The organism is Phytohabitans sp. LZ39, assembly GCF_059359075.1.
Genome location: NZ_JCADBM010000030.1, coordinates 57,672 through 113,682, shown reverse-complemented (window position 1 = coordinate 113,682; position 56,011 = coordinate 57,672). Strand labels below are relative to the sequence as shown.

Sequence of the window (56,011 nt, the reverse complement as noted above, 5' to 3'; positions counted from 1 at the left end):
CCGGTGCGACCATGTCGCCGCGGAGCAGCTCCCACGAAAGGCCGTTGAGCGCGGCGGTGGTGGCGGCGAAGCTGAGTGCCCGCTCACTCACATCCGTGGCGGTGACCGTGGTGGCGTGCTGGGAGAGGTGAAGGGCCTGCACCCCGCACCCGGTGCCCAGGTCGAGCGCCGACCCGACCGGGCGGCGGATCGTGGCGCCGGCCAGCGTGGTGGAGGCGCCGCCGACACCGAGCACGTGGTCGGGTGCGAGCGGCACGCCCGGGTGCGCGGCGGCGGGCAGGTCGGCGACGACCCACCACGAGTCGCCGTACGCCTCGAGGTCGAGCCCCTGCCGCAGCCCGTCGCCGTCCGGCACCACCAGTCCCGCGGCGAGCGCGTCGGCGAGGGGGAGTGGCGCGAACGCCGCCTCCACCGCGGCGGCCGGCTCGGTCTGCCCGCACACGAAGAGCCGGATGAGCGTGGCGAGCGGGTCGCGGTCGGCGGTGGCGCGCATCGCGGCCCGGAAGTCGTTGCGCGACACGGCCGCGGTGGCCGCCGGGCCGAGGCGGTCGGCGATGCCGCTGGCTGTGTAGTCAGTCAGAGCGGTGCGCAGCTGCTCGACGCCCTTGTCGGTGAAAAGCATTCAGTCCATCCGGAAGTCGGCGAAGTCGAAGCCGGGCGCCACCACGCAGCTGACCAGCACCGGCTGGTCACCGGCCGGCGCGGCCGCCTGCCACACGCCGCCCGGCACCAGCACCTGCGGCCGCTGGCCGGCGGCGATGTCGTTGCCCAGGACGGCATTCTCCCTGCCGCGCATGCGCAGCTCCAGCGGGCCACCGGAGTGCCACAGCCACAGCTCGTCCGAACGCACCACATGCCACCGCGACTGCTCGCCGGGGTGGAGCAGGAAGTAGATGGCGGTGGCGGCCCGCCGCGGCCCGCCGTAGCCGTCCGGCTCGAACGTGTGGTCGCTGCGCCAGGTCTCGCGAAACCACCCGCCTTCCGGATGGGGCGCCAGGTCGAGTTGCTCGGCGAGCGGTGGTCGTGGTGGTGAGGTCACTGGCCCATTCTGGCGGTTACGGCCGCGCGGGGTGGCGGAGGACGCGGTCGTCACCGTCACGGACGTCACCACGCCCGTCGCGGTTGGAGGTGGCCAGCCACAGGGCGCCGTCGGGAGCGACCTCGACGGTACGCAGCCGGCCATACCGGTCGCGCAGCTCCGCGCGGGGTTCGCCGGGGCGGCCGTCGTTCAGCGGCACCGTCCAGAGCCGCTCGCCCCGCAGCGCCGCCACGTAGAGCGTGTCGCCGGCGATCGTCGCTCCGGACGGGGAGGCGTCGTCGGTCGACCAGGTGACGATCGGGTTGGTGTACCGGCCGTCTCGCGTGTCGCCCTCGCCCTCCACGTCGGGCCAGCCGTAGTTCTTGCCCGGCTCGATGCGGTTGACCTCGTCGAGGCGGTTCTGGCCGAACTCGGTCGCGTACATGCGTCCCGCGCTGTCCCACGCCAGGCCCTGCACATTGCGGTGGCCCATCGTGTACACCGGCGAGCCGGCGCGCGGGTTGCCCGGCGCGGGATCGCCCTCCGGCGTCAGGCGCAGGATCTTGCCGTTGGGGCTGTCGGGATCCTGCGACGAGGCGGTGTTGGCCGCGTCGCCCGTGCCGGCGTAGAGCATGCCGTCCGGCCCGAACTTGATGCGCCCGCCATTGTGGTTGCCCGCCTTGCGGATGCCGTCGAACACGACTTCGGGCCGGGCGTTGCCGTCGAGCCGGAAGCGCACGATGCGGTTGTCGGAGTTGGACGTGTGGTATGCGTACACCCACCGGTCCTGGGCATAGTCGGGCGAGACCGCGAGGCCCAGCAGCCCGCCCTCGCCGCCCACGTCGACGCCCGGCACCTCGTAAACCCGCCGCGCCTGGCCGCCGCCCGGCGACACCTGGAGGATGCGGCCGGTGTCCCGCTCGGCGACGAGCGCGTCGCCGTCCGGCAGAAACGCCATCCCCCACGGCACGTCGAGCCCGCTCGCCACCTGCTGCGGCGCGCCGAGGTCGGGCGGGCCGCCGGGCGTGCTGCTGGCCCCGCCGGACGCGGTCGGCGTCGGCACGGTGGGCGCCGGCTGGGTCGGGAGGGTGTCCTCGCCGCCGTCGCCGTCACCGTCGTCGCCCGAGCACGCGGTCAGGGTCGCCAGCAGGGCCAGCGCCACCACGGTCTTCCGCACGGTCGTGCCCCTCTCGTCGGCTTTTCCGATCGCACCGGAACGGGCGCTTTCAATCGCACCAGAACCGGGCGAAAGGCCGAGGAAAAGATTACTGCCGACCGATGGCGTGTCCCTGCGCGCGTAGCCGCCGGGCCCAACCGGCGACGGTGTGCCGGGGCACGCCGAAGTGCTCGGCGACCGCGGTGATCGAGCCGGTCTCCCGGTAGACGTCCATGACCTGGTCGGGCTCGGGCATCCGCCGGTACGCGCGGGTGCCGCCGTCATCCGCGGCCCGCTTCGTCGCCTTCTTGGCCGCCGACTTGGTGGCCTTCGCCGCGGTCTTCTTCGCCGCGGTCTTGCGCGCCCGGCGGCGCGGCGCGGGCGCGACGTCCTCGACCGCCTCGGCCACCCGCGGCAGCGCCGGCGGCGGCGTGGGCGTGGGCGCGGCGAGCGCGCGGACGAGCAGGTCAAGGTCGACGGGGGGAAGGTCCGCCGGGGCGAGCCCGCCACCGCTTGCCGCCCGCACGGTCAGCTCGGTGATGCGGGTCTGTCCGGTGGAAATGTCCACCCGCACGGTGGTGTGTGCTGTCGCGGCGCCGGCCGCGCCGTCGTTGTCGGGCGTGATGGTTATGACGTATCTACTCACGGGAGCCTCCTGTCCAGTGGTGTCCGCCATCCCCGCCCGCGCCCCCGGTACGCATGCGGCCCCCGCATAGGGGACGACCTGCCACATTGTCGACTGCGTGAGATTACCTCCCCGAGATCGGCGAGCGTGCTCACACAGCGCTTTCCATAGTGGAGCCGCGGGCACCAGCCCCCGGCGGGCGTGCGTTTTGGGGCAGGATGGGGTGCATGACGCTCAACCTGCCCATCGACGCCGAAGCCAACAAGCTGCTCCAGCGAAGCCCGTTGGCCCTGTTGGTCGGCATGATTCTCGACCAGCAGTTTCCGCTGGAGCGCGCCTTCTCCGCGCCGTACGAGCTGAGCCGCCGCCTCGGGCACGAGCCGACCGCGGAGGAGCTTGCCGACTTCGACCCGGAGGCGCTGACCGCCATTTTCGCCACCCCGCCGGCGCTACACCGCTTTCCGAAGGCGATGGCCGCGCGGGTGCAGGAGGCGTGCCGCATCGTCGTCGACACGTATGGCGGTGAGGCGGAAAACATCTGGACCGGAGCCGCCGACGGCAAGGATCTGTACAAGCGGGTGAGCGCGCTGCCCGGATTCGGCAAGCAGAAGGCGCAGATCTTCGTGGCGCTGCTGGGCAAGCGGTTCGGCGTGCGGCCCGAGGGTTGGCGCGAGGCGGCCGGCGGCTACGGCCCGGAGGGCACGTACAAGTCGGTGGCGGACATCGTCGACGCCGCGGCTCTGGTGAAGGTGCGCGAGTACAAGCAGGAGATGAAGGCGGCCGCCAAGAAGTAGCCGGTTTCAGGCGGCGTGCGGGTGGGCCAGCGCGGCGATCGCGCGGCGCACGTCGGCGAGTGACACGGTGGCCGACTCGTCGAGGTCGGCTAACCCGGCCTCTATCCACTGCCGCATCAGGGTGGTGACGCCGATGCCCCGCGCCTCGGCGGCCTCGCGCACCCGTTCGTAGGTGTCGACGGGTAGGCGCACCGATCGGCTCACCATGGGCACGTCACTGTCGGGGGCTGGCAGCTCGGCCGGCTGCCCCTCGTCGATCAGCTCGGCGAGCCGGTCGCCGCCCTCGTGGAACTGCTTGATCGCGTCGTTTCTATTCATCGTCGCCACCCCTGCTGTGCCTCGTCGTACCGCTTGGACTCGACGTCGGTCAGGTCGCGAGCGGAAAGCACATCCCAGTCGTTGTCGCCGCGATCGGCCTCGATGAGCAGGATCGCGAGCCGCCGCGCGCGCCCGGTCGCCGCGTACACCACCATGACGTCGTCGCCCAGGTGCCGGATGATCCGGCGCGTGCTGTGGAGTGCTTCCCAAACCTCGCCCGGAGTCACCTCGTAGAGCCGCAGGTTGGCCAGGCCCTCCTCGGTGAAGCTGAACCTGCTGCCCACGCGGCCGAGCGTACCACGCACGTAACACGCGGGCCGGGCGAAAATCGCGCCGGTGAAGCGAGTGGAAGGATGGACGGGTGAAGCGAAAGGCCGCGCGGCCGATCCTGATCACCGACGCCGACCGCAGCCAGGCGGAGCAGTTGCGCAGCCGCCAGGTGCGGTACGTCCTGATGATGTCCATCCGGGGTGTCTGCCTGCTGGTCGCCGCCATCCTGGTGGGTGTCAAGGCGCCGCTGCTCTGGCTCTGGCTGCCACTCTGTCTGCTCGGCATGGTGCTGATCCCGTGGGTGGCCGTCATCCTGGCCAACGACCGCCCGCCGAAGGAGCAGCACCGTTTCCGGCACCGGGAGCCGGAGGCGGACGAGACCCCCCGGCAGGCGCTTACGGACGCACCCCCACCGAAGACGATCGACGCCGATTAGGGGCGGGCGCCGAGCAGGGTGACCGCCTCCGCGCCGAGCGCCACCGCCCGCTCCAGCGCGTCCGGCGGTGCGGCGCCGGCCACCCAGGCGGCCAGCAGCCCCGCGGCGAAGGCGTCGCCCGCGCCGGTCGGGTCCACCACCGGCGTCACGCGGCGGCCGGGCGCCTCGAAGATCCCGTCCGGGCCGGCCCACACCGCGCCCTCCGGGCCCCTCTTGACCACGGCGTGCGTGGCCACGGCCGCCAGCGCGCGGGCCTGTGCGACCGGGTCGGTGTCGCCGGCCAGCACGGCGGCTTCGTCGACGTTCGCGAGGACGAGGTCGGCGTTTCGTACCCAGTCGAGGAAGGCGGCCCCGGCGTGCCGCAACGGGCCCGCGGACGCCGCGTCGACGCTGGTGGTCAGCCCTTGGTCACGGGCCGCGGCCAGCGCGCGGAGGCCGGCCCCGCGGGAGGCCGGGTCCAGCAGGGGGTACCCGGACACGTGCACGTGCCGGGTCTCGGGCGCGGCCGCCAGCGCGGCGTCGACGTCGGCGGGGGAGAGGAGCAGGTTGGCGCCGCGGTCGGTGAGCATCGTGCGTTCGCCGTCGTGGACGAGGACGATCACGGTGCCGGTGGGGGTGCCGGGGTGGGCGCGCACGGCGCAGCGGACGCCCGCGGCGGCCAGCTCGGCCACGCGGGCGCGGCCCGGCTCGTCGTCGCCCACCGCGGCGACGAGCGTGACCGGCGTGCCCCGCGCGGCGAGCCACGCGGCGGTGTTGGCGCCCTGGCCGCCGCCGGCGAAGCGGATCCGCGCGCCCGTGTCGGTGCCCGTCGCGGGTGCGCCGTCGAGGGCCGCCACGACGTCCGTGACAAGGTCGCCCACGACGAGGATCAAGCGGCGGCCGCCACCGCGACGCGGCCCGCGAGCTCGGCGTTGCGCAGGATGATGCGCACGTTGACGGTGAGGCTCCTGCCCCCGGTCGCCTCGTGGAAGTACGCGAGCAGGAACGGCGTCACCGCCTTCCCGGTGATCCCCTCGCTGTGCAGCTTGTCGAGGCCCTCGGCGAGCGTGCGGTCGTGCAGGTCGGGGTCGAGCTGCTCGTCGAGCGGGAGCGGGTTGGCGACGACCAGGCCGCCGCCGTGTACCCCCTGCTCGCGCCGGGCGGCCATCACGGCAGCCACCTGCTCGGGCGTGTCCACGGACCAGTCGAGGTCGAAGCCGGCGTCGGTGATGTAGAAGCCGGGGAAGCGGCGGGTGCCGTACCCGAGCACGGTGATCCCGAGCGTCTCCAGCCGCTCCAGCGTGGCGCCCACGTCGAGGATCGACTTGACGCCCGCGCAGACGACGGTGATCGGGGTACGGGCGAGCGTGACGAGGTCGTTCGACTCGTCGAAGGCCTCGCGGTGCACCCCGCCCAGCCCGCCGGTCGCGAAGACCGGGATGCCGGCGGCGACGGCGACCGCGCTCGTGGCGGCGACCGTGGTGGCGCCGTCCGCACCCGCCGCGGCGGCGACGGCGAGATCGCGTACTGAGAGCTTGGCCACCTCGTCGGCCGTGGCGAGGCGGGTCAGCTGCGCGTCGTCGAGCCCGACGGTCAGCACGCCGCCGATCATGCCGATCGTGGCCGGTACGGCGCCGGTCGCGCGTACCGCCTGCTCGATCTCTCGGGCCACCCGAAGGTTGTCCGGGCGGGGCAGGCCGTGTGCGACGATGGTGCTCTCCAGAGCCACGACGGGCTGGCCGGCGCGGAGGGCCTCGGCGACCTCGGGGCCTACCCGGATGTGAAGGTCCGTCACGATCACTACCGTATGTGGCGCGTTGGACCGCTCGCCGCTGAGGTGGGAAACTAGACGGCTGGAGGTGTCATAAGCCGTGAGCACTGAGGTTCTCGAGCGTCCGGATCTCAAGGATGCCGATACTGGTCCTGAGATGTTCCACTATGTCCGTAAAGAGAAGATCGCCGAGAGCGCGGTCATGGGCACCTTCGTGATCGCACTATGTGGTGAGAAGTTCCCCGTCACCAAGGCGCCCAAGCCGGGCTCACCGGTCTGCCCGGCGTGCAAGGAGATCTACGAGTCGATGCGGGCGTGACCGGCCACCTTGCTCATCGCTGACCTCGTGGGGGTGGCTGTCTTCGCCGCCTCCGGGGCGTCGGCCGGTGTCGTCAAGCGCCTCGACCTGTTCGGCGTGATCTTCGTGGGCTTCGTCGCCGCGCTCGGTGGCGGCATCCTCCGTGACCTGGTGATCGACGTCGTGCCGCCGCTCGCCTTCGCCGACTGGCGCTACCCCGCCGTCGCCGCCGTCGTGGCCACCGCCACCTTCTGGCTCCACCCGCAGCTCGCCCGGCTGCGCCGCACCGTGCTGGTGCTCGACGCGGCCGGGCTCGGCCTCTTCACCGTCACGGGCACGCTCAAGGCGCTCGACGCCGGCGTGCCCGCCGCCGGCGCGTGCCTGATCGGCATGCTCGTGGGCATCGGCGGCGGCCTCGGCCGCGACCTGCTCACCGGCGAGATCCCGGTCGTCCTGCGGCGCGAGATCTACGCGGTGGCCGCGCTCGCCGGCGCGGTCGCGGTCGTCGCGCTCGAGCGCGTCGAGACGCACCACAACGTGGTATTGCTCGCACCCGCGACGCTCGTCTTCGGACTGCGCCTGATCTCGCTCCTGCGCAAGTGGAGTGCCCCTCTCCCGCCGCAAGGGGTGTGACGCGTGTGGCGGCTGGCAGCCACCGGGGCCCCCGCGAGGTTATGCTGAAGACCGCCTTCGCGCCGACGCGCGGGGGCGATTTCTTGTGTGCCGAGGGGGGTGTCGGGTGCGGCTGGCGTTGGACGACTTTCCACCGCTTCGGGCCTGGCAGCGCAAGGCGATGGTGGAGTATCTGCGCCGTCGCACAGAAGACTTCATGGCGGTGGCCACGCCCGGCGCCGGCAAGACCACCTTCGCGCTGCGCATCGCGGCTGAGCTCCTCCTAGACGGCACGGTCGAGGCGGTCACCGTGGTGGCACCGACCGAGCACCTCAAGGCGCAGTGGGCGGCCGCGGCGGGGCGGGTGGGCATCCAGCTCGACCCCACGTTCCGCAACGCCGACATCCACTCGTCGGCCGACTTCCACGGCGCCGTCGTCACGTACGCGCAGGTGGGCGTCGCGCCCCAGGTGCACCGCCGCCGCACGATGACCCGCCGCACGCTGGTCATCCTCGACGAGATCCACCACGCCGGCGACTCCCGCTCGTGGGGCGACGGCGTGCGGGCCGCCTTCGAGCCGGCCGTGCGGCGCCTGATGCTCACCGGCACGCCGTTCCGGTCCGACGACAACCCGATCCCCTTCGTGACGTACGAGCGGGGCTCTGACGGCCTCCAGCGCTCCCGCTCCGACTCGGTGTACGGCTACTCCGACGCCCTCCGCGACGGCGTCGTCCGGCCGGTGATCTTCCTGGCGTACTCCGGCGAGACCCGGTGGCGCACCAGCGCGGGCGACGAGCTGGCCGCGCGGCTGGGCGAGCCGATGACCCAGGATCTCGTGGCACAGGCGTGGCGCACCGCCCTCGACCCGGCCGGCGAGTGGATGCCCCAGGTGCTGCGCGCGGCCGACGCGCGCCTCCAGGTGCTCCGGGCCGGCGGCATGTCCGACGCGGGCGGGCTGGTCATCGCGACCGACCAGCAGAACGCTCGGGCGTACGCGCGGCTGATCGAGCGCGTGACCGGCGAAAAGGCGGTCGTGGTGCTCTCCGACGACCAGGGCGCCTCGGCGCGCATCGCCGCGTTCTCCGCGTCGGAGCAGCGGTGGCTGGTGGCCGTGCGGATGGTCTCCGAGGGCGTCGACATCCCGCGCCTGGCCGTCGGCGTCTACGCGACCAGCGCCTCCACCCCCCTCTACTTCGCCCAGGCGATCGGCCGCTTCGTGCGCGCGCGCCGCCCCGGCGAGACCGCCAGCGTCTTTCTGCCGAGCGTGCCCCACCTGCTCGGCCTGGCGAGCGAGATGGAGGCCGAGCGCGACCACGTGCTCGGCGAGCCGAAGCACCCCGACGGCCTCGACGACGACCTGCTGGAGCGCGCCCAGCGCAACGAGCAGGCGAGCGGCGAGCTGGAAAAGCGCTTCGAGGCGCTCTCCGCCACCGCCGAGCTCGACCAGGTCATCTTCGACGGCGCCTCGTTCGGCACCGGCGCACAGGCCGGCACGCCCGAGGAAGAGGAGTACCTGGGCCTGCCCGGCCTGCTCACCGCCGACCAGGTGTCGATGCTGCTCAGCAAGCGCCAGGCCGACCAGCTGGCCGCCCAACGCCGCACGAGGTCCGCGGCTCCCGCGGCGGCGACGGTGCCCGCCCAGCCGGCCGGCCCACGCACGGCGGGCGAGCGCCGGATCGCCCTACGCCGCCAGCTCAACTCCCTGGTCAACGCCCACCACCACCGCACCGGCCTCCCACACGGCAAGATCCACGCCGAGCTCCGCCGCCTCTGCGGCGGCCCACCGAGCGCGCAAGCCACGATCGAGCAGCTCGAGGAGCGCATCGCCACGGTCCAGACGCTCTAGGTGTGCCTGAAGCTCGAGTTGCCCGGGTCCGTGTCAGCCGCTGACCGCTGCTCCCGCCGGAGTACGCGCGGGTCGGCGGCGAGCTGGCGCTCGCCGAGATCCCCGACCCGCGCTGCCAGGTCCGCGCCGCAAGCCCGCCGCGACGCCCGTCGTGGTCCGGACCGTAAGTTGGCCATGCTCTGGTCCGCTGCTCCCGCGGCTCACCCTCGCGTTCGGCCGCGGTCACCGCTTTGCCCCGGCGGATGCGCGGCGCAGTGCAGGGGTGTTCGTCCACAATGCCTGTTGCCGGGCAGCCGGCCGGAGATCGCCAACAGAGCTTCGTTGCCCTGGGTCCCGCGCTGCCTCACCCGTCCGCTGGTGGCGGGCCCCGGTTTCGGAGTAGGCCGAGCTCGTCGGCCTCCGCGGCAAGGCGCCCCGTCTGTGCGGGCAGCTCGACAGCCAGGAGTGCCCGTAACCATGGAGCTCACGGCGCGCGAAGGCCGAGCCACACCGGCGCGGGCGAAGAAGGCAGTGAGTTTCGCTCTGAGCGAAATCCCACCAAGAGACACAGAACCGGCCGGAGGCACACCTCCTCCGGCCGGTCTACGTCTGTGTTTGTGCTGTTGCTCGAACTCGCGTCAGTTCGGGTTGGCCATCAGCTCGGCGCCTCGCCAGGTGAACTCCGGGTCGGACACGAACTGAACCGTGATCTTCACGAGATCCTCGGCGTACTTGTTCGCGTGGTGCCCACAGAACACCAGCTCGCTCCCACCCGCGAGGGTGATGCGCAGCTTGCCAGCCGCGTTGCAGCGGTCGCACCGTTCATCGGCGGCTGGCGGGGCCGCCGTTTCGGGCGGCGGCGTGAGGGTCGGGGTCATCGCCTTCCTCCTCTGGTCGTCACCGATGAACACGTTCTTCGGTCGTTGCTCACCTATCGTCCAACACCCACCGGGGGTGCTGCCTTCCCGGAGTGCCCTCTGGGGACCGAGGTCACACCCGGGTACCGACAGTGTGCCGTGCGACAAGGGTGCCACGTCAACGATCACATCTGGGCAACGGCGAGATGACCACGTCGTGATGTACGCGTGGTGTTCAAAGCGACACGCTCTGTTGACTATCGTCCCTCAATCGAGGTAATCGCGGAGCACTTGGGACCGCGACGGGTGTCGCAACTTTGACATCGTCTTCGACTCGATCTGGCGAATGCGCTCGCGTGTCACGCCGTAAACCTGGCCGATCTCGTCGAGCGTGCGCGGCTGGCCGTCGGTGAGGCCGAAGCGCAGCCGGACCACGCCGGCCTCCCGCTCGGAGAGCGTCTGGAGCACCTGCTGGAGCTGGTCCTGGAGCAGCGAGAAGCTGACCGCGTCGACCGCCACCACGGCCTCGGAGTCTTCGATGAAGTCGCCGAGCTGGCTGTCGCCCTCGTCGCCGATGGTCTGGTCGAGCGAGATGGGCTCCCGGGCGTACTGCTGGATCTCCAGCACCTTCTCCGGTGTGATGTCCATCTCCTTGGCCAGCTCTTCCGGGGTGGGCTCGCGGCCCAGATCCTGGAGCAGCTCACGCTGTATGCGGCCGAGCTTGTTGATCACTTCGACCATGTGCACCGGGATGCGGATGGTGCGGGCCTGGTCGGCCATGGCGCGGGTGATGGCTTGGCGGATCCACCAGGTGGCGTAGGTGGAGAACTTGTAGCCCTTGGTGTAGTCGAACTTTTCGACGGCGCGGATGAGGCCGAGGTTGCCTTCCTGGATGAGGTCGAGGAAGGCCATGCCGCGGCCGGTGTACCGCTTGGCCAGCGAGACCACGAGCCGCAGGTTGGCCTCGAGGAGGTGGTTTTTCGCCCGCTCGCCGTCGCGCCCGATCCAGCTCAGGTCGCGGTGCATCTGGGTGGGGAGCTTTTCCTCGCCCTCCTCGGCGGCGCGCAGGCGCTCCGCCGCGTACAGCCCGGCCTCGATGCGCTTGGCGAGCTCGACCTCCTGCTCCGCGTTGAGCAGGGGGACCTTGCCGATCTGCTTGAGGTAGGCGCGGACCGAGTCGGCGGAGGCGGTGAGCTCGGCGTCGCGGCGAGCCTGCTTGAGCGCCTCGGACTCCTCGTCGTCCCACTCGAAGTCGTTGCTGTCGGCGGTGGCGTCGGCCTGCGCTGCCTGGGCGAGCTCGGCCGGCTCCTCGACCACGACGTCTTCGATCTCGGCGGCCAGCGTCTCGGGATCGATGTCTTCGACCTCGCCCTCGGGCGCCGTGCCGTCGGCCGGCTGCTCGCCACCCTCCGCGGCCTTGGCGCCCTTGACCGCCTTGGCCGGCCCCGTGGTGGGCGCGCCGTCGGCGGCGGGCTTGGCGGCCGCCTTCGCGGCCTTGGCGGCCTTCGCCGGGCGGGCGGGTGCGTCGGCCGCGGGCGCGGCCTTCTTCAGCGGAGTCACGGTGGCCTCCTCGGCGGGTGCCGGCTTGGGCACCGGCGCCTTCTTGGCCGCCGTCTTCGTCGCCTTGGCGGTGGTCGCCTTCGACGCCGGGGTCGCGGACCGCGCGGCGGAGACGCGGCGGCGGGTGCTGACGGAGCCGTCCCACACCACGGTTACGCCTCGCTCGGCGAGGGCGCGCAGGATCTTCTTCGCCTCTGCCGGGGTCACCGCGGCGGCCTCCACGGTCTGCGTGACCTCCGCGGAGGTCAGCTGGCCGCCGGCACTCTCGGCGTGGGCGATCAGAGAGTCGGTGATCGAGCGAACGTCGGCGCCGGTGTGGCGAGGCTCTGTCACGAATGACCTTCCGGAGGCGATGAACGACGCGGCCAACCGGTCAGCACAGCACAAGGTGAAGAGCTGGCCGGTTTGTTGTGGGAGCCCCCGTCTCGTGGGCCGTCCGGGCGGTGACGGTCCGCGTCGCGGTGGGCAGCGTGAATTGTAACGCTGTCTGCGGCGATCATCCCGCGGCGCACGCCGGGGGAGCGGCTCCGGGGGCCGCCGCAAAGGGTCTTTTCGAGGCTCTGACAGGATGATACGGGCCGAGCGCCGTTTTCGAGGGCCGGTCTCTTCGGATCTTCGAGGGGCCGAGGGTCCAAACGAAAGACCCACGTTGGGGGGACCGGATGCCGGACGCGGCCGAGTTGCTCGCGATCGCCGTGGAGATCGTCAGGGAGGCGGGCGAGACCGCTCGCCGGATGCGCGTGGAGGGGGTCTCCGGCGTCACCACCAAGAGCACCGACACCGACGTCGTGACCGCCGCGGACCGCGCCGTCGAACGCCAGGTGGTCGACGCGCTCCGCGCGCGCCGGCCGCACGACGTGGTCCTGGGCGAGGAGTACGGCGCGAGCGGAGCCCGTGGCGACGTGCGGTGGATCCTCGATCCGATCGACGGCACGGTCAACTACCTCTACGACCTCCCGCAGTACGCCGTCTCGCTCGCCGCCGAGGTAGACGGCCAGGTGGTCGCCGGCGTGGTGCGCAACCCGGCGACCGGCGCGGAGTGGACCGCGACGCTGGGCGGCGGCGCCTACCGGGCGGGCGAGCGGCTGCACGGCTCGCCGCAGACCGAGCTCGGGCAGGCCCTGGTCGGCACCGGCTTCGGGTACGACCCGGCCAGGCGGGTGCACCAGGCGGGTGTGCTGCACGGGCTGCTCGGCCACGTGCGCGACATCCGGCGCTTCGGCTCGGCGGCACTCGACCTCTGTGCGGCCGCGGGCGGCCAGCTCGACGCGTTCTACGAGAAGGGCCTCAACCCCTGGGACCACGCCGCCGGCGGACTTGTCGCGACCGAGGCCGGCCTGGTGGTCGCCGGGCTCGGCGGCGCGCCGCCCGGGCTGGACATGGTGGTGGCCGCGCCGCCGGCTCTCTTCAAGCCGCTGCACGACCGCCTGGCCGAGATGGACGCCGCCGGCGGCCCCTAGGGCTCGCCGGCGCTCAGGCCTCCGTCTTCGCGGCGCAGGTGCCGGGCGGGAGCTGGGGGCTGCCCAGGTCGACCAGCGACTGGTTGACCTCGGTGGGCGTGGCCAGCTGCTGGAACTGGTCGCCGAGCACCACGTCGACCACGTCGTCTTCGCGCTTCGGGTCGTAACCGCCCTCGGTCTCGGCCTTGCCCAGGAAGAACGCCTGGAGCACCTGGGCCGAGCCCACGGCCTTCGGCCCGTAGCGGAGGAGGGCGACACCTTCGACGGCCTTCTTCTTCGGGTCGTTTCCCTTCTTCTTCACCTGGAACTCGCGGCCGGCGAAGTCTTCCGCCACCGAATCGGCCAGGCCAACATTGTCGGTCGCGTTGTAGACGTTGATCTTGATGTCCTTGGCTTCGCGAAGCTTGAGGTCGGCCTGCGGCCAACCCTCGGGGCAGCTGGCCGCCGGGGCCTCGCCGCCCTGCGAGTCGCGCACCAGCGCGACCGCGACAAAGACCAGCGCGAACACGACCAGTACGCCGACAACGACGAGTGCTCGCACTCGGGCAAAGGTCATGCCGGTGAGGTTAGCGCCTGGTCGCTCATCTCGCGGACGGAGGCGCGCAAAGCCGCGAATCGGGTCGAGTCGCCGGTGTGTTGACGGTGTGCCGGACGCGGGTACCCCTATCTTCGTGTCGCCTGAGTCACATTGGGAACAACTTCGCGCGCGGGGGCGTACATGCATCCCACAGGGGCGGTATACATGCCTCGCCCGCGGGGCGGTAAGGTACGCCGCCCGCAGTTGGGCACAGAAACATCGTCGTCCGGGTTACATCCGGAAGCGACACACGAACGGGAGAGTGACAACCGATGGCCACCGACTACGACGCCCCGCGTCGCGACGAGGTCGACCTCGGCGAGGACAGCCTGGAGGAGCTCAAGGCACGGCGCACCGACTCACAGTCGGGTGCCGTGGACGTGGACGAAGCCGAGGTTGCCGAGAGCTTCGAACTGCCGGGAGCCGACCTCGCCGACGAGGAGCTGACCGTCAAGGTGCTGCCGATGCAGCAGGACGAGTTCCGCTGCGCCCGCTGCTTCCTGGTGCATCACCGGAGCCAGCTGGCGTACGAGCGGAACGGCGAGCTGATCTGCACCGAGTGCGCCTGACCAGGGCGGCGCTGTGACGGACGGAGAGCCGGAGTCCCGGGTGGACCCTGAGCTGGGCAAGGCGATAGCCGAGCTCAGCGAGGAGAGTGTGCCCAAAGGCGAGCGAAAGCGGCTCCTGCGGCGGATCGCCAGCCAGGTGCCCGTCCGGCGGATTGGCACGATGTTCCGGCCCAAGGTCGCCGTCCGCTGGATGGCCGACACCGTGGCCGATGTGGCGCCACACATCCCGGTCCGCGACCTGGAGACGCTCCGCCGCCACCACGACGGCCTGGACGGCGAGGCACTCGCCGAGCGGCTCGTCCGCAACGCCAGCCGGGTCACGGCCGGCGTAGGCGCCGCCGGAGGCGGGATCGCCGCCGTCGAATGGGCTGCCACGCCCACCCTGCTGACCGCGCCCGTGCTGCTCGCGGCCGAGACGGTCGCCGTGGTGACCGTCGAGATCAAGCTGATCGGCGAGCTCCAAGAGGTGTACGGGCAGCCAGTGCCCGGTGTCGGCGCCCAGCGCGCGATGCACCTGGTGCACGCCTGGTCCCAGCAGCGCGGGTTCAACCCGCTGACGCCCGGCGTCGGCATCGGCGCGGTGCTCGGCACCGCGGCCCGCAAGGAGCTACGCGACCGGCTGCTACGCCGCTTCGGCCGCAACCTGACCACGCTCGGTCCGATGCTGACCGGTGCGGCGGTGGCCGGCTACCTCAACCGGCGGGCGACCCAGGCGCTCGGCGACCGCATCCGCGACGACCTGCGGCGGCGTGGCCGGGGCGCGATCGAGGGCCAGGTCGTCAGCGACTAGCGAGCACGCCGCCGGCCGCAGACGCCACCAAGCGTAGGGAGCGCAGCGACCGGAGCGACTGGCGTTTACAGGCCGGCTTCAAGGCGCGCGAGCCGCCCTCGCGGAGCGAGGGCCAGGATTACCGGCGGGCGGTGTCGCGGGCGGCCAGCAGCGCGGCCGCCAGGCTGGTGGGGTGACGGGAGCTGACCACCCAGTACGGCGTGGGGTCCGCCGGATCGTCGAGCACCACCTGCACGGCGCCGCCGACCCACGGCCGCTGCACGACGAAGGCCAGCGGGTCGGCACCCACGCCGAGCACCTCGCGGCGCCCCGAGACGTCGAGCGGCACCGCGTCGGCGACGAAGCGCACCGGCAGGTGGGCGTCGTCGACATGCAGCTCGCCGCCGGCCACCCGGATCCGGATGCGACCCACCCACCACAGGCCGGCGGCCGCCAGCGGCAGCAGCACGACGAAGGGAAGCCACGCGCGCACCCCGGTGGAGCCCATCCAGATCTCGGCCGCGAGGAGGCCTGCGGCGGCGAGACCCGGCAGCCACAGCCACCATGGAACGGTCAGGCGTTCGGCATACTCCTCCACGAGGGTGAGGGTACGTCCCGGGCGCCGAGCACGACACGGCAGGATGGACCCGGCAACGCCCACGCGAACGAAAGAGACAGACGTGACCGACGCTGTGCCCGTACCGGTGCGCCGGCTCGACCCGGACCTGCCACTGCCCGCGTACGCCCACCCCGGCGACGCGGGTGCCGACCTCGTGGCAGCCGAAGACGTGGAGATCGCGCCGGGTGCGCGGGCGCTGGTCCGCACCGGTGTGGCGATTGCGTTGCCGGAGGGGTTCGTCGGTCTGGTGCACCCGCGTTCCGGCCTCGCCGCGCGGCTGGGCGTGACGGTGCTCAACGCGCCCGGCACGGTCGACGCCGGCTACCGCGGCGAGATCATGGTCAACCTGGTCAACCACGATCGCGCCGCCACCGCGAAGATCTCGCGGGGTGACCGGATCGCACAGCTCGTGGTGCAGCGGGTGGAGCGGGCCGCCTTCCAGGCGGTCGACGAGCTGACCGACTCCAGTCGCGGCGCGGGCGGGCACGGTTCGACGGGTGGGCACTCGGGCCTGGTTGGGGAGGTGCGCTGATGTTCTCGCGACGGCGAGAGGGCGGCGGGCGGCACGCGCGGGACAACAGTCAGCGCCGCGCCCGCGCGGAGCGGTACAACGAGCAGCCGGCCGAGGCGGAGCCGGCGGTGCCGGGCGTCGGCCCGTACGACGTGACCGAGGCCCCGGAGGGTGTGCAGCGGCTCGACCTCGGCAGCCTCAAGATCCCCGCGGTCGACGGCGTCGAGGTGCGGGTGCAGGCCAACCCCGACGGTGTGGTGCAGCAGGTCGTGCTCGTGCACGGGGAAAACGCCCTTCAGCTGGGCGTCTTCGCCGCGCCGCGGACCGAGGGCATCTGGGAGGAGGTGCGCGCCGAGATCCGCAAGTCGCTCTTCGACGACGGCGTGGCCGCCGAGGAGGTCGACGGGGAGTACGGCGTCGAGCTGCGAGCCCGCGTGCGTACCCCGGATGGGCTGACCGACCTGCGCTTCGTCGGCGTCGACGGCCCGCGGTGGATGGTCCGCGGCGTCTTCCAGGGCGGTGTGGCGGTCGACCCGGCCGCCGCGGGCCCGCTGGCCGAATGCATGCACGGGCTGGTGGTCGACCGCGGGCACGAGGCCAAGCCGGTGCGCGAGCCGCTCCCGCTGCGCCTGCCCAAGGAGCTCGCCGACCAGGCCCAGGCCCAGCAGGCCGCCGGGTCGGCTCCCGAGCCGCCCGACGACGCGTCTCCGCCGGTCAACGGATCCGGGCCGAGCCAGCCGCCGCGCCGCAGGCCGTCCCCCCGCCCGCGCCGCACCTAGGACCCCTAGGGTCGACCGACGTCGATCGACGTGTGGTCCGGGGGCGCGTACCCTTGGACGAACCCGGCGGGCGGGCGCCGGGCTTGTCGAGGAGGCTGACCCCAAGGTCATGGCGACCGACCACACCCCATCTTCGGTACGCCGGTTCTTCCAGCGACTCACGGCGAGCGAGGCCGAGCTCGACGCGGAGGAGCTTCAGCGGGAGAGCGCAGAGTCCGGTTCCACGCTGGCCGGCATGTGTCGCCGGGGCCAGCTCGTATCGGTGTCCGGCCGGTTGCGTACCGTGGTCTACACTCCACGCACCAACCTGCCCACGCTGGAGGCGGACCTGTACGACGGCAGTGACGTTGTCACCCTGGTGTGGCTCGGCCGCCGGCACATCGCCGGCATCGAGCCTGGCCGGCAGCTGACGGCGCGCGGTCGCGTCGCGGTGCGCGACGACCGTAAAGTCATCTACAACCCGTACTACGAGCTGGAAGCGCCTCGATAGACATGACGACGCAGCCGGAGCAAGACGAGGAACGCCTGCCCAGCTTCGCCGAGCAGATGGCCGACCAGCTGGGTGGCTGGCGGGGCCTGGTCGAGTCGAGCGTGCCGGTCGTGGTGTTCGTCCTCGTCAACGTCATCGCCGATCTCAACCCGGCACTCATCGCCTCGGTGGGCATCGCCGTCGCCATCGCCGTGCTCCGCCTGATCCAGCGCCGCCCCATCCGCCACGCGGTCAACGGGCTGTTCGGCGTGGGCGTCGGCGCGTTCATCGCGTGGCGCACGGGTGACGAAAAGGACTTCTACCTGCCCGGCATCCTGTACGGGATCGGCTACGGGCTGGCGCTGCTCGCCTCGGTCGCCCTGCGCCAGCCACTGGTGGGCTGGATCTGGTCCGTGATCGTGGCCGGCGGCAAGGCCGAGTGGCGCACCGATCCCAAGCTGATCCGCCTCTTCAGCCGACTCACCGTGCTGTGGGGCGTGGTGTGGCTGGCCAAGGTGGGCGTGCAGGCCGCGCTCTACCTCGCCGACCAGGACACGGCGCTGGGCGTCGCCCGCCTCGTGCTCGGCTACCCGCCGTATCTGCTGCTGCTCGCCTTCACGGTCTGGGCCGTGCGCCGCGAGACCAGAAACAACGCGCCCGAGACCGAGGCCGCCCCCGCCTGACCGCGAGTATGCCCTGGTCGGTGCAAGGGACGAGAGAACCGTAGGCATAGATCTCGAATCTTGAGCCGCGCGCACGGCGGCGGCGGTTACTCAGGGCGACAGCCACTCCGTGGGTGCAGGCAAGGCCTCGGCCGGGCCCGCCGGGCTCGGCGCAGCCGCTGGGGTGAGCGTGACCAGGCGCGGAGGGCGAGGCCGCGGGAGCAGCGGTCCGGACCACGGCGGACATCGCGGTAGCCCAAGTCTTCTGTCCCCTGAAACAGAGCCGGGACAGGGCCTGGGCCTAGCCGCCGCCTCGGGTGCGTTCGACGCTGTCGGCGCCCAGGATGACCGCGCGGACGGTGTCTTCCACCTCGGCGGTGCAGACGAAGACCAGCTCGTCGCCGGCCTCGATGGGGTCGTCGGGGCCCGGCACGAGCACCCGCTTGCCGCGCAGGATGGCCACGAGCGCCGCGTCGCGGGGGAGCGGCACCGCGTGCACGGGGTGGCCGACGTACGGCGCGGTGGGCGGCAGCGTGATCTCGACGAGGTTGGCCTCGCCCTGCCGGAACGTCATCAGCCGCACCAGGTCGCCGACCGTCACCGCCTCCTCGACCAGTGCGGCCATCACGCGCGGCTTGCTGACCGCCACGTCGACGCCCCACTGCTCGGTGAAGAGCCACTCGTTTTCGGCGCGGTTGACCCGGGCGACCACCCTCGGCACCGCGAACTCGGTCTTGGCCAGCAGCGACACCACCAGGTTGACCTTGTCGTCGCCGGTGGCGGCCACGACGACGTCGCAGCTGGAGAGCGCGGCCTCCTCGAGGCTGGCCAGCTCGCACGCGTCGGCCAGCACCCACTCGGCGGCCGGCACCTTCTCCGGGCGGAGCATCTTCGGCTGGCGCTCGATGAGCATCACCTGGTGGCCGTTGTCGATCAACTCCTGGGCGATCGAGCGACCCACGTTGCCGGCTCCGGCGATCGCGACCCGCATGGCTACCGGCCCCCTTCCGGTGCGGTGCCGGCGACCATGCTCACGCGCTCCGCGATGTCGTCGGTGACCAGCATGAACACCTGGTCGCCCTCCTGGAGGATGGTCGAGCCGGAGGCCAGCGTGCCGATGCCGAAGCGGGTCAGGTAGGCGATCCGGGTGCCGGTGGTCGTCTCCAGCTGCTTGACCGAGTGGCCGTACCACTCCTTGTGCAGCGGCACCTCGATGATCGACACGGTGCTGGTGGGGTCGCGGAAGATCTCGACGGTGCCCTCGGGCACGAGCTGGCGCAGGATGCGGTCGGCCGTCCACCGCACGGTGGCCACCGTGGGGATGCCGAGCCGCTCGTACACCTCGGCGCGTTTCTGGTCGTAGATGCGGGCGACCACCCGCGAGACGCCGAACGTCTCTCGGGCCAGGCGGGCCGAAATGATGTTGGAGTTGTCACCGCTGGACACCGCGGCGAACGCGTCGGCGCGCTCGATCCCGGCCTCGCGCAGCACGTCGCCGTCGAAGCCGATGCCGGTCACCGTGATCCCACCGAACTCCGGACCCAGCCGCCGGAACGCGTCGGCGTTTTGGTCGATCACCGCGACCGTGTGGTCGCGCGCCTCCAGGTTGTGCGCGAGGGTGGAGCCGACCCGCCCGCACCCCATGATCACGACGTGCACCCCGTGACTCTCCTCTCGTTCCCAGGAGAAGCCTCCCACGTGATCGCCTCCGGCGGGCCGCCGGCCACCCCGCCACCGTACGATCGGCGCTTGTGGCCAGTCCCACCTCACTGCTGAAGCGCCTCCTGGTCGGGCGGCCGTTCCGGTCCGACCGCCTCCAGCACACGCTGCTGCCGAAGCGCATCGCGCTGCCGGTGTTCGCCTCGGACGCGCTCTCCAGCGTGGCGTACGCGCCGGACGAGATCCTGCTGACGCTCTCGATCGCCGGCGCGAGTGCCTACTTCTACTCGCCGTGGGTGGCGCTCGCCGTCGTCGTGGTGATGCTGACGGTGGTGGCCAGCTACCGGCAGAACGTGCACGCGTACCCGTCGGGCGGCGGCGACTACGAGGTGGCGACCGTCAACCTGGGTCCGAAGGCGGGCGTGGGCGTGGCCAGCGCGCTGATGGTCGACTACGTGCTGACCGTGGCGGTGTCGACCTCGTCGGGCGTGGCCAACCTCGGCTCGGTCATCCCGTGGGTGGCGGAGCACAAGGTGGGCGTGGCGGTGACCGCGGTGGCGCTGCTCACCGCGATGAACCTGCGCGGCCTGCGCGAGTCGGGCACGGCGTTCGCGATCCCGACGTACGGCTTCATGATCGTGATCATCGGGATGTTGCTGACCGGGATCGTGCGCATCTTCGTACTCGGCGACGACCTCCGCGCGCCCAGCGCCGACCTGCTGATCGCGGCCGAGGACGACCACCTGACCGGGTTCGCGATGGTGTTTCTGCTCTTACGCACGTTTTCGTCCGGCTGCGCGGCGCTCACCGGCGTGGAGGCGATCTCCAACGGCGTGCCCGCCTTCAAGCCGCCCAAGAGCCGCAACGCCGCGACCACGCTGCTGCTGCTCGGCACCGTCGCGGTCACGATGCTCGTCGGCATCGTGTGGATGTCTCGCCTCACCCACCTCCAGTTCGTCGAGGATCCGGGGCTCCAGATCGTGCAGGGCCCGGCCGGGTACGAGCAGAAGACCGTCACCACCCAGCTCGGCGAGGCGATCTTCGGGGGCGGCGTGCTCCTCTACGTGGTGGCCGCCGCGACCGCGCTCATCCTCTTCCTGGCCGCGAACACCGCGTTCAACGGCTTTCCGGTGCTCGGCTCGATCCTCGCCCAGGACCGCTACCTGCCCCGCCAGCTGCACACCCGCGGCGACCGGCTGGCCTTCTCCAACGGCATCGTGCTGCTGGCGCTCTTCGCGATCGTGCTTATCGTGGCCTTCCAGGCCGAGGTCACGCGGCTGATCCAGCTGTACATCGTGGGTGTCTTCGTGTCGTTCACCCTGTCGCAGGTCGGCATGATCCGCCACTGGAACCGCCTGCTGCCCCGCACCCGCGACCCCGAGCAGCGCCGCCGCATGATCCGCTCGCGGGCGATCAACGCGTTCGGCGCGGCGATGACCGGCACCGTGCTGGTGATCGTGCTGATCACCAAGTTTCTGCTCGGCGCGTGGATCGCGATCGCCGCGATGGCGGTCATCTACGTCACCATGCTGGCCATCCGCAGGCACTACGACACCGTCTCGCGCGAGCTCACGCCGGACGAGGACCGCCAGGTGCTCCCCGCCCGCAACCACGCGGTCGTGCTGGTCAGCAAGGTGCACCTGCCGACGCTGCGGGCGCTCGCGTACGCCCAGGCGACCCGCCCCGACACGCTCACCGCGGTCACCGTCAACGTCGACGACAAGGACACGCGGCGGATCCAGGAGGAGTGGGAGCGGCGGGAGATCCCGGTGCCGCTCACCGTCGTCGACTCGCCCTACCGCGAGATCACCCGGCCGATCCTCGACTTCGTCAAGTCGGTCCGCCGCAGCTCACCCCGCGACGTGGTCACCGTCTTCATCCCCGAGTACGTGGTCGGCAAGTGGTGGGAGCACATCCTGCACAACCAGAGCGCGCTGCGGATCAAGGGGCGGCTGCTCTTCGAGCCGGGTGTGATGGTGACGAGCGTGCCGTGGCAGCTCGCCTCCAGCGCCGCCAAGGACCTCGACCGCCTCGACCGCGACCTGGCCCGCGGCCCCGCGCGTGGCCCCCGCGACCGGACCCCGCCGCAATGATCTCGGAACGCGTCGAGGTGACGGTGGGTGCGGTGGCCCACGGCGGGCACTGCGTCGCCCGCATCGGTGAGCCGCCGGGGCGGGTGGTCTTCGTGCGGCACGCGCTGCCCGGCGAGCGGGTGGTCGCCGAGATCACCGAGGAGCATCCCGGATACCTGCGCGCGGACGCGGTCTCGGTGCTGGAATCCTCGCCGGACCGGGTGGAGCCCCCCTGCCCGTACGCGCGCCCGGATCTGTGCGGTGGCTGCGACCTCCAGCACGTCGACCCGCCGGCGCAGCTGGAGTGGAAGGCCGCCGTCGTGCGCGAGCAGCTGGCCCGGCTCGGCGGCCTGCCAGACTTCCCGGTACGCGTGGAGCCGCTGCCCGGCGGGCCGCTCGGGTGGCGCACGCGCGTGCGGTACACGGTGGACGCCGCCGGGCGGGCGGGTCTGCTCAAGCACCGCTCGCACGAGGTGGTGCCGATCGACCGCTGCCGGATCGCCCACGCCGCCATCCAGGAGCTGCCGGTGACGGCCGAGGCCTGGCCGTCCGCGTCCACAGTGGACACCGTGGCGCCGGCGGCGAGTCCCGCGATGGTGGGTCCAGACGGCGTTTTCGACGGCCCGACCGCCGAGCGGGCGGTGGGTCGTGAGTGGACACTGCCGGCGGACGCCTTCTGGCAGGTGCATCCCGCCGCCGCGGACACGCTTGCCGGAGCGGTGCTCGAAATGCTGGAGCCGCGCCCCGGCGAGTCGGCCTGGGACCTCTACGGCGGCGCCGGCCTCTTCGCCGCCGCGCTCGCCACCAAGCTCGGCCCGGACGCCCCGATCACGCTAGTCGAGTCGGCGCAGCCCGCGGTAGCCGCCGCCCGCACCAACCTCACCGACGTGACCGGCCTGCGCGTGGTGCAGTCCACAGTGGAGGCAGCACTCCGTCGGCGGTTGACCGGCCCGGTCGACCTCGTCGTGCTCGACCCACCGCGCACGGGCGCCGGCGCGGCCGTGACCCGGGCGGTCATGGCCGCCGGCCCGCGCGCGGTCGCCTACGTGGCGTGCGACCCGGCCGCGTTCGCCCGGGACGTACGCACATTTCGCGATGGGGGCTGGCGGCTCGCGGCGCTGCGGGCGTTCGACATGTTTCCGATGACACACCACGTCGAGTGCGTGGGGCTTCTGGTGCCTTCGCTCCGAGGGTGAGCGGGCGAGTCGTGCGGCTTAGAGGACGGGCGGCTGGATGGCCGTGGCGGGCTGCGTGAGGGTCGCCGGCTGGCGCGCGGCCCGCGTGGTGGTGAGCCGATCGCGGACACGCACGACCGCGACGACCACGAGCACGAGCGGGAGCAAGGGCAATGACAGCAGCAAGATGACGAGCATCGCGATCGTCTGACCGGCGGCGGAACCGTCGGGCCGGCGCACACGATGTGCCGGGGGAGCGGCGGACATGTCACTGAGCGTACTCGGGACTTGGGGTCGTCTGTCCGATTCGTACCTCGTATGGGGGATACTGTCCTGCTCGCGACAGTAACCAACCCGGTCCGCCATCATGTGACTCATGTGGACGGACGGTGAAACAGGAGTTGGCGAGCTGGGGACGATCCTGGGGGTGTGGGCCCATCCCGACGACGAGGCCTACCTGTCCGGCGGGCTGATGGCGATGGCCCGGGACGTCGGGTCCCGGGTGGTCTGCGTGACGGCGACGCGCGGCGAACTGGGCACGTCCGATCCGGAGCGCTGGCCCCCGGATCGGTTGGCCGCCCAGCGGACCACCGAGCTGGCCCGCTGCCTGGACGTCCTCGGCGTTACGGAGCACCACTGGCTCGGATACCGCGACGGCGAGTGCGCGGCTGTTCCGGTGTCCGAACCGGTGGCCCGGCTGTGCGAGCTGATCGACGAGGTCAGGCCGGATACGGTGCTGACGTTCGGCCCCGACGGCCAGACCGGCCACCCGGACCACCAGGCGGTGTCGGCCTGGACCACCACCGCGTTCGCGCGCGCCGCCCCACCCGGCGCCCGGCTGTTGCACAGCGCGGTCGCCGAGCGGTGGGCATCGCGGTGGCACGAGTTCAACGAGAGCCTGGGGGTGTTCGTCGCCGGCTACCCGGTGACGGTTTCCGACGCCGGGCTCGCGCTCGACCTGGTCCTGGATCCGGTGATCGCGACCCGCAAGGTGAGCGCGCTGGCGGCACAGGAGACCCAGACGGCGGCGGTCATCGAGGCGATGGGCATCGACCGGTACACCGCGTGGGTCGGCCAGGAGACGTTCGTCGAGTGGGCGGGCCCGATCGCCGGGTCATGACCGGGGAAGGTTGCGCTCGATGGCCCGGCGGGCCACGTCGAGTACCGCGGCCCGGCCGGTCGCCGGCGTGCCGGACGTGTTCGGCCGCCGGCGCGAGCCGTCCACCGCCGGGGAGTCGGGCGCCTGGTCGGCGGCGGCGTCGAGCAGCGCGGCCGGTGCGTCGTCGCCGAGCCCGCGCAGCAGATCGGCCAGATTGCGCAGCGTCGTCCAGAGGTGGCTCCAGTTGCCGGTGCGGGCGAAGTAGTCGACGACCTCGCGGTAGCCGCGCAGGGCGTCGTGCACCCGGCCGGCGTTGGCGCGTACCGCGAGCAGACCCACGGTCGCCACGCCGACGAGAAATGTCGCGCCCGAGGTGCGAGCGAGATCGATGGCGCGCAGGTAGTGCCGCTCGGCCGGCGCGCTGTGGCCGGTGGCGCTGTCGATCTCCCCTGCGACGTACGCGCCCCAGGACAGCATCGTCGGTGCGACCGCCCCGGCGAGCCCGCGTTCGTTCAGTGTCCGCGCCTCGTCCGGATGGCCCGAGTAGAGCTTCGCCAGGGCCGCGACGCCGAGGTTTTCCCGGGGCCGGGACGCGAGCGCGGCCGCGGCGAGGGAGTGCTCCACCGTGTCGTCGTGGGCGCCGCGGGCCAGGTCAGCCACCGAGAGCGCCATCAGGCAGTACCACGACCCGGCGTCGCCAACCCCGGCCGCACGGGCCAGCCCGTCGCGGGCGAGCCGGTCGGCCCGCGGATAGTCGCCGCTCTGGTAGGCGGCTTCGGCGGCTACGCCAAGTACCGCGGTCGCGCGAGGCTGGCCGGTGAGCGCCGGGTCGTCGGCCAGCTCCCCGGCCCAGCCCCGGATTTCGATCAGGTCCCGGTAGGTGACCGCGTCGAACAGCCCGATCACCATGGCGGCGGCGACGTCGAGGTCGCCGTGGCCGCGGGCCAGCCGCCACGCGGCGCGCAGGTTGGGCAGCTCGCGGCGCAGGACCGCGTCGGCCTCCGGCTCCCGTTCGGTCATGAGGGTGTCGCCGATCCACCTGGTCAGATCGACAGCCCACCGGAGCAGACAGCCGGCCGCGGCTTCCTCCTCCCCGGCCGCCGCCAGCCGGTCGAGCCCGAAGGCGCGCAACGTCTCCAGCATGCGGTACCGGGTGCCGGCCTCGAAGTCGGCTTCCAGCATCGAGGCGTCCACCAGCCGGGCCAGTACGCTCCCCGGATCACTCCGCAGGCCCAGCTCGGTGGCGAGCCGCTCGGCCGCCGCGAGGTCGACGCCGTCGACGAAGATCGACAGATGCCGGAACAGGCGCTGCTCGTCGTCGGACAGCAGCTGGTAGGACCACTCGACAGTAGTCCGCAGCGTCCGGTGCCGGGCCTCGCCGCTGGGCCGGCCGCCGAGCAGGTCGAGCGAGCGATCGAGTCGCTTGTGCAGGTCGGCGAGGGAAAATGTGGACAGCCGCCCGGCCGCCAGCTCGATGGCCAGCGGCATCCCGTCCAGGCGGCGGACGATGTCGGCGACCAACCGCAGGTCGGCCGGCGTCGACGGCGGCCCGGGCCGGACGCGGCCGGCCCGGTCGAGGAAGACCGCGACGGACGGGACCTGTGATGGATCCCGCTCGGATCCGGGCAGCGGCAGCGGCACCAGCCGGAAGGCGTACTCGGCGGCGAGGCCGAGCGGTTCGCGGCTGGTGGCCAGCACGGAAAGCTCGGGGCAGGAGTCCAGGATCGTGGCGACGGAGTCGCGCGCGGCGTCGAGCAGATGCTCACAGTTGTCGACCACCAGAAGACCCGGGCCGTCGTTCAGCACGGCGAGGCATGCGGACAGCACGTCGCCCTGGACGACCTTGAGGTCCAGCGCCGTGGCGAGCGCGTGCGGGATCGCGGCCGGGTCGGTGACCGGCGCGAGCCGCAGCACCGTCGCCGCCCGGCCCTGCCGCGCGACCTCCACGGCCACCCGCGTCTTACCGACGCCGCCCGGCCCGACAACGGTCACCAGCCGCTCGGCCGCGAGCAACCGGTGCAGCGCGGCCACCTGTGGCTCACGGCCGATCAGCCGGGTCGCCGCCCGGCCGGCCGCCGGCCGCGGTGGTGCGTGCCCGGTGGCGATGTCGCGGACCAGCTCGTCCAGCGCCGGTGACGGATCAAGGCCGACCTCGTCGGCCAGCCGGTCGCGGTACTCCCGCCCGGTACGCAGGGCCTCCGCGGCCTGGCCGGTGGCGGCCAGCGCACGCATCAGCAACAGGACCGCCGGCTCGCGGAGCGGGTCGGCGGCCAGCGACGCCACGGCGAGATCCATGACCTCCGCCGCTTGTCCCGCGGCGATCGCACTGGCCAGCACCCCATCGGTCACGTCGCGAAGCAGTTGGGCGTAGCCCGCCACCGCGGCGGCGATCGGCGAGACGTCGGTGAGGTCCGCGAGAACCGGGCCACGCCAGAGGGCGTGTGCCCTCCGTAGCAGGGCGTAGGCGCCGGCGGGCTCGCGGTCGACGAGGCCACGTGCCGTGGCCAGCAGCGCCCGTGCCTGAGTCACATCGAGGTCTTCGACGCCGAGGTCCAGCCGGTACCCGTACTGCTGGGTCAGCAGTCTCGTTGACGCCGTGCCGAGGTCTCCGCGTAGCCGGAACACGTGGCTGTGCAACGCCTGCCGGCCTGATTCCGGCGCGTCCGGCCACAGTGCGTCGACGAGGCGATCGACCGGGACCATCCGGCCCTCGGCCATCGCCAACAACGCCAGCGTCGCCCGCCGCTTCTGGCCACGCACGTCGACGGCGCGACCGCCGACGAGCAGGCGCAGCGGCCCGAGCAGCTCGACCCGGACCGGTGGCGCCTCCTCGACCCCCATCGACACCACTCCCGCCCTGACAGCGCGATGAAAGCCCGTGCGAACGCCGTGGAAGGCCGCAGACGGATGTTTGTCGCGGCCGGCAATCCCGCCGGCCAGCATGTGAAGGGAAAGTGTAATGGATCACACCAGGGTGACCGAGTTTCTCGGGCGGTTCGTGACCGACCTGGCCGCGACCGAGGCCGCCGGCTCGGTGGTGGTCGGCAACCGGCTCGGCCTCTACCGCGCGCTCGCGCGTGGCCCGGCCACGCCGCAGGTGTTCGCCGAGCGCACCGGCTGCCATCCGCGCTACCTCACCGAGTGGCTGCGCGGCCAGGCGGCCGGCGGGTACATCACCTACGACCCGGCGACCGGCGAGTTCTCCCTCACCGAGGAGCAGGCGTTCTGCCTGGCCGACCCGAACGGGCCCAACGTGTCGGCGGCGTTCCTCATCGCCCTGGGCATGCTGCGGGCCGAGCCGCGCATCACCGAGGCGTTCCGCACCGGTGCGGGTGTCGGCTGGCACGAGCACCACGAAGACGTCTTCGCCGGGTGCGACGCGTTCTTCCGGCCCGGGTATGTGGCCGAGCTGGTGCCCAACTGGATTCCCGCGCTGGACGGCGTCGAGGCGAAGCTGATCGGCGGTGGCCGGGTGGCCGACCTCGGCTGCGGCCTCGGCTCCTCATCGGTGCTGCTCGCGCAGGCTTACCCGCGCACCACCATCGCCGGCTCGGACTACCACGCCGAGTCGATCGAGCTGGCCCGCAAAAACGCCGCCGACGCGGGGGTCGCCGACCGGGTTCGCTTCGAAGTGGCCACCGCGCAGACCTTCAGCGGTGACGGCTACGACCTGGTGACGATGTTCGACTGCCTGCATGACATGGGCGATCCGCTCGGTGCCGCCCAGCGGGTGCGGCAGGCGCTCGCCCCCGACGGCACGTGGCTGCTCGTCGAGCCGAACGCCGCCGAGAAGGTCGAGGACAACTTCAACCCGGTGGGCCGGCTGTACTACAGCGCCTCCACGTTCCTCTGCCTGCCCAACGGGCTCTCCCAGCCCGGTGGCTACGCGCTCGGTGCCCAGGCCGGCGAGGCCGCGATCCGCGAGCTGGTCACCGACGCGGGCTTCAGCCGGTGTCGGGTGGTGGCGCGGACGGCGTTCAACCTGGTTTACGAGATCCGCCTTTAAGGGGTGCCGGCGGCGGTCGTCCGACCGCCGCCGGTCCGCCGTTGGGTGTACTCGACGAACGCGAGGGTCTGTGCCACGCTGCCCGGTCGGGGCGCCTCGTCAGGGTCCCAGCCCAGCTGGCGGTCGTCGAGGGCCTGCTGGACGAGGTCGGACCACCGCGGGTCGACGTGGTCCCGCGCCCAGACGAGGGCCGCCCTCTTGGACGTCACCCGGCCCTCGTCGTAGGTGTGCAGGATCCGGCACAGGGTCGTGACGGCGTATCGCTGAGCCCAGGCGATGTCGAAGGTGATCCAGGACAGCAGATCGGGGACGAAGGTCCGGGCCTGCTCGCGCACCCGTGCGCGCAGGATCTCCGCCGGCACCGGATCGACGAGCTCCGTGGGGTCAGGCCCGGTGATAACGATGCCGCATTCGCGCAGCGACCATCGGACGATCTCGGTGTTGCAGTGGGTGGACCATTGCATTTTCCGCCAGCCGTGGTCGATGTAGAGCCAGGGCCGGCCCAGACCGTCGAGCGTGCGCAGCTCGTCCCATAGTGGGTACGAGCCTTCGAGTTCCTTCGTCCAATGCCCCGGCCGGGTGGGGATCTCGTCGTGCAGCGCGCGGAGCCCGGCCTCCTGGTCCGGGGTGATGGGGCCACGGACCGGGATCAGGAAGTCGCAGTCGCTGTGGATGTCGGCGTCGCCGACGGCGAACGAGCCTTGCAGGTAGGCGCCGACGAAGTTGTCGCCGAGGATGTCCGCGGCCCGTCGGGTCAGCTCGCCGAGCAGTTCGTTGAGCTCGGCGAACTGGGTCGGGCTCGGGTTGAGGTCTGAACGGGCGTCCGGCATGGAGCAAGCAAACCAGAGCCGGGCGGCCAAAAGGCGGGCACCGGTGTCGGAAAAGAGCGCTCTCTGCCCGGTCGGGCGGCATCGTTGCGGCTCGATCACGGAATCGTCCCCGGGCGTTGACAACCTTGTCTCAGAGGCGCGATCGTTCGACGGCACACGCGACCTTTGGGAGGGTGGTATGCGATACAGCCGCCGGGGCATCGTCGCCCTGGGTCTAGCCGCAGCCTTGTTCGCGCTGCCCGCGTGCTCCAGCAGCGCCAACGACGACGGTGGCGGCTCGAGCGGCAGCAGTGACAGCGAGGTCGAGGTCTTTTCGTGGTGGGCGGGTCCGGGCGAGAAAGAAGGCCTGGACGCGATGATCGCCGACTTCACGAAGAAGAACTCGGGCATCAAGTTCAACAACGCGGCCGTGGCCGGCGGCGCCGGCACCAACGCGAAAACCGTGCTCGCCACCCGCCTCCAGGCCAAGAACCCGCCGGACTCGTACCAGGTGCACGCCGGTCTGGAGCTGGCCAGCGACATCCAGGCCGGCTACGTCGAGGACATCACCTACCTGTACGACCAGCAGGGGTGGAAGGAGAAGTTCCCCAAGGGACTCATCGACGCGATCACAGTGGACGGCAAGATCTACTCGGTGCCGGTGAACATCCACCGCTCGAACCTGCTCTGGTTCAACCCCGCCACGCTCCAGAAGGCGGGCATCGCCGCGGCGCCGAAGACGTGGGACGAGTTCCTTACCCAGGCGGCGACGCTCAAGTCGAAGAACATCACCGCGCTCTCCATCGGTCCCGGCTGGACACAGGAGCACCTGCTGGAAAACGTGCTGCTGGGTGAGCTGGGCACCGACAAGTACACCGGCCTCTGGAACGGCTCGACCGACTGGAAGTCGGCCGAGGTGACCGCGGCGCTCACCAAGTACACGAAGATCCTGGGCTTCTCGGACCTCAAGTCGGCGGCGGCCGACTGGCAGCCGGCGCTCGACAAGGTCGTGGACGGCACCGCCGCCTACAACGTGATGGGTGACTGGGCCGACGGCTACCTCAAGGGTGCGAAGGCGCTGGAGTTCAAGACCGGCTACGACGTGGTCGCCACCCCGGGCAGCGAGGGCGTCTACAACTTCCTCTCCGACTCGTTCACGCTGCCGGTCGGCGCGCCGCACAAGGGCGCGGCGGAGAAGTGGCTCGTGGAGTGCGGCTCGACCGAGGGCCAGGACGCGTTCAACCCGCAGAAGGGTTCGGTCCCGGCGCGCACGGACGCCGACAAGAGCAAGTACACCGGCTACCTCGCGGCCGCGCTCGCCGAGTGGCAGAACCCGTCCACGAAGATCGTGGGCTCGCTGGCGCACGGCGTGGTCGCCAACAACGCCTTCAAGGGCGAGATCGACACGGCGCTCCAGATCTTCGTGCAGGACAGCAACGTGGCGAAGTTCGCCGACGCCGTGGCTAAGGCATATGCGGCGAACAAGTAGTAAGGCGAGGCGGCGGCTCCGGGCCTGGGGTCCGGGGCTGCTGCTCGTCTCCCCGTCACTGATCCTGCTCGGCATCTTCGTGTACGGCTTCCTGGGCTGGAACATCCGGGTGTCGTTCACGAGCTGGCGCGGGCAGGCGCCGGTGTACGACTGGGTGGGCACGCGCAACTACAGCGAGCTGTTCGACAACGAGCGCTTCCAGATCGACGTGCGCAACCTCGCCGTCTTCACGGTCGTGTTCATCGGCGGTTCGCTGCTGCTGGGTTTCCTCATGGCCATGCTGCTGGAGAAGGGCGTGCGGTTCGAGGCGTTCTTCCGCAGCGTCTTCCTCTTCCCGATGGCCATTTCGTTCATCGCCACCGCGATCATCTGGCGGTGGCTGCTCAACAACGGCTCGGGCGAGTCGACCGCCGGTCTCAACAAGCTCTTCGACAACATCGGCCTTGGTTTCCTCTTCAGCGACTGGCACAAGACGCCGTCGTCCTGGGCCATCGCGGCCATCGCGCTTCCCGCCGGCTGGGCCCTTTCCGGGTACGTGATGGCGCTTTTCCTCGCCGGCCTGCGCGCGGTGCCGGAGGAGCTGAAGGAGGCGGCCCGGGTCGACGGCGCGCCCGAACGGAAGGTCTTCTGGCACGTGGTGCGGCCGATGCTGCTGCCCGTGCTGATGAGCGCGGTGGTGATTCTCGCGCACATCTCGATGAAGACTTTTGACCTCTTCTACGCGATCGACCAGGGCAACCTGCGGATCGACACGCCCGCGCTGTACATGTGGTTCACCACCTTCCAGCCGGGCTTCTTCGCCCGCGGGGCGACGATCGCCACCCTGTTGCTTTTCGGCATCGCGCTCGTCATCGTGCCCTACATCTGGTGGTCGGTCAGGACGGAGCGGCGGAAATGAGAGGCGTGCTGCGCACGGGCCGCTACCTGGCCCTCTTCCTGCTGGTCTGCTTCTTCCTCATGCCGGTGTACGCGCTGCTGGTCACCGCGCTCAAGGATCCCGCCTCGGTCAGCGTCGTGCGGATGTGGGAGCTGCCCAGCTCGTTCTCCCTGGAAAACTTCCGGATCGTGTGGCCCGACCTCCAAGAGGGTTTCGTCAACAGCCTGCTGCTGGCGATCCCGGCGAGCCTCGTCTCGGCGATGCTGGGGGCGGCCAACGGTTTCGTGCTCTCGAAGTGGCGCTTTCCCGGTGCCGACTTCGTGTTTCCGCTGATCCTCTTCGGCATGTTCATCCCGTACCAGGCGATCCTCATCCCGATGTACCGGACGATGCAGAGCGCCAACCTCGTCGGCGGGCTGGACGGGCTCATCATCGTGCACGTCATCTACGGCCTGCCGATCACGACGCTCATCTTCCGCAGCTACTTCACCGGCCTCTCCGACGAGGTCATCGAAGCGGCCAAAGTGGACGGTGCGGGGATGCTGCGCACGTTCTTCTTCGTGGCGCTGCCGATCGCGCCGCCGGCGTTCGCGGTGGCGCTCATCTGGCAGTTCACCTCCGCGTGGAACGACTTCCTCTTCGGCGTCCTGCTGACCAGCCGCGAGTTCTGGCCGATCACGGTGGCGCTCAACAACATCGCCGGTGGGCAGACCGTGCCGTTCAACCAGGCGATGGCCAGCGCGCTGCTGGCCAGCCTGCCGACGCTGCTCGTGTACGTCCTGCTGGGTCGATTCTTCATGCGCGGTCTCATGGCCGGCGCGCTGAAAGGGTAAGCAGTGGTCGGGATCCGGTTGGAAGGCGTCACGAAGAAGTACCGGGGTGGCGTCGTGGCGGTGCGCGGCGTCGACCTGACCGTCGAGCCGGGCGAGTTCATGGTGCTCGTCGGCCCGTCCGGTTGCGGCAAGTCGACGCTGCTACGCATGATCGCCGGCCTGGAGGAGGTGTCCGAGGGCAAAGTCTTCATCGGCGACCGGGACGTGACCGAGGATCTTCCGCAGCAGCGTGACGTGGCGATGGTGTTCCAGAGCTACGCGCTCTACCCGCGGATGACCGTCCGCCGCAACATGGCGTTCGGCCTGCGCATGCGGCGCACGGCGAAGGCCGACCGGGAGCGGCGGGTCAAGGAGGTCGCCGACGTGCTCGGCCTCGAGCACCTGCTCGAACGCCGTCCGGGAGCGCTCTCCGGCGGGCAGCGGCAGCGGGTCGCCATGGGGCGGGCGATCGTGCGCGAACCGCAGGCCTTCCTCATGGACGAGCCACTGTCCAACCTGGACGCCAAGCTGCGGGTCAGCATGCGTTCCCAGCTCTCGCTCCTGCACCAGCGGCTCAACACCACCACCGTGTACGTGACGCACGACCAGGTCGAGGCGATGACGCTCGGGCGGCGGGTGGCGGTGCTCCGCGACGGGACGCTCCAGCAGTGCGACACCCCGCAGACGCTCTTCCACAAGCCGGTCAACCTGTTCGTCGCCGCGTTCATCGGCTCGCCGTCGATGAACTTCGTGCGGGCCACCGTGGGCGGCGGCGAGGTCACGTTCGGTGACGCGCGCATCCCGCTCAAGCGCGACCTGGGCGAGCGGCCGGTGATCCTCGGCGTCCGCCCCACCGGCCTCACGCCGGCGAACGGCAACGGGTGGCCGACCATCCAGGTGCGCCCGGAGATCGTCGAGGAGCTCGGCGACGAGCGGTTCGTGATCTTCGACCTCGACGCGCCGCGCGTCGACACCGAGGCGACCCGCGCCGCGGTGGACGCCCAGACGGCGGACGACGCGTTACTCCTCCCGGAGGACCGGGCGAGATTCACCGTACGCCTCTCGGCTGACCAGCCAGTCAGTGTTGGCGAGCCCCTGACCTTGGCAATCAACCCCGAAAGGCTGTACTTCTTCGACCCGGACAGCGGAGCGGCGCTGTGAGCCTGCCGATAGACTCGGCCGGCATGAGCGCTGAACCAGGTCTGCTTGGCACGGTCCGTGGCCCCCAGGACGTCAAGCGCATGACGCCCGAGGAGCTGGCGATCCTCGCCGCCGAGATCCGCGACTTCCTGGTGGCGAAGGTCTCCCGCACCGGTGGCCACCTGGGGCCCAACCTCGGCGTGGTGGAGCTCACGCTCGCGATGCACCGGGTCTTCGACTCGCCGCTCGACCGGTTCCTCTTCGACACCGGCCACCAGGCGTACGTGCACAAGATGCTCACCGGGCGCCAGGCCGGCTTCGACCAGCTCAGGCAGCGCGGCGGGCTCTCCGGCTACCCCAGCCAGGCGGAGAGCGAGCACGACATCATCGAAAACTCGCACGCCTCCACCGCCCTGTCGTACGCGGACGGCCTCGCCAAGGCCTACGCCCTGCGGGGTGAGGCGCGGAGCGTGGTCGCGGTGGTCGGCGACGGCGCGCTTACCGGTGGCATGTGCTGGGAGGCGCTCAACAACATCGCCGCCGCGAAAAACCCGCTCGTGATCGTCGTCAACGACAACGGCCGCTCGTACGCGCCGACGATCGGCGGGCTCGCCGACCACCTCAGCAGCCTGCGGCTCAACCCCGGCTACGAGAAGGTGCTCGACGCGATCAAGGACACGCTCGGCGCCACCCCGCTCGTCGGTCGGCCGGTGTACGAGGTGCTGCACGCGGTCAAAACGGGCATCAAGGACGCCGTGGCGCCGCAGGCCATGTTCGAAGACCTCGGCATCAAGTACGTCGGCCCGATCGACGGCCACGACGTCGCCGCGGTCGAGGCCGCGCTGCGCCGGGCCAAGGGCTTCGGCGGCCCGGTGATCGTCCACGCGGTGACCCGCAAGGGCTACGGCTACCGCCCGGCCGAAGACGACGAGGCCGACTGCCTGCACTCGCCGAGCACGTTCGACGTGGAGACCGGCAAGCTGCTCGCCGCGCCCTCGGTCAAGTGGACCAACGTCTTCGCCGACGAGCTCGTCGCCATCGCCGACGAGCGCCCCGACGTGGTCGGCATCACCGCCGCGATGGGCGAGCCCACCGGCATCGCCACGCTCGCCGCCAAGCACCCTTCGCGCGTGTACGACGTGGGGATCGCCGAGCAGCACGCCGTCACGTCGGCGGCCGGGCTCGCGCTCGGCGGCCTGCACCCGGTCGTGGCGGTGTACGCGACGTTCCTCAACCGCGCGTTCGACCAGGTGCTACTCGACGTGGCGATGCACAAGCTGCCGGTGACGTTTGTGCTCGACCGGGCCGGGATCACCGGGCCCGACGGACCGAGCCACTACGGCATCTGGGACATGTCGGTCCTCGGCGTCGTGCCCGGCCTGCGCATCGCCGCCCCCCGCGACGCCGCCACGCTCCGCGAGGAGCTGCGCGAGGCGCTGGCCGTCGACGACGGCCCGACGGTCCTCCGCTTCCCGACCGGCGCGGTCGCCGCCGACCTGCCGGCGGTCCGGCGCGTGGGCGTCGTGGACGTGCTCGTCGACTCGCCCGGCCGCGACGTGCTGCTGGTCGCCGTCGGCGCGTTCGGCCAGCTGGGCGTCGAGGTGGCCACCCGGGTGGCCGAGCAGGGCTACGGCGTGACGGTCGTCGACCCCCGCTGGGTACGCCCGGTGCCGGCCGAGATCGTGTCGCTCGCCCGCGACCACCGTCTCGTGGTGACGGTCGAAGACGGCGTACGCGCCGGCGGTGTGGGCGACGCGGTGGCCAAGGCACTCCGCGACGCCGAGGTCGACGTGCCGGTCCGCGACCTTGGCGTGCCGGTCGCCTGGCACGCGCACGGCAGCCGCGCCCAGATCCTGGCCGATCTCGGCCTGACCGCGCAGGACGTGGCCCGCGAGGTCACCGGCTGGCTCACCGGCCTCGAAGCCCCCGCCCCGTCCTTCCCCGACCCGAACGTCCTCGGCCGGCGGTCCGCCACCAAGTAGAACGCGCTGCGTGCGCGAGTCTTGACGGTTGGAGGTTGGCACGTCCTGATCGTGTCCCGTAACCCGGCGCCGATCGACGGCCGGTAACGTCCTTGGCTGGCATACGGCGAGGGGGAGGCGCGGTGGCGTACGAGCGGGCTGTCGACGGCGGGCGGGCGACCCTTGACGCGGCCCTCCAGCGGGCCGTCAAGCGGGCCTCGGTGATGCGGCAGTGCTTCTACGTGGTCGTGCTGCTCGTCGCGCTCGCCGGGCAGGTCTCCGGCGCCGTGGAGGCGCTGGGCATCCCGCTGGCCGCGGCGATCCCGGCCGTGGGCGCGCTGGAGCTGGGCGGCATCGTCGTGCTCGCCAACGCCGACGTGCGTCGCCGGCTAGGGGAGCGGGCGATCGGGTCGCGGCTGCTGTCGGCGGCGATCGCGGTGGGCGCGGTCGCGTTCAACTGGCTGGCGCACGACGACCACCTGCTCGGCGGCTTCTTCGCGGGCATGTCCGCGCTGGGCTACCTGGTGTGGCTAACACACACCGAAAACCAGCGCCGTGACCGGCTGCGTGCCACGGGTGACCTGCCGCCCACCACCCCGGCGTACGAGGTCTTCGGCCACTGGGCGCGCCACCCGCTGCTGACCCTGCGGGCGAAGTCGCTCGCCAAGGCCGACCCGGGCCTCGGGCTGTACACGTCGATCGCGGCCGCCCGTGCGGAGACCCGGCGGGATCGGCGGCAGCGAGCGATCGCGAAGGTGTTGCACCGCAAGATCCGGTCGGCGGTCGACCCGAAGACGGCGGACATCGCGCTCGCCGTCTACGACCTCGACGAGATCGCGGGCCGCCTCGCCCGCCGGGCCGACTACGACGGGCTGACCGACCTGATCGCCGCCGACCTCGCGCCCGCGCGGCTGGCGGGCCTGGCGCCGGGTGAGGTGCCGGTGACGGCGCGCCTGGCGGAGCTGGCCACGGCGAGGCTCGACCCCGAGCAGGCCGCGCAAACGGCTGACCAGGCCGCACAAACGGCCGAGCAGGCCGCACAAACGGCCGAGCAGGCCGCGCAAACGGCCGACCAGGTCGACCGCGCCGCGCCGACCCGACAAGCGGCGCCCGCCACCGTCACCGCCGCCGAGACGGCGACGGCGCGGCCGGCCGCGGTGCCGTCGGCGGCGCTGACCGAGCCGAGCGCGGAGTTCCAGGTCATCGAGGCGGTGCGACGGGAGTGGGAGGAGCTCCAGCGCCCCAGCCGCGCCACGACGCGCGCCGCCGACGGTGACTCGCCTCGCCGCCGATCCCGCACCACGGCCCGGGTGCCGGTGCAAGAGCAGCCTCCGCCCGCCCCGGAGCCGGAGCCGGTGGCGGCTGCCGGGCGGCGTGACCGGTCGCTGCGCAGCCGGGTACACGCGGCGCTCGACCGGCACGCGCCCGCCGGCGCGGACGGTGACAGCAACCAGCTCGTCGACCTCGTCGCCGACGTGCTCCAGCTCGACGACGTGGAGCGCATCTCCGCGGCCACGTACGTGCAGACCTGGCAGCGCGACGCCGCCCGCGTACCCCAGCAGGCCGGCCGTCCGTAGCCGCCGGGCTGGAGGTCCGCACGGCGTGGCACGCTTGTCCGCATGGTCATCGATCTGGGGCTGGATCGGGAGCCGCCGGCCGCGCGGTTGCGTGACTGGGGGCGGCGGCCCGGGAGTTGGCGCCCGGTCGCGCTCGCGCTCGTCGCGGCGCTGCTACTCGCCGTCACCGGATCCGGGCCGGCCCCGGCGCCAAACCTGACGCCCGTGACGAGCTTCGGGCTCGACCGGCGCACCGACTTCGTGGTGTTCGGCGACCGGCTGTACGTGTCGGTGGCCAGCGACCGGATCGGCGCGCCGACCGAGCAGCGGTGGCTGCTGTCCGCGTACGAGCTGCCCAGCGGTCGTCCACTGTGGACCGCGCCGTACCAGTCGAGCGTCGAGCAGTTCGTCGACGTGCAGTCGGCCGACGGCCTGGTGCTGGTCACCGGCCTCGTCGCCGGCGAGGGGATATCCACGCCCACGACCGCGGTCGACGCGACCAGCGGGCGGGTGCTCTGGACGCTGCCGACGCGCGTGGCGGTGGCCGACGACGGGCACACCGGCGTGGTCGGCGGCTTCCTGCGTCCCGGCGAGGCGGCCGCCCCCACGGTCCGGGCGGTCGACCTGGCCACCGGGCGGGACCTGTGGCGGGTCACCTATCCCGCGCCCACGCTGGTCCGGCCGGTACCCGGTGGTCGTGCCGTGACCGTGACCAACGGCGATGGCGGCGGCCGCGCCGAGGTGCGTGACATCCGCACCGGCGCGGTGCGGGCCTCCCGGGCGGTGCTGCCGCCCGGCACCGGTCCCACGCTCTCCATGACGGTGGGTGACTCGCTGCTGCTCGGCTACCAGGACGCGGAGGGCGCGCGCGGTGTCGCCGCGTTCGCCACCGACACGCTGGAGCCACGCTGGCAGCGCGTGATCACCGAAGACGGCGTGCGCCGCTTCAGCTCGTGCGGCTCGCTGGTCTGCACCCCCGGCGCGGTCGGCGTGGAGGCGATCGACCCCGCCACCGGCGTGCTGGTGTGGCACACCACCGAGGCCGACGCGGTATTCGACGTGGGCGGGGTGCTCGTGGCCGACGCGCAGCCGGCCGGGTTGGCGGCCGTCGACCCGGCCACCGGCCGCACCCTTTTCGACCTCGGTGGCATGGAGACGGTGCTCAACCCGGGCACCGAGCACGGGCTGGTCTCCGTCCACCGCACCGTCGGCGAGGACCGCAGCTGGCTGTCGCTCGCCCGGCCGCACACCGCCGAGCCGCGGGCGCTCGGCGTGGTGCCGCACCGGGTGTGGGACTGCGTCGCGGGTGAGCGGAGCGTGGTGTGCCGCGTACCCGATGACAAACTGAGCATCTGGACGTACCGCTGAAACTTTCCGGCCGTACCGGGGATCGGTTTTCTTATGGTGATCGACCTGGGGGAGCCGCGGGACGAGGTCGAGCTGTCGCCGCGGCCCTTGTCGCGGTCCCAGCGGCGGGCGATGGGAGCCACGCTCGCGCTCGCGACGCTGCTCAGCGCGGGCGGCGCGGCGGCACCGGTGCGCCCTGAGCTCGTCGCCGTGACCATCCGCGCCACGGCGGCGGACCATTACGTGGTCGACGACGACGCGCTCTACCTCATGCGCCCCAGCGACGTGGTGGTGCGGGCCGGCCTACGCACGATCACCCGGTACCGGCTGCCGGACGCCACCGAGCCGGAGTGGGAAGCCGCCATCTACACCGCGGGCCGGGTGCGCGGCGCCTCCCTTGTGGACGGCATGCTGCTCGCCGTCACGCAGGCGGGTCCGGACATCGAGACCATCGCCATCCGCCCGGACACCGGTCAGGAGGTGTGGCGCCGCACCGGTTGGTGGTACGAAACCTCGGCCGGCAACGGGCTGCTCCTGGAGTCGCGCGCCATGACGCAGCAGCTCTTCAGCGTGGAGCTGGCGACGGGCACGGTGCGCTGGTCGCGCATCTACCCCGCGGAGGATCCGGTGCTCATCGACGGCGAGCGTTTCGTGCACTGGACGAAGTCCGGCACGGCGGAGGTGCACGACAGCACGACCGGCGACGTGCTCGCCACCGCCCACCTCCCACTGGACCCGGAGCTGGCCCCGCAGGTCGTGGGCGACCTACTGCTGGTTCCCGAGGAGGACGAGGACGGATCGGGGCTCACCGCCTACGGGCTCGACCGCCTCGACCGCCGCTGGCGCGCCGACGTCGACGTGCGAAACGAGTACGTCAGCGGCGAGTGCGGGGACGCCGTGTGCGTGGGCGTCCGCAACGACGGCGGCATCCGCCTCGTCGACCTCGCCACCGGCCGCACCCGCTGGTCCGCGCCGGGTTGGGGGTACGCCTACCCGGTCGGCCCGTACCTGTTCGCCTACGGCCGGAGCGAAACGAAGAACCCCCGGGCGGCCCTGCTCGACCCCGTGGACGGGCACGTCGTGGGCGACCTCGGGCAGTGGAACGCCTCGCTGCCCGCGGACGACGGGCGGATGCTCGGCATCCGGGAAAACGGCCTGCGCACGCTGGTCGCCCGCCTCGACCCGGCCGCGGCGAAGGTGAAGGTGCTCGGCCTGCTCGCCGGCGTCTTCCAGTGCCAGGCCAGCCCGGTCGCGGTGGTCTGCCGCCGTTCCGGCGGATCTATCGGAGTCTGGTACCCCGAGCGCAGACTGTAACCGTGGCCGTCGTCGGCGTCATCGAGCTCGGCGAGATGCGGCACGGTGGCGAGGTCGCCGTGCCGGAGCCGGTGCGCCCGCCGGTGCGGTGGCGGTTCGCCTGGGCGCTCGCCGGGCTGGCCGTGCTCGCCACCACGCTGGGCCCGGCGCTGCCCGATCCGGTCCCGCTGGCCGAGGCCACGATCCCGGCCCGGCTGGGCGACGCGGCGTTCGCGGTGGGCGAGCAGTTCTACGTGGTCACCTCCGACCGCACGGCCGTGTACGGGCCGCGCACCATCACCGCGTACACGCTGCCGGGCGCCACCCGGCTCTGGCAGGCGCCGCTTCAGCTCACCGGCGCGCTGCACGGGGTCGGCAGCGCGGGTGGGCAGATGCTGATCAGCACCCAGCCGGAGCTGCTGGAGCAGGTGGAGACGGTGTCGATCCGGGAGGCCACCGGCCAGATCATGTGGCGGCGGCGGGCGCTCTTCGAGGGCGTGACGCCGCGCGGCCAGGTGCTGCTCTGGACCTCGCTCGACGGCACCCCCAGCGCGAGCACCGGGAGCGAAAGGCTGGAGGCCGTCGATCCGGTCACCGGCGCCGTCCGGTGGGCCTACCGGGTGCCGGCCGGCGGGTGGCTCTCCTACCGGTACTCGGGCGAGACGCCGACCCACGTCGTCACGCTGCTCCCGTCGGGCCGGGTCGAGGTGCGCGACGTCGCGGACGCCCGGGTGCTGGCCGCCGCCGACCTCCTCCCGTCGCGGCCGCCGGCGACGCCGGCGAGCTACGTACAGTTCGCGCTCGACATGATGCTGGTGCGCGAGGGGCCGATGGCCGTCGCGTACGGGCTCGACCGCCTCGAGCGCCGGTGGCGGGCCGCGATCGACCTGGCGTCGGAGTACGTGGCCCCCTACTGCGGCGACAAACTTTGCGTGATCGCACACCTCGGTGGTGTACGGGTGGTCGACCCGGCCACCGGCCGGATGCTCTGGGCCGACCCGACCCGCTCGTCCATCAGGCGGGCCGGCGACTACCTCGTGAGCGAGGTCAACGGCAGCCACGGCAGCACCCAGCTCACCACGCTCGACCCGGCCACCGGGCGGGAGCGGGCGCAGCTGGGCGAGTGGATCGTGATCGCGCCGCCCTCCGACGACGGCGAGCTGATCGCCATGCGCACCGACCTGCCCACCTCGCGGGCCTGGCTGGCGCGCATCGACCCGGCCACAGGCGGCGCACGGTTCTTCGGCGTGGTTCACGGCGTCACCGGCGACTGCGACATGCGCGCCGGCGCGGTGATCTGCCGGCGTCTGAACGCCACGGTGGGTATCTGGCGCCCTGTCCCGTTACCTTGACTCACGTCGGCTTCACACCCCGGGGTGGAGGCTGACCTGGCGACAACGAACGGGAGGTGGCCACCATGCGGGTCCTGGTGGTCGAAGACGAGCGCGCCCTGGCCGACGCGATCGCGCGCGGGCTGCGGCGGCAGGGCATGGCGGTGGATCTGGCGTACGACGGCTCCACCGGCCACGAGATGGCGTTCGTCACGCGATACGACGTCGTGGTGCTCGACCGGGACCTGCCCGGCGTGCACGGCGACCAGATCTGTGCCGACCTGGTCTCGTCCGGTGCCCTGACCCGGGTGCTGATGCTGACCGCCAGCGGCACGGTCGCCGAGCGGGTGGAGGGGCTCCAGCTGGGCGCCGACGACTACCTGCCCAAGCCGTTCGCCTTCGACGAGCTGGTGGCCCGCGTGCAGGCGCTCGGCCGGCGGGCCACACCCGCCGCGCCCCCGGTGCTGTCCGTCGGCGATCTGGTGCTCGACCCGGCCAAGCGGGTCGCCACGCGCGCCGGGACGCCGCTCGACCTGACCCGCAAGGAGTTCGGCGTGCTGGAGGAGCTGCTCAAGGCCCGCGGCGGCGTGGTGTCCAGCGAAGAGCTGCTGGAGCGGGTCTGGGACGCCAACACCGACCCGTTCACGACGACCGTGCGGGTCACGGTGATGACGTTGCGCAAGAAGATCGGCGACCCACCCCTGATCGAGACGGTCGTGGGTGCGGGCTACCGCGTCTCGGAGGCGGCGTGAGCGAGCGAGTTGGCGCGGCGGCGTCTGGACGGAGCCGGCCCGCCGACGTAGTCGGGGTTTCGGGCTGGCGGAGGAAGACGTCGCCTTCAGCGCCGCACGAGCGAGCGAACCCGGAGGCACCGTGACGGTCTACTCTGGACGGCCGGGCCGTCACCGGCTGCGGCCGACCCTGCGGCTGCGGCTCACGCTGCTCAACGGCGTGCTGCTGGTCGGCGCCGGCGCGATCCTGGTGCTGCTCGCCTGGCTGCTGGTCGGCGACGCGCTGCACCCGGCCGACCAGCTCCGCGCCGGCACCACCGTCGAGCTGGCCAACGGCACCCGGCTCGACGCCCGCGACTGGCAGGACCAGGTGGTCGACGCCGCCTCGCGCGAGCTGCTGGCCAAGGGTCTCGTCGCGCTGCTCGCGATCAGCATCGTCGGCGTCGCCGGCGCGTACGCGGTGGCCGGCCGCGCCCTCCGCCCGCTGCACCAGGTCACCTCGACCGCCCAGCGGCTCGGCGAGGAGACGCTGGACCAGCGCATCCGCTACTCGGGGGCGGACGACGAGGTGGCCGAGCTGGCCGCGACGTTCGACGCGATGCTCGACCGGCTGGGTGAGGCGTTCGAGACGCAGAAACGCTTCGTGGCCAACGCCTCGCACGAGCTGCGCACTCCGCTGGCCGTGATGCGCACCGAGATCGACGTGACGATGGCCGACGAGGAAGCCGACGTCGCCGAGTACCGCCGCATGGCCACCGTCGTGCGGGACGCCTCCGAGCGCGCCAACGGCCTCGTCGACGCGCTGCTTGTGCTGGCCCGCAGCGAAGCCCAGTCCGGCCGGCGGCTGGCCCGCAAGGTCAACACCGACCTGGCCACCGCGGCCACCACGGCCCTTTCCGCGGTACGGGGTGAGGCCGACCGCCTCAAACTGACCGTGACCACGTCGCTCAAGCCCGCGCCGGTGGTCGGCGACCCGAGCCTGCTCGACCGCCTCGCCGGCAACCTCATCGAAAACGCGATCCGGTACAACCACCTGCACGGCAAGGTCTGGGCCCGCACCGGCTCCGACGCCGCGGCGGCCTGGCTGGTGGTCGGCAACACCGGCTTCGAGGTCGACCAGACCGACGTGCCAGGGCTCTTCGAGCCGTTTCGCCGCGGCGGGCGCGAGCGCACGGGAGCGCGCGGCTCGGGGCTTGGCCTGTCGATCGTGCGCGCGGTCTGCGACGCCCACGGCGGCACGGTGACGGCCGCGGCCCAGCCCGGCGGCGGCCTGGAGGTCACGGTCACCCTGCCCGCCGCCGACACCACACCGGTCGTCGCCGCCACGGCCGCCGTGCCGACCCATTGATAGCGCAAGCGATGAAGGATTAAGCGGTTTTGCCCGCGTCCGCGTCACTTGCGGACCGTATGCTCCCGCGGGCACCGCTCCCGGCCGGCGGCTCGCGGGGCGAGCCGAAATCCCCGGCGGGCTTCTCGTCACAGCAGATCTTGGTACGAATTGGCCCTCATAGGGGCAGCTTCGTACCAAGATCTACCCCGGTCTTGTGAAGCCCGACCCCCACGCAGGCCATGTTGGACGCGCGGATGGGCTTGTCCGGGGGAGCTGGCAGCGGAGGTCGGGGATCTCGGCGAGCCCTGGCGAGCCGCCGGCCGGAGCGGTGCCCGCGGGAGCATACGGTCCGCAACTGGCGCGGACGGGGGCAAAACTGCTTGAAGGTGTTACCGCACCCCTGGACTGGCGATCAGTGTGACCTCGACTCCGAAAGGTCTCTAGACGAGCGCCGATCTGCGCCGGTGTGAGAAATTGGGCCATGGCGTCGGGCTGGTCGGGATGACGGAGCTTCGGGTGCGTGCTGGCGGCACCGGGTCGCCGACGTTTCTGTTGTTGCACGGTCTCGGCGCCACCTGCGACGTGTGGGCCGGACTCGCCGGCCTGCTCGGCACGTCCGCCTGGGTCGCGCCCGACCTGCCTGGGCACGGCGGTTCGGCGCCGCTGCCGAAGTATTCGTTCGCCGCGGTGGCGGAGGCGGTCGGCGACCTCGTCGATCCGGGCGGCACCGTGGTCGTTGGCCACTCGTTCGGCGGGGTGATCGGGCTGCACCTGGCCGGAAGGCCTGGGGTGCGGGCCGTGGTCGGCCTGGGGATCAAGGTCGCGTGGACCGCCGAGGACTTGGCGAAGGCCACGGCGCTGGCCGGGCGGCCGGCGGCGGTGTTCGAGACCCGGGACGAGGCGGTGCGTCGCCACCTGCGGGTCGCCGGCCTCGACGGGCTCGTCGACCCGGCCGATCCCGCCCTGGACGCCGCGGTGGTCAAGGTCGGTGTGGGCTGGCGGCCGGCGTTCGACCCACGCGCGTTCGGGGTCGGCGAGCCTGGCATGGCCGGCCTGGTCGAGAGTGCACCGGTGCCGGTCACGCTGGCCCGCGGCGAGCACGACCACATGGTGAGCGCGGCGCAGCTCGCGGCGCTGGTGCCCGCGCCGGCCGACCTGCCGGGCCTGGGACACAACGCGCACGTCGAAGATCCGGCCGCGCTGCTGCCGCTGCTGGTCGTCGAGTAGCCGGATATTTGCTTGCTCGGCGTGAGAGGTTTGGGTCATGGCTTCGAGAGTGCGATGGATCGACTTCGACTGCGCCGATCCGTACAAGGTGGCGGGGTTCTGGGCCGAGGTAACCGGGATGCGCCAGCACCCGGACGACAAGCCCGGCGACGACGAGTGCGCCCTGCTGTCCGGCACCGACGAGATCGAGGGCGGGATGCTCTTCCAACGCGTGCCGGAAGGCAAGACGGTGAAAAACCGCGTGCACCTGGATCTCCAGCCGACCGACCGCACCCGCGACGAGGAGATCGAGCGACTGCTGGGGTTGGGGGCCTCGCTGGTCGGCGACCACCGCAACCCGGACGGCACCGGCTGGGCGATCCTCGCCGACCCGGAGGGCAACGAGTTCTGCGTGGAGCGCAGCGTCGCCGAGCGCTCCGCCTAGGCGTCCACCGGGGTCGCGGCGCGGCGGGAGAGTTCGCCGGCCAGCTCGGGCGGCGCGGGCGCGTGCAGCAAGGCGCAGTCCGCGCCGCGAAACTCCAGCACAGGCGCGGGTGGCACCACACCGGCGCCGTCTGACCACAGTGGACCGTCCACGATCACCAGTGTGGCGAGGTGCGCCGCGGCGGCGTGGGCCACGCCGGCCGGCAGTGAGCGGTCGACGACCACCGCGCCGGCGCCGTCGACTCCGTGCGCGTTCGCGGCGGTTTCCAGGGCGCCCACCGCGGCCGTGTCGTGGGCCGGGTCTGACTCGCGGCGCAGGAGCACCGGGTGCACCACACCGCCGTCCGGCGCGGCGATCCGCGCGGCCAGGCGGAAGATCTCCGGCGGCGGGTCCACGGTCGACACCGCGACCACCACCCGGCTGCCGAGCGGGCGGTCGGTGGCCGACGGGCGGGGCACCTGGCGCATGAAGCGGCGGCCGGCGATCGGCGACACGATCAGGCTGACCAGGATCAGCACCAGCACGGCGTTGACCACCGACGTGCCGAAGAGCCCGATCTGGTACCCGATGGTCGTCGACGCGAGCGTGGCGGCGGCCTGCGGCGCGGTCAGCGCGAACATCACGCCGGCCCGCGGCCGGGAGAAGCCGAGCAGCAGGTGGGCCAGCCAGGCGGCGAGCACCTTGCCGCCCAGGCAGGCGCCGACGAAGAGCGCGGCCAGGCCCAGCGTGCGCGGCTCGGCGATCACGCGCGGGTCGAGGATCAGCCCCACCGAGACCAGGAAGACCGGGATGAACACGGCCGCGCCGAAGAAGTCGATCCGGTCCATCAGCCGGCCTTCGTTGGGCACCAGGCGGTTGAGGGCGAGCCCGGCGAAGAACGCGCCCACGATGCCCTCGATGCCGAATACCTCGGCCAGCACGGCCGCCGCGAGAAAGCCGGCGACGGCGACGAGGTAGCGCACCGTGCGTTCGCCGCCCAGGCGCCGGAAGCACCACCGGGCCGCGCGGGGCAGCGCGTAGAAGCAGAATCCGGCGAGTACGGCGAAGCCGGCGCCGAGCCGCACGGCGACTTCCCAGGTCGAGGCGTCACTGCCGGTCGTGCCGGAGACCACCGCCAGCACGATCAGCGCGAGCGTGTCGGTGAGCACGGTGGCGCCCACCGCCGTCGCCACCGCCGGGTCGCCGCCGAGGCCGCCCTTGCGGATCAGCGGGTACACGATCAGCGTGTGCGAGGCGAGCAGCGAGCCGAGCAGAAACGCGGCCGGTCCGCTCCAGCCGAGCGCGAAGCCGACCGCGGTGCCGGCCACCATCGGCGCCGCGAACGTGAGCAGGCCGAACGAGAGCGCCGACCGCCGGTACTCGCGGAGCAGGGCGAGGTCGAGCTCCACCCCGGCCACGAACATCAGGTACAGCAGGCCGAGCTGGCCCAGGTCCGGGACCGTCTCGTTGGACTCGCTGATCCAGCCGAAGCCGTTGGGGCCGATCGCGTACCCGCCGAGCAGCAGCCCGATGATGCCCGGCACACGGGCCCGTTCCAGCAGCAGCGGGCCGCCGATCACCACGACGAACAGCAGCAGGAACTCCCAGGCCGGTCCGTGCGGGGCGGTCACCGGTTTCTCCCGATGACGGGTACGTCGCGCGCGTCGCCGCCGAGCCATCGTTTCGTGAGGCGGTCGATCGTGCCGTCGTCGGTGAGCGCGCGGATCGCCGAGTCGACCGCCTCCCGGTTCGCCGAGCCGTCCGGGAGGGCGACCGCGAGCGAGTCGTCCGTGTCGACCCGCACCGCCACGCGCAGCGACCCGCTGGAGCGGTTGGCGATGACGAGCGCGACCGGCATGTCGAGCAGCACCGCGTCCACGGCACCGGCCGCCAGCAGCGTGAGGGCGGCGGGCTCGTCCGCGGTGAGCGCGGGCGGGGTGCCGGGCCGGACGAACCCCGCCAGGACCGCCGCGAGCGTGGTGCCCCGCTTGACCGCCCACCGGGTGTCGCGGGCGGCCGCCAGGTCGGGGATCGCCGAGTGCGCGAGCCCGGCCGGCGTCGCCGCCAGGTACGGCTGGGAGAAGTCGAGGGCCCGCTCACGGTCGGGGGTCGCGGTCACCTGGGAGAGCGCCAGGTCCGCGCCACCGAGGTCGCCGGAGACGATCCGCTCGAACGGCACCCGCACCACCCGTAGCCGCAGATCGAAGCGGTCGGCGAGGGCGCGTGCCAGCTCGTACTCGAATCCGCCCGGCTCCTCCCAGAAGCCGGGCAGGGGGACGGTGGCCGTAGCGACGCGGAGCTCACCCTTTGTGGCCGGCCTGAAGTCGCCCGCCGCCGGGGCGGCGGCGCCACACCCCGCCAGCAGCACCGAGACGAGCAGCGCCCCGACCCACCGCATGTGCTCACACTAGGGCGAATCGGGGCGCGTCTCGCAAAAACGGCTAGATCACGGCAGGCTGGCCACCCCGCGAGGAAGGAAGCGCCGGCCGGTCACCCGCTCGGACGTGCCGGTGCGGTCCAGGTACGGCGTGATGCCGCCCAGGTGGAACGGCCACCCGCTACCCAGGATCAGGCAGAGGTCGATGTCCTGAGGCTCGGCGACCACGCCCTCGTCCAGCATGAGCCGGGTCTCCTGGGCCAAGGCCTCGAGCGCCCGCTGCCGCACCTGCTCGGCGGTGGACGGCCGGTCGCCGACCACCAGCAGCCCGGCGACCTCCTTGTCGACCTCGTCGTCGACCAACAGCGGCCGGCCGGACTCCGCGAGGCGCTTGAGGTTTTCGCTGACCGGGAAGCGGTCCGGGAAGGCGCCGTGCAGGATGCCGCCCACGTGGTACGCGACCGCCGGCCCGACGAGCTGGAGCAGCGGCAGCGGCCGCATCGGCAGGCCGAGCGGGTCGAGCGCCTCGTTGGCCACGTCGAGCGGGGTGCCCTCGTCGACGGCCGCGAAGATCTCGCCGAGGAACCGGGTCAGCAGCCGGTTGACCACGAACGCGGGCGCGTCCTTGACCAGCACGCAGGACTTCTTCAGCTCCTTGCCGACCGCGAACGCGGTGGCCAGCGTGGCGTCGTCGGTCCGTTCACCGCGGATGATCTCCAGCAGCGGCATGACCGCGACCGGGTTGAAGAAGTGGAAGCCGACCACCCGCTCGGGGTGCTCCAGGTCGGCCGCCATTGCCGTGACGGAGAGCGAGGAGGTGTTGGTCGCCAGCACCGCCTCCGGCTTGACGATCTTCTCCAGCTCGGCCCAGACCTGCTTCTTCACGCCGAGGTCCTCGAACACCGCCTCGACCACGAGGTCGGCGTCGGCGAAGACTCCCTTGTCGACCGAGCCGCTGATCAGGCCGTGCAGCTTGGCGGCCTTGCCCGCGTCGAGCCGGCGCTTGGCGACGAGCTTGTCGATCTCGCCGTGCACATACGCGACGCCCTTGTCGACCCGGGCCTGGTCGAGGTCGGTCAGCACGACCGGCACCTCCAGCCGGCGGGCGAAGAGCAGCGCGATCTGGCCGGCCATCAGGCCCGCGCCGACCAGGCCCACCTTGGTGACGTCGCGGGCCAGCGCCGGCGCGGGCGCGCCCGCCGGTCGCTTGGCACGGCGTTGCACGAGGTCGAATGCGTACAGGCCGCTGCGCAGCTCCTCGCGCATCACCAGGTCGGCGAGGGCCTCGTCTTCGGCGGCGGTGCCGGTGGCGAAGTCCGCGTCGCGCGCCATGCCGAGCAGCTCCAGCGCCCGGTTGGCGGAGGGCACCGCGCCGTGCAGCCGGTCGTCGAGTGTCTTCTTCGCGAAGAACAGCACGCCGTCCCACATGTCCTTGTCGACCTCGGGCCGGGTCACGGTGACCTCGCCACGCACGACACCGGCCGCCCACTCCAGCGACCGCTCCAGGAAGTCGGCCGGCTCCAGCAGCACGTCGGCGATGCCCAGCTCGGCGGCCTGGGCCGGCTTGAGCATCTTGTTCTGGGTGAGCGGGTTCTGGATGATCACCTGCGCGGCCGGCGCGATCCCGATCAGGTTGGGCAGCAGCTGCGTGCCGCCCCATCCGGGTACGAGGCCGAGCAGGACCTCGGGCAGCGCGAGCGCCGCCGCGCCGCCGGAGAGCGTGCGGTAGTGGCAGTGCAGCGCCAGCTCCAGCCCGCCGCCCATCGCCGCGCCGTTGACGAACGCGAACGTCGGCACCGTGCTGTCCTTGAGCCGTGCGAAGACGCGGTGGCCTTCGCGGCCGATGAGAAGCGCCTGCTCGCGGCCGGTGATCGTGGGCAGCCCCGTGACGTCGGCGCCGACGCAGAAGATGTACGGCTTGCCGGTGACGGCGATGAAGGCCGGGCTGGCGTCGAGTGCCGACGTGATCGCCGCGTCGAGACTGGCGAGCCCTTCGGTGCCGAGCGTGTTGGGCTTCTTGTGGTCGAAGCCGTTGTCCAATGTGATCAGTGCCGCCGGCTTGTCGAGGCCCGGCACGTTCACCAGCCGCAGCAACGACTTGGTGACAACCTCCTGGTACGTCACTTGCCCTCCCAAGCTGTGCCGGCCTTGGCTTCGCGACTGCGGGGCTCGGTCGCTAGCGCTCCCTCACTCCTCGCGCTCGCGGGGTTCTCCCAGATGACCGTGCCGCCCATCCCGATGCCGATACACATCGCGGTCAGGCCGTACCGCACCTCGGGGTGCTCGGCGAACTGCCGCGACAGCTGGGTCATCAGCCGTACACCGGAGGAGGCGAGCGGGTGGCCGACCGAGATCGCGCCGCCCCACGCGTTGACCCGCGGGTCGTCGTCGGCGATGCCGAAGTGGTCCAGGAACGCGAGCACCTGCACCGCGAACGCCTCGTTCAGCTCGAACAGGCCGATGTCCTCGATGGACAGTCCGGCGATGCGCAGCGCCTTCTCGGTGCTCGGGATCGGGCCGTAGCCCATCACCTCTGGCTCGACGCCGACGAAGCCGTACGACACGAGCCGCATCCCGACCGGCAGGCCCAGCTCGCGGGCCACCTCCTCGGCGGCGATGATGCTCGCGGTGGCGCCGTCGTTGAGGCCGGCGGCGTTGCCCGCGGTCACCCGGCCGTGCGGGCGAAACGGGGTCTTCAGCGTCGCGAGCTTTTCCAGGCTCGTCTCGCGGGGCGCCTCGTCGGCCGTGGCGAGGCCCCAGCCGGCTTCCGGGTCGCGTACGGCCACGGAGACCAGGTCCTGCTGGATCTTGCCGTCCGCGTACGCCTTCGCGGTCTTCTCCTGCGAGGCGAGGCCGAACGCGTCCGCGCGCGCCTTCGTCACCTGGGGCAGCCTGTCGTGCAGGTTTTCCGCGGTGGAGCCCATCACCAGCGCCGACGGGTCGACGAGCTTTTCGGCCAGGATGCGCGGGTTGGGGTCGACGCCCTCGCCCATCGGGTGGCGGCCCATGTGCTCGACACCGCCGGCGATCGCCACGTCGTAGGCGCCCATGGCGATGCCGCCGGCCACCGTGGTGACCGCGGTCATCGCGCCGGCGCACATGCGGTCGATCGCGTATCCGGGCACGGTCTTCGGCAGCCCCGAGAGCAGCGCGGCCGTGCGGCCGATGGTGAGGCCCTGGTCGCCGATCTGGGTGGTGGCGGCGATCGCCACCTCCTCCACCCGCTCCGGCGGCAGCTGCGGGTTGCGGCGCAGGAGCTCGCGGATGCAGCGGATCACCAGGTCGTCGGCGCGGGTGTTGGCGTACATGCCGCCCGCCTTGCCGAAGGGTGTGCGGACGCCGTCGACAAAGACGACATCCCGGACTTGACGGGGCACGACGCGCCTCCTCGTGGGGTGGGATGCTCCTACCCCGGATGCTACCCGCCAGTAACTACGTCAGGTGCTGTGGGACGGGTCACTCCTCCGCCGTGATCAAAGGTGTGGCCGGCTCGCGGAGCGCCACCGCCAACCCGTCCGCGATCAGCCCCACCTGCCAGGCCCGCGCACCGTACCCCCGAAGTGTCGCCGAGACCGTCTCCGGCGAGATCTCCTCGGGCGGGGTCCAGGCCAGCCGGCGTACCGAATCCGGGGTGATCAGGTTTTCCGGCGGCAGCGCGTGCGCGGCGGCGGCCGTCGTGACCACCTCGCGGCACCGGGCGAGGCGGGCGGCCGCGACCGGGTCGCGCTCGGCCCACCGGTGCGGCGGCGGCGGGCCGTCGAGCGGCGGCGCCACCGGCAGCATGTCGTCGGGCAGCTCGCGGGCCTTGGTCAGCGCCTCGATCCAGGTGCGGGCCAGCCGCCGCACCGACCGCCCGCCAAATCCGGGCAGGGTGAGCAGCGTCCGCTCGTCCTTGGGATCGAGCTCCGCGGCCGCGATGATCGCCGCGTCGGGCAGCACCCGGCCGGGCGCCGAGTCGCGCCGGGCGGCGATCTCGTCCCGGGCGTACCACATCGCGCGCACCCGGGCCTGCGCCCGCGCCCCGCGGATGCGGTGGATGCCGGAGGTGCGCCGCCACGGGTCGGGTCGCTGGCGGGGTGGCTGCGCGCCGGACGCGACAAGCGCCGCGAACTCCTCGGCCGCCCACCCGTCCTTGCCCTGCGACGCGAGCTCGGCGGCGAGCTTGTCGCGCAGGTCGGTGAGCAGCTCCACGTCGAGCGCGGCGTACGTCAGCCAGGACTCGGGCAGTGGCCGGGTCGACCAGTCGGCCGCCGAGTGGTGCTTCTCCAGCGTGTACCCGAGTAGCTGTTCGGTCAGTGCGGCCAAGCCGACCCGCTCGAATCCAGCTAGCCGAGCGGCCAATTCCGTGTCGAATAGCCGACGCGGTCGCAGGCCGAGGTCGGCGAGGCAGGGCAGATCCTGGCTCGCGGCGTGCAAAACCCATTCGGCATCGGCGATGGCCTCGTCGAGCACGCGCAGGTCACCAAGGGGAAGCGGGTCGATGAGCACCGTGCCCGCGCCCGCCCGGCGCAGCTGCACCAGGTACGCGCGCTGGGTGTAGCGGTAGCCGGAGGCGCGCTCGGCGTCCACGGCGACCGGGCCGCTCCCGGCGGCGAAGCGGGCCACGACCTCGGCGAGCTGGTCGGGCGTCTCGATCGGGGCCGGGGTGCCCTCGCGGGGGGCAGTCAGTGGCACGGGCCCGCCAGGCGTTGTTGGGTCGGGCCCCACGCTTTCTGTCGCCGGAGCTGGCCGGCTGTGTGGTCCGTCCCCTGCTTGGCGTTGCGCGGCCCGACGGCGCAGGGGTGGTTCGTCGGTCACCCGACAACCGTAGTGTGGTCGCCGGCTGGCAACGAGCAGCCGGTGCCCGGCGCGTCGAACCGTCGCCGGGACAGGGACGCCCGCACGGGCCGTCCGCGCTCATGTCAGCATGAAGGAGACAAACGTCGTTCCGGGGTTGTGCCGAGATGCGACTGTGGAACGGGCGTCCTAGGGGAGGGGCTAGATCTCGATGACTGCTGGGTACGACCCGCTGTCCGCACAGCCCGGAGCACAGGTGCCCGGTCCGCGCCACTCGCTCGAGGAAGAGGTGGGTGTGGCGCCGGCGGGAGGGGCTGGCCAGCCGGCCAGCGGCCCTCCCGACCCTGACGGGCTGTACCGCCCCGGGCCGCCTCCGCCGCCACCGCAGGGCCCACCCGCTCCGCCGTACGGCGCGATGCCACCACCTCCGGGCCCCGGGTACCCTCCGCCGCCGCCCGCCGCCTTCCCGGCTCCGGCGTATCCGGTCACCGCGCCGCCGATGTCCGCGCTCCCCGGTGGTGATCCGCACTACACGCCGTACCCGCCGATGGCGCAGCCCGCTCGACCGCGCCGCCGGCCCTCGTGGCTGGGGCTGAGCGCGCTCGCCCTGGCGCTCGTCATCGGCATCGTCGCGATCGTCCAGTCCATCCAGATCCGTGACCTCCAGGGCCGCGTCGCCGACGGTGACCGCGCGCTCGCCGAGGCGCAGGCCGCGGACAAGGGCCGCATGGACGGCATCGAGGGGCGCACCACCGAGCTGGAGACCGCGGCAGGCAAGGCGTTCAACCCCGAGGCAATCTCGAGCGAGGTGCTGCCCAGCGTGTTCCGGGTGGCGGCCGGGCAGTTCACCGGCACGGCGTTCGCGGTCGGCCGGCAGTCCGGCAGCAGCACCAACCTCTTCACCAACTACCACGTGGTGGAGTCGGTGTGGGCGGCCGGCCAGCGCGAGGTCTTCATCGAGCGCAAGGACCAGCGGTGGCCGGCGACGATCGTGCGGGTCGACCCCCAGGCAGACGTCGCCCAGCTGCGCACCAACAACAAGTTCACCGGGCTGGCCACCGCCCGTGAGGCGGCCAAGTCGGGGCAGCAGATTGTGGTGGTCGGCGCCCCGCTGGGCCTGGAAGACACGGTCACGACCGGCGTCATCAGCGCCATCCGCAAGGACGAGGGCGGCTCCGGCACGGTGATCCAGTTCGACGCGCCGATCAACCCCGGTAACTCCGGCGGACCCGTGGTCAACGCCGCGAAACAGGTGGTGGGCATCGCCACCGCCAAGGCCCGCGACGCCGAGGGCATCGGCCTCGCGGTGCCGATCAAGACCGCTTGCGATCAGTTCAAGATCTGTTGACGTACCGCGCGGCGCGCCCGACCGGCCCGAGAACCGCCGGGTGTGCCGCGCTCTGACCGGGCGGCCGAGCGCCCACAGGAGGAATGATGTCCTACCCCCCGAACGCTCCTGGTGGACCCTACCCGCCGCCGGGTGACCAGCCACCGACGCAGCCGATCCCGGGCGGTAACGAGCAGGCGTACATGATCCCGACCGGCTCGGTACCGGCCGCCTCGTACCCGCCGCCGGATCCGGGCTCGGTGCCGCCCGCGCCGCAGCCGCCGTACGGGGTGCCGGCCCAGCCCTCCGGCCCGCCGGCGTACACCCCGGCCCAGCCGTCCGGCTCGCCCGCGTACCCGCCGGCCCAGCCCGCCTACCCGGCCCAGCCCCCGACGGCCGCGTACCCGCCGGTCGAGCCGCAGCCGGCCTACCAGCCCGCGTCCCCGTACGACCCGGCGTCCGCGCCGCCGGCCGGGCCGCCGCTGTCCGGTGTGCCGTACTCCGCCGCGCCGCTCTCCGGCCCGCCGACGTCCGGACCTTCGTACGGCGCCCCGTACGGCGCGGTGCCGCCGCCCAAGCGCGGTCAGCTGCCGCTGATCCTGGGCATCGTCGCGGTGCTGCTCTTCATCACCAGCGGCATCATGACCGGCCTGTACATCAGCAAGTCCGGCGACCTGAGCGACACCAAGAAGCGGATGACCGAGCAGGTCAGCCAGCGCGACGACACGATCGCGGCGAAGACCTCCGAGGCCGAAAAGCTCCAGCGCGACCTGACGACGGCCAACGAGAAGCTGTCGCAGACCGAGCGCGACCTGACCGGCACGCAGAACGCCAAGGAGCAGACCGAGAAGGAGAAGGCGGTCATCGCCGACTGCCTCAACAAGGTCAACGCATTCCTGTCGGCGCTGGCGGCGGGCAACAGCGCCGCGGCCGACCGCGCGATCGACGCGCTCGAAGGCCCGTGCAACGAGGCGGAAAAGTACCTTTAGCCCCTGATCTCGCGAGCGGCCGTGGCTTCGTGCCGCGGCCGCTTTCGTTTCTGCGGGTCGTGGCTCAGGCGGACATGCGGTGGCCGTGCAGGGCCGTGACACCGGGCGGCGGCAGGCCGGCGGTCGAGGCCAGCACCGCGCACCAGGCGAGCAGGTGGGCGCCCATGTCGTCGCAGGTCGGGGTCCACGAGGCGCGGATCTCGATATCGGCCGCGGCGGGCGGCCCGGCCAGGTCGCCGAAGCGGGTCGAGACCGTCTGCGTAACCGTGCCCGCGATCGCGGTGTGCGTGGCCTCCTCGGCCTCCAAGGCGTCGGTGAGCCAGGTCCAGCCGACGGCGGGCAGCAGCGGGTCAGCGGCGAGATCCGGCTCGAGCTCCGCCGTCACGTACGTGACCAGGCGCATCGTGCCATCCCACGCCTCGTGGCCGGCCGGGTCGTGCAGCAGGATCAGGCGGCCGGTGGCCACCTCTTCGCCGTCCTTCATGACGACGCCGCTCAGCGCGTAGGAGTACGGCGCGAGCCGCTGTGGCGCGGGCACCTCCTCCAGCAGGATCTCCGCGCGCGGCGTCACGGTCTTCAGCCCGGCCACCGCCCGCGCGAAGATCTCCGGCTGCCCGTTCGGAGACACCATGTACCGCAGCCTAAGCCGCCTTCGGCCACAGCAGGGGACCGCCGCGCCGACAGCGCGTGACCCCACCCGCGCCCTCCGAGGGCCATCCGCACCGGTAAATGCCCAATCGTCCCGATACAGACCTCAAGTTCTTTCGGACATGCCCTCCGGCCCGGGAGGGCGTTGGCGGCCGCTGACGCGGACCGGGGTAAATCTGCCTCGAGAAGGGTCACGGCGGGCGCGACCGATACCGAGAGGTCCCTGGATCGCGGCGGGGTGGGGGCGTGGGAGCATGGGACGCGATGACGACGACCATGGAGGGCAGCGCCGCCCACCGCGAGCGGCCAGCGGCCGAATCGGTGTTCGTGCGGGCGTGCCGGGGGCTGCCGGTGCCCCATACGCCGGTGTGGTTCATGCGGCAGGCGGGGCGTTCGTTGCCGGAGTACCGCAAGGTGCGCGCCGGCGTCCCGATGCTGGAGGCGTGCCGACGCCCCGAGCTGGTGGCGGAGATCACGCTCCAGCCGGTGCGGCGGCATGGCGTCGACGCGGCGATCCTCTTCAGCGACATCGTCGTGCCGGTCGCGGCGGCCGGGATCGACCTTGACATCGAGCCGGGCACCGGGCCGGTGGTGGCCGAGCCGATCCGCACGGAGGGCGACCTGGCGCGGCTGCGGCCGCTCACGCCGGCGGATGTGTCCTATGTGGATGAGGCGGTGCGGCTGCTCGTCGCCGAGCTGGGCGCCACGCCGCTGATCGGCTTCGCCGGCGCGCCGTTCACGCTGGCCAGCTACCTCGTCGAGGGCGGGCCGTCGCGCACCCATGCGAAGACCAAGGCGATGATGTACGGCGAGCCCGAGCTCTGGCACGCCCTCTGCGCCCGCCTGTCCCAGGTCACGCTGGAGTTCCTCCGCGTGCAGGTGGCGGCCGGGGTCGCGGCCGTGCAGCTCTTCGACTCCTGGGCCGGCGCGCTCTCCGAGGCCGACTACCGGCGTTTCGTGCTGCCCCACTCGGCGCATGTGCTCACCGGCCTGGCCAAGGCCGGTGTGCCGCGCATCCACTTCGGCGTCGGCACCGGGCACCTGCTCACGGCCATGGACCAGGCCGGCGCGGACGTGGCCGGCGTCGACTGGCGTACCCCCCTCGACACCGCGGCCGGGCTGCTCGGGCCGGAGCGGCCGGTGCAGGGCAACCTCGACCCGTGCGTGCTCTTCGCGCCGTGGCCGGTGGTCGAGCGCGAGGTGCGCCGCGTGCTGGCCGAGGGGCGGGCCGCCCCCGGCCATGTCTTCAACCTGGGCCACGGTGTGCTCCCGGAGACCGACCCGGAGGTCTTGACCCGGGTGGTGGCGCTAGTGCACGAGGCGAGCGCGCGCTGACAGGCGCAGCGCCTGCCACGAGCCGTCCGCGTACCAGCCGCCGTCGACCGAGAGCGCCTCGCCGTTGACGAAGCCGCTCCTGGCCGGGTCGGCCAGAAACGCCACCGCCTGCGCGATGTCGTCGGGCGTGGCGAAGCGGCCCTGCGGCACGTGGTCGGTGATGTCGTTGTCCCCGTACGCCCCCTCGGCCTGGGACGCCTCGTCCATCTCGGTCTTCACCCAGCCGGGGCAGACCGCGTTGACCCGCACGCCGCGCCCGCCCCACTCGGCGGCGAGGGTGCGGGTGAGGCCGACGAGGCCGTGTTTGC

Annotated in this window: 56 protein-coding genes (2 of these 56 only partly in view); 32 read left to right on the top strand and 24 right to left on the bottom strand. The window is 72.2% G+C overall.

The features are described from left to right. From AC5L36_RS40075 to AC5L36_RS40060, 4 genes are all read right to left on the bottom strand, one after another. Nucleotides 1-622: the beginning of a DUF7782 domain-containing protein gene (locus tag AC5L36_RS40075; protein ID WP_441224038.1), read on the bottom strand. Its footprint begins 842 nt before the window's first position; 622 of the gene's 1,464 nt are visible here — the first part of the coding sequence; it begins with the start codon at nt 620-622; its stop codon lies beyond the left edge, outside the window. After that, complete coding sequence (locus tag AC5L36_RS40070; RefSeq protein WP_441224037.1) at nt 623-1,039, bottom strand: cupin domain-containing protein; 417 nt, start codon at nt 1,037-1,039, stop codon at nt 623-625. Between the two features lie 16 nt (nt 1,040-1,055). After that, the gene (locus tag AC5L36_RS40065) at nt 1,056-2,195 is read right to left on the bottom strand and encodes a PQQ-dependent sugar dehydrogenase (RefSeq protein WP_441224036.1); all 1,140 of its coding nucleotides are present in this window, start codon (nt 2,193-2,195) and stop codon (nt 1,056-1,058) included. Nucleotides 2,196-2,283: 88 nt separating this feature from the next. Then, the gene (locus AC5L36_RS40060; RefSeq protein ID WP_441224035.1) at nt 2,284-2,820 is read right to left on the bottom strand and encodes a helix-turn-helix domain-containing protein; all 537 of its coding nucleotides are present in this window, start codon (nt 2,818-2,820) and stop codon (nt 2,284-2,286) included. A 206-nt stretch (nt 2,821-3,026) separates the two neighbouring features. Between AC5L36_RS40060 and AC5L36_RS40055 the strand changes: the two genes are divergently transcribed. Further along, on the top strand, nt 3,027-3,593 hold the full coding sequence (locus tag AC5L36_RS40055) for an HhH-GPD-type base excision DNA repair protein (RefSeq protein ID WP_441224034.1): 567 nt from the start codon (nt 3,027-3,029) through the stop codon (nt 3,591-3,593). A gap of 6 nt (nt 3,594-3,599) precedes the next feature. Here AC5L36_RS40055 and AC5L36_RS40050 read toward each other — a convergent pair whose 3' ends face one another. Together AC5L36_RS40050 and AC5L36_RS40045 are read right to left on the bottom strand one after the other, a co-directional pair. Then, nucleotides 3,600-3,911: a ribbon-helix-helix protein, CopG family gene (locus tag AC5L36_RS40050; protein ID WP_441224033.1), complete on the bottom strand. Its 312-nt coding sequence runs from the start codon at nt 3,909-3,911 to the stop codon at nt 3,600-3,602. Then, nucleotides 3,908-4,195, bottom strand: coding sequence for a hypothetical protein (locus tag AC5L36_RS40045; RefSeq protein ID WP_441224032.1), 288 nt, complete (start codon nt 4,193-4,195; stop codon nt 3,908-3,910). Before AC5L36_RS40045 ends, AC5L36_RS40050 begins: the two co-directional genes overlap by 4 nt. Nucleotides 4,196-4,272: 77 nt before the next feature. Here AC5L36_RS40045 and AC5L36_RS40040 point away from each other — a divergent pair, with 77 nt between their 5' ends. Next, complete coding sequence (locus AC5L36_RS40040; protein WP_441224031.1) at nt 4,273-4,617, top strand: DUF3099 domain-containing protein; 345 nt, start codon at nt 4,273-4,275, stop codon at nt 4,615-4,617. Here AC5L36_RS40040 and AC5L36_RS40035 read toward each other — a convergent pair. Together AC5L36_RS40035 and AC5L36_RS40030 are read right to left on the bottom strand one after the other, a co-directional pair. Continuing rightward, nucleotides 4,614-5,486, bottom strand: a complete 873-nt coding sequence (locus AC5L36_RS40035; RefSeq protein ID WP_441224042.1) for a carbohydrate kinase family protein — start codon at nt 5,484-5,486, stop codon at nt 4,614-4,616. The genes AC5L36_RS40040 and AC5L36_RS40035 overlap by 4 nt on opposite strands. Continuing rightward, nucleotides 5,486-6,391, bottom strand: a complete 906-nt coding sequence (locus AC5L36_RS40030; RefSeq protein ID WP_441224030.1) for a pseudouridine-5'-phosphate glycosidase — start codon at nt 6,389-6,391, stop codon at nt 5,486-5,488. Before AC5L36_RS40030 ends, AC5L36_RS40035 begins: the two co-directional genes overlap by 1 nt. Nucleotides 6,392-6,467: 76 nt before the next feature. On the opposite strand from AC5L36_RS40030, the gene AC5L36_RS40025 reads away from it, so the two are divergent. From AC5L36_RS40025 to AC5L36_RS40015, 3 genes are all read left to right on the top strand, one after another. Further along, the gene (locus AC5L36_RS40025) at nt 6,468-6,686 is read left to right on the top strand and encodes a DUF3039 domain-containing protein (RefSeq protein ID WP_441224029.1); all 219 of its coding nucleotides are present in this window, start codon (nt 6,468-6,470) and stop codon (nt 6,684-6,686) included. A gap of 33 nt (nt 6,687-6,719) precedes the next feature. After that, a complete protein-coding gene (locus tag AC5L36_RS40020) occupies nt 6,720-7,298 on the top strand; it encodes a trimeric intracellular cation channel family protein (protein WP_441224028.1) in 579 nt (192 codons plus the stop codon). Between the two features lie 106 nt (nt 7,299-7,404). After that, a complete protein-coding gene (locus tag AC5L36_RS40015) occupies nt 7,405-9,123 on the top strand; it encodes a DEAD/DEAH box helicase (RefSeq protein WP_441224027.1) in 1,719 nt (572 codons plus the stop codon). Between the two features lie 617 nt (nt 9,124-9,740). On the opposite strand, the gene AC5L36_RS40010 is transcribed toward AC5L36_RS40015, so the two are convergent. Together AC5L36_RS40010 and AC5L36_RS40005 are read right to left on the bottom strand one after the other, a co-directional pair. After that, the gene (locus tag AC5L36_RS40010; RefSeq protein ID WP_173041975.1) at nt 9,741-9,980 is read right to left on the bottom strand and encodes a DUF7455 domain-containing protein; all 240 of its coding nucleotides are present in this window, start codon (nt 9,978-9,980) and stop codon (nt 9,741-9,743) included. Between the two features lie 246 nt (nt 9,981-10,226). Further along, entirely contained in the window at nt 10,227-11,852 is a 1,626-nt protein-coding gene (locus AC5L36_RS40005) for an RNA polymerase sigma factor (protein ID WP_441224026.1), read from the bottom strand. A gap of 329 nt (nt 11,853-12,181) precedes the next feature. Here AC5L36_RS40005 and AC5L36_RS40000 point away from each other — a divergent pair, with 329 nt between their 5' ends. Further along, complete coding sequence (locus AC5L36_RS40000) at nt 12,182-12,979, top strand: inositol monophosphatase family protein (protein ID WP_441224025.1); 798 nt, start codon at nt 12,182-12,184, stop codon at nt 12,977-12,979. A gap of 13 nt (nt 12,980-12,992) precedes the next feature. Here the strand turns inward: AC5L36_RS40000 and AC5L36_RS39995 are convergent, their stop codons facing one another. Then, nucleotides 12,993-13,520 carry a LytR C-terminal domain-containing protein gene (locus AC5L36_RS39995; protein ID WP_441224041.1) on the bottom strand — a complete coding sequence of 176 codons (528 nt, stop codon included), beginning with the start codon at nt 13,518-13,520 and terminating at the stop codon, nt 12,993-12,995. Between the two features lie 308 nt (nt 13,521-13,828). Between AC5L36_RS39995 and AC5L36_RS39990 the strand changes: the two genes are divergently transcribed. Next, entirely contained in the window at nt 13,829-14,125 is a 297-nt protein-coding gene (locus AC5L36_RS39990) for a DUF4193 domain-containing protein (RefSeq protein WP_308713777.1), read from the top strand. A 13-nt stretch (nt 14,126-14,138) separates the two neighbouring features. Further along, nucleotides 14,139-14,915, top strand: coding sequence for a hypothetical protein (locus AC5L36_RS39985; protein WP_441224024.1), 777 nt, complete (start codon nt 14,139-14,141; stop codon nt 14,913-14,915). 118 nt (nt 14,916-15,033) lie between these two features. On the opposite strand, the gene AC5L36_RS39980 is transcribed toward AC5L36_RS39985, so the two are convergent. Then, the gene (locus tag AC5L36_RS39980) at nt 15,034-15,492 is read right to left on the bottom strand and encodes a DUF3093 domain-containing protein (RefSeq protein WP_441224023.1); all 459 of its coding nucleotides are present in this window, start codon (nt 15,490-15,492) and stop codon (nt 15,034-15,036) included. A 43-nt stretch (nt 15,493-15,535) separates the two neighbouring features. On the opposite strand from AC5L36_RS39980, the gene dut reads away from it, so the two are divergent. The 4 genes from dut (at nt 15,536) to AC5L36_RS39960 (ending at nt 17,955) form a co-directional block, all read left to right on the top strand. After that, nucleotides 15,536-16,045: a dUTP diphosphatase gene (gene dut / locus AC5L36_RS39975; RefSeq protein ID WP_441224022.1), complete on the top strand. Its 510-nt coding sequence runs from the start codon at nt 15,536-15,538 to the stop codon at nt 16,043-16,045. Then, nucleotides 16,042-16,803, top strand: coding sequence for a DUF3710 domain-containing protein (locus AC5L36_RS39970; protein ID WP_441224040.1), 762 nt, complete (start codon nt 16,042-16,044; stop codon nt 16,801-16,803). The genes dut and AC5L36_RS39970 overlap by 4 nt, the downstream gene beginning before the upstream one ends. A 109-nt stretch (nt 16,804-16,912) precedes the next feature. Then, on the top strand, nt 16,913-17,293 hold the full coding sequence (locus AC5L36_RS39965) for an OB-fold nucleic acid binding domain-containing protein (protein ID WP_441224021.1): 381 nt from the start codon (nt 16,913-16,915) through the stop codon (nt 17,291-17,293). Between the two features lie 2 nt (nt 17,294-17,295). Then, a complete protein-coding gene (locus tag AC5L36_RS39960; protein ID WP_441224020.1) occupies nt 17,296-17,955 on the top strand; it encodes a DUF3159 domain-containing protein in 660 nt (219 codons plus the stop codon). A gap of 280 nt (nt 17,956-18,235) precedes the next feature. On the opposite strand, the gene AC5L36_RS39955 is transcribed toward AC5L36_RS39960, so the two are convergent. Both AC5L36_RS39955 and AC5L36_RS39950 read right to left on the bottom strand, forming a co-directional pair. Further along, nucleotides 18,236-18,925 (bottom strand): potassium channel family protein, encoded by a 690-nt coding sequence (locus tag AC5L36_RS39955; protein ID WP_441224019.1) that lies wholly within the window; start codon nt 18,923-18,925, stop codon nt 18,236-18,238. A 2-nt stretch (nt 18,926-18,927) separates the two neighbouring features. Beyond that, nucleotides 18,928-19,593 carry a potassium channel family protein gene (locus AC5L36_RS39950; RefSeq protein ID WP_441224018.1) on the bottom strand — a complete coding sequence of 222 codons (666 nt, stop codon included), beginning with the start codon at nt 19,591-19,593 and terminating at the stop codon, nt 18,928-18,930. A gap of 92 nt (nt 19,594-19,685) precedes the next feature. Between AC5L36_RS39950 and AC5L36_RS39945 the strand changes: the two genes are divergently transcribed. Together AC5L36_RS39945 and AC5L36_RS39940 are read left to right on the top strand one after the other, a co-directional pair. Beyond that, nucleotides 19,686-21,686 carry an APC family permease gene (locus tag AC5L36_RS39945; RefSeq protein ID WP_441224017.1) on the top strand — a complete coding sequence of 667 codons (2,001 nt, stop codon included), beginning with the start codon at nt 19,686-19,688 and terminating at the stop codon, nt 21,684-21,686. Next, complete coding sequence (locus AC5L36_RS39940; RefSeq protein WP_441224016.1) at nt 21,683-22,861, top strand: class I SAM-dependent RNA methyltransferase; 1,179 nt, start codon at nt 21,683-21,685, stop codon at nt 22,859-22,861. The genes AC5L36_RS39945 and AC5L36_RS39940 overlap by 4 nt, the downstream gene beginning before the upstream one ends. 18 nt (nt 22,862-22,879) lie before the next feature. On the opposite strand, the gene AC5L36_RS39935 is transcribed toward AC5L36_RS39940, so the two are convergent. Next, nucleotides 22,880-23,107: a hypothetical protein gene (locus AC5L36_RS39935; protein ID WP_441224015.1), complete on the bottom strand. Its 228-nt coding sequence runs from the start codon at nt 23,105-23,107 to the stop codon at nt 22,880-22,882. Nucleotides 23,108-23,216: 109 nt separating this feature from the next. Here AC5L36_RS39935 and AC5L36_RS39930 point away from each other — a divergent pair, with 109 nt between their 5' ends. Further along, nucleotides 23,217-23,960: a PIG-L deacetylase family protein gene (locus AC5L36_RS39930; protein ID WP_441224014.1), complete on the top strand. Its 744-nt coding sequence runs from the start codon at nt 23,217-23,219 to the stop codon at nt 23,958-23,960. Here the strand turns inward: AC5L36_RS39930 and AC5L36_RS39925 are convergent. Continuing rightward, nucleotides 23,955-26,780 (bottom strand): AfsR/SARP family transcriptional regulator, encoded by a 2,826-nt coding sequence (locus tag AC5L36_RS39925; RefSeq protein ID WP_441224013.1) that lies wholly within the window; start codon nt 26,778-26,780, stop codon nt 23,955-23,957. The two genes, AC5L36_RS39930 and AC5L36_RS39925, sit on opposite strands and share 6 nt — an antisense overlap. A 118-nt stretch (nt 26,781-26,898) precedes the next feature. On the opposite strand from AC5L36_RS39925, the gene AC5L36_RS39920 reads away from it, so the two are divergent. Further along, complete coding sequence (locus tag AC5L36_RS39920) at nt 26,899-27,945, top strand: class I SAM-dependent methyltransferase (RefSeq protein ID WP_441224012.1); 1,047 nt, start codon at nt 26,899-26,901, stop codon at nt 27,943-27,945. Here the strand turns inward: AC5L36_RS39920 and AC5L36_RS39915 are convergent. After that, nucleotides 27,942-28,775: a nucleotidyltransferase domain-containing protein gene (locus tag AC5L36_RS39915; protein ID WP_441224011.1), complete on the bottom strand. Its 834-nt coding sequence runs from the start codon at nt 28,773-28,775 to the stop codon at nt 27,942-27,944. The two genes, AC5L36_RS39920 and AC5L36_RS39915, sit on opposite strands and share 4 nt — an antisense overlap. Nucleotides 28,776-28,953: 178 nt before the next feature. On the opposite strand from AC5L36_RS39915, the gene AC5L36_RS39910 reads away from it, so the two are divergent. The 13 genes from AC5L36_RS39910 (at nt 28,954) to AC5L36_RS39850 (ending at nt 44,272) form a co-directional block, all read left to right on the top strand. Beyond that, nucleotides 28,954-30,243: an ABC transporter substrate-binding protein gene (locus tag AC5L36_RS39910; RefSeq protein ID WP_441224010.1), complete on the top strand. Its 1,290-nt coding sequence runs from the start codon at nt 28,954-28,956 to the stop codon at nt 30,241-30,243. After that, nucleotides 30,227-31,141, top strand: a complete 915-nt coding sequence (locus AC5L36_RS39905) for a carbohydrate ABC transporter permease (RefSeq protein WP_441224009.1) — start codon at nt 30,227-30,229, stop codon at nt 31,139-31,141. Before AC5L36_RS39910 ends, AC5L36_RS39905 begins: the two co-directional genes overlap by 17 nt. Next, nucleotides 31,138-31,953 carry a carbohydrate ABC transporter permease gene (locus AC5L36_RS39900; RefSeq protein WP_441224008.1) on the top strand — a complete coding sequence of 272 codons (816 nt, stop codon included), beginning with the start codon at nt 31,138-31,140 and terminating at the stop codon, nt 31,951-31,953. Before AC5L36_RS39905 ends, AC5L36_RS39900 begins: the two co-directional genes overlap by 4 nt. A gap of 3 nt (nt 31,954-31,956) precedes the next feature. Beyond that, nucleotides 31,957-33,093, top strand: coding sequence for an ABC transporter ATP-binding protein (locus AC5L36_RS39895; protein WP_441224007.1), 1,137 nt, complete (start codon nt 31,957-31,959; stop codon nt 33,091-33,093). 23 nt (nt 33,094-33,116) lie between these two features. Continuing rightward, entirely contained in the window at nt 33,117-35,054 is a 1,938-nt protein-coding gene (gene dxs / locus AC5L36_RS39890) for a 1-deoxy-D-xylulose-5-phosphate synthase (protein WP_441224006.1), read from the top strand. A 122-nt stretch (nt 35,055-35,176) separates the two neighbouring features. Next, nucleotides 35,177-36,610 carry a hypothetical protein gene (locus tag AC5L36_RS39885; protein WP_441224005.1) on the top strand — a complete coding sequence of 478 codons (1,434 nt, stop codon included), beginning with the start codon at nt 35,177-35,179 and terminating at the stop codon, nt 36,608-36,610. A gap of 42 nt (nt 36,611-36,652) precedes the next feature. Then, the gene (locus AC5L36_RS39880) at nt 36,653-37,957 is read left to right on the top strand and encodes an outer membrane protein assembly factor BamB family protein (protein ID WP_441224004.1); all 1,305 of its coding nucleotides are present in this window, start codon (nt 36,653-36,655) and stop codon (nt 37,955-37,957) included. 33 nt (nt 37,958-37,990) lie between these two features. Then, nucleotides 37,991-39,250, top strand: a complete 1,260-nt coding sequence (locus AC5L36_RS39875; protein WP_441224003.1) for an outer membrane protein assembly factor BamB family protein — start codon at nt 37,991-37,993, stop codon at nt 39,248-39,250. A 2-nt stretch (nt 39,251-39,252) separates the two neighbouring features. Further along, entirely contained in the window at nt 39,253-40,581 is a 1,329-nt protein-coding gene (locus AC5L36_RS39870) for an outer membrane protein assembly factor BamB family protein (protein ID WP_441224002.1), read from the top strand. Between the two features lie 65 nt (nt 40,582-40,646). After that, nucleotides 40,647-41,312, top strand: coding sequence for a response regulator transcription factor (locus AC5L36_RS39865; protein WP_441224001.1), 666 nt, complete (start codon nt 40,647-40,649; stop codon nt 41,310-41,312). Nucleotides 41,313-41,433: 121 nt separating this feature from the next. Further along, the gene (locus AC5L36_RS39860) at nt 41,434-42,639 is read left to right on the top strand and encodes a sensor histidine kinase (RefSeq protein WP_441224000.1); all 1,206 of its coding nucleotides are present in this window, start codon (nt 41,434-41,436) and stop codon (nt 42,637-42,639) included. Nucleotides 42,640-43,122: 483 nt separating this feature from the next. Beyond that, a complete protein-coding gene (locus tag AC5L36_RS39855) occupies nt 43,123-43,848 on the top strand; it encodes an alpha/beta fold hydrolase (protein WP_441223999.1) in 726 nt (241 codons plus the stop codon). Between the two features lie 37 nt (nt 43,849-43,885). Further along, complete coding sequence (locus tag AC5L36_RS39850; RefSeq protein ID WP_441223998.1) at nt 43,886-44,272, top strand: VOC family protein; 387 nt, start codon at nt 43,886-43,888, stop codon at nt 44,270-44,272. Here AC5L36_RS39850 and AC5L36_RS39845 read toward each other — a convergent pair. The 5 genes from AC5L36_RS39845 to AC5L36_RS39825 form a co-directional block, all read right to left on the bottom strand. Then, entirely contained in the window at nt 44,269-45,882 is a 1,614-nt protein-coding gene (locus tag AC5L36_RS39845) for a cation:proton antiporter (RefSeq protein WP_441223997.1), read from the bottom strand. The two genes, AC5L36_RS39850 and AC5L36_RS39845, sit on opposite strands and share 4 nt — an antisense overlap. After that, nucleotides 45,879-46,649 carry a transporter substrate-binding domain-containing protein gene (locus tag AC5L36_RS39840; protein ID WP_441223996.1) on the bottom strand — a complete coding sequence of 257 codons (771 nt, stop codon included), beginning with the start codon at nt 46,647-46,649 and terminating at the stop codon, nt 45,879-45,881. The genes AC5L36_RS39845 and AC5L36_RS39840 overlap by 4 nt, the downstream gene beginning before the upstream one ends. 48 nt (nt 46,650-46,697) lie before the next feature. Beyond that, on the bottom strand, nt 46,698-48,752 hold the full coding sequence (locus AC5L36_RS39835; protein ID WP_441223995.1) for a 3-hydroxyacyl-CoA dehydrogenase NAD-binding domain-containing protein: 2,055 nt from the start codon (nt 48,750-48,752) through the stop codon (nt 46,698-46,700). Continuing rightward, a complete protein-coding gene (locus AC5L36_RS39830) occupies nt 48,749-50,005 on the bottom strand; it encodes a thiolase family protein (RefSeq protein WP_441223994.1) in 1,257 nt (418 codons plus the stop codon). Before AC5L36_RS39830 ends, AC5L36_RS39835 begins: the two co-directional genes overlap by 4 nt. A gap of 79 nt (nt 50,006-50,084) precedes the next feature. Next, nucleotides 50,085-51,425: a ribonuclease D gene (locus AC5L36_RS39825; RefSeq protein ID WP_441223993.1), complete on the bottom strand. Its 1,341-nt coding sequence runs from the start codon at nt 51,423-51,425 to the stop codon at nt 50,085-50,087. Nucleotides 51,426-51,615: 190 nt separating this feature from the next. Between AC5L36_RS39825 and AC5L36_RS39820 the strand changes: the two genes are divergently transcribed. Together AC5L36_RS39820 and AC5L36_RS39815 are read left to right on the top strand one after the other, a co-directional pair. After that, nucleotides 51,616-52,752, top strand: a complete 1,137-nt coding sequence (locus AC5L36_RS39820; RefSeq protein WP_441223992.1) for a S1C family serine protease — start codon at nt 51,616-51,618, stop codon at nt 52,750-52,752. Between the two features lie 86 nt (nt 52,753-52,838). Next, entirely contained in the window at nt 52,839-53,720 is an 882-nt protein-coding gene (locus AC5L36_RS39815; protein ID WP_441223991.1) for a hypothetical protein, read from the top strand. Between the two features lie 64 nt (nt 53,721-53,784). Here the strand turns inward: AC5L36_RS39815 and AC5L36_RS39810 are convergent, their stop codons facing one another. Further along, nucleotides 53,785-54,351 carry a DUF3000 domain-containing protein gene (locus tag AC5L36_RS39810; RefSeq protein WP_441223990.1) on the bottom strand — a complete coding sequence of 189 codons (567 nt, stop codon included), beginning with the start codon at nt 54,349-54,351 and terminating at the stop codon, nt 53,785-53,787. A 281-nt stretch (nt 54,352-54,632) separates the two neighbouring features. Here AC5L36_RS39810 and hemE point away from each other — a divergent pair, with 281 nt between their 5' ends. Next, a complete protein-coding gene (gene hemE, locus AC5L36_RS39805; RefSeq protein ID WP_441223989.1) occupies nt 54,633-55,703 on the top strand; it encodes a uroporphyrinogen decarboxylase in 1,071 nt (356 codons plus the stop codon). On the opposite strand, the gene AC5L36_RS39800 is transcribed toward hemE, so the two are convergent. Further along, on the bottom strand, nt 55,677-56,011 hold the 3' portion of the coding sequence (locus AC5L36_RS39800; protein WP_441223988.1) for an SDR family NAD(P)-dependent oxidoreductase. It continues 427 nt past the right edge of the window; only the last 335 of its 762 coding nucleotides appear in the window; its start codon lies beyond the right edge, outside the window; the stop codon is at nt 55,677-55,679. The two genes, hemE and AC5L36_RS39800, sit on opposite strands and share 27 nt — an antisense overlap.

Bases quoted from the DNA above. Each gene is read 5' to 3' on its own strand.
- AC5L36_RS40055 (WP_441224034.1), top strand. From the start codon at position 3,027: ATGACGCTCAACCTGCCCATCGACGCCGAAGCCAACAAGCTGCTCCAG.
- AC5L36_RS40050 (WP_441224033.1), bottom strand. From the start codon at position 3,911: ATGAATAGAAACGACGCGATCAAGCAGTTCCACGAGGGCGGCGACCGG.
- AC5L36_RS40010 (WP_173041975.1), bottom strand. From the start codon at position 9,980: ATGACCCCGACCCTCACGCCGCCGCCCGAAACGGCGGCCCCGCCAGCC.
- AC5L36_RS40000 (WP_441224025.1), top strand. From the start codon at position 12,182: ATGCCGGACGCGGCCGAGTTGCTCGCGATCGCCGTGGAGATCGTCAGG.
- AC5L36_RS39990 (WP_308713777.1), top strand. From the start codon at position 13,829: ATGGCCACCGACTACGACGCCCCGCGTCGCGACGAGGTCGACCTCGGC.
- dut (WP_441224022.1), top strand. From the start codon at position 15,536: ATGGACCCGGCAACGCCCACGCGAACGAAAGAGACAGACGTGACCGAC.
- AC5L36_RS39965 (WP_441224021.1), top strand. From the start codon at position 16,913: ATGGCGACCGACCACACCCCATCTTCGGTACGCCGGTTCTTCCAGCGA.
- AC5L36_RS39960 (WP_441224020.1), top strand. From the start codon at position 17,296: ATGACGACGCAGCCGGAGCAAGACGAGGAACGCCTGCCCAGCTTCGCC.
- AC5L36_RS39955 (WP_441224019.1), bottom strand. From the start codon at position 18,925: ATGCGGGTCGCGATCGCCGGAGCCGGCAACGTGGGTCGCTCGATCGCC.
- AC5L36_RS39940 (WP_441224016.1), top strand. From the start codon at position 21,683: ATGATCTCGGAACGCGTCGAGGTGACGGTGGGTGCGGTGGCCCACGGC.
- AC5L36_RS39935 (WP_441224015.1), bottom strand. From the start codon at position 23,107: ATGTCCGCCGCTCCCCCGGCACATCGTGTGCGCCGGCCCGACGGTTCC.
- AC5L36_RS39930 (WP_441224014.1), top strand. From the start codon at position 23,217: ATGTGGACGGACGGTGAAACAGGAGTTGGCGAGCTGGGGACGATCCTG.
- AC5L36_RS39925 (WP_441224013.1), bottom strand. From the start codon at position 26,780: ATGGGGGTCGAGGAGGCGCCACCGGTCCGGGTCGAGCTGCTCGGGCCG.
- AC5L36_RS39920 (WP_441224012.1), top strand. From the start codon at position 26,899: ATGGATCACACCAGGGTGACCGAGTTTCTCGGGCGGTTCGTGACCGAC.
- AC5L36_RS39915 (WP_441224011.1), bottom strand. From the start codon at position 28,775: ATGCCGGACGCCCGTTCAGACCTCAACCCGAGCCCGACCCAGTTCGCC.
- AC5L36_RS39910 (WP_441224010.1), top strand. From the start codon at position 28,954: ATGCGATACAGCCGCCGGGGCATCGTCGCCCTGGGTCTAGCCGCAGCC.
- AC5L36_RS39905 (WP_441224009.1), top strand. From the start codon at position 30,227: ATGCGGCGAACAAGTAGTAAGGCGAGGCGGCGGCTCCGGGCCTGGGGT.
- AC5L36_RS39900 (WP_441224008.1), top strand. From the start codon at position 31,138: ATGAGAGGCGTGCTGCGCACGGGCCGCTACCTGGCCCTCTTCCTGCTG.
- dxs (WP_441224006.1), top strand. From the start codon at position 33,117: ATGAGCGCTGAACCAGGTCTGCTTGGCACGGTCCGTGGCCCCCAGGAC.
- AC5L36_RS39880 (WP_441224004.1), top strand. From the start codon at position 36,653: ATGGTCATCGATCTGGGGCTGGATCGGGAGCCGCCGGCCGCGCGGTTG.
- AC5L36_RS39875 (WP_441224003.1), top strand. From the start codon at position 37,991: ATGGTGATCGACCTGGGGGAGCCGCGGGACGAGGTCGAGCTGTCGCCG.
- AC5L36_RS39865 (WP_441224001.1), top strand. From the start codon at position 40,647: ATGCGGGTCCTGGTGGTCGAAGACGAGCGCGCCCTGGCCGACGCGATC.
- AC5L36_RS39855 (WP_441223999.1), top strand. From the start codon at position 43,123: ATGACGGAGCTTCGGGTGCGTGCTGGCGGCACCGGGTCGCCGACGTTT.
- AC5L36_RS39850 (WP_441223998.1), top strand. From the start codon at position 43,886: ATGGCTTCGAGAGTGCGATGGATCGACTTCGACTGCGCCGATCCGTAC.
- AC5L36_RS39840 (WP_441223996.1), bottom strand. From the start codon at position 46,649: ATGCGGTGGGTCGGGGCGCTGCTCGTCTCGGTGCTGCTGGCGGGGTGT.
- AC5L36_RS39820 (WP_441223992.1), top strand. From the start codon at position 51,616: ATGACTGCTGGGTACGACCCGCTGTCCGCACAGCCCGGAGCACAGGTG.
- AC5L36_RS39815 (WP_441223991.1), top strand. From the start codon at position 52,839: ATGTCCTACCCCCCGAACGCTCCTGGTGGACCCTACCCGCCGCCGGGT.
- AC5L36_RS39810 (WP_441223990.1), bottom strand. From the start codon at position 54,351: ATGGTGTCTCCGAACGGGCAGCCGGAGATCTTCGCGCGGGCGGTGGCC.
- hemE (WP_441223989.1), top strand. From the start codon at position 54,633: ATGACGACGACCATGGAGGGCAGCGCCGCCCACCGCGAGCGGCCAGCG.